General features: G+C 67.9%; 52 protein-coding genes and 2 pseudogenes (1 of these 54 only partly in view). 24 read left to right on the forward strand and 30 right to left on the reverse strand.

Annotated features, from left to right (window positions below; all coding sequences use genetic code 11):
• The 5 genes and pseudogenes from ABZ420_RS30965 to ABZ420_RS30985 all read right to left on the reverse strand — a co-directional run.
• Positions 1–450, reverse strand: a pseudogene (locus ABZ420_RS30965) (DNA-directed RNA polymerase subunit beta); the annotation flags it as partial.
• A 331-nt stretch (positions 451–781) separates the two neighbouring features.
• A complete protein-coding gene (locus ABZ420_RS30970; RefSeq protein ID WP_357130178.1) occupies positions 782–1,987 on the reverse strand; it encodes a Cmx/CmrA family chloramphenicol efflux MFS transporter in 1,206 nt (401 codons plus the stop codon).
• A gap of 296 nt (positions 1,988–2,283) precedes the next feature.
• The gene (locus tag ABZ420_RS30975; protein ID WP_357130181.1) at positions 2,284–2,613 is read right to left on the reverse strand and encodes a hypothetical protein; all 330 of its coding nucleotides are present in this window, start codon (positions 2,611–2,613) and stop codon (positions 2,284–2,286) included.
• A gap of 345 nt (positions 2,614–2,958) precedes the next feature.
• Positions 2,959–3,300: a hypothetical protein gene (locus ABZ420_RS30980; RefSeq protein WP_357130184.1), complete on the reverse strand. Its 342-nt coding sequence runs from the start codon at positions 3,298–3,300 to the stop codon at positions 2,959–2,961.
• Positions 3,297–3,740 carry a hypothetical protein gene (locus ABZ420_RS30985; protein ID WP_357130187.1) on the reverse strand — a complete coding sequence of 148 codons (444 nt, stop codon included), beginning with the start codon at positions 3,738–3,740 and terminating at the stop codon, positions 3,297–3,299. The genes ABZ420_RS30980 and ABZ420_RS30985 overlap by 4 nt, the downstream gene beginning before the upstream one ends.
• Before the next feature lie 161 nt (positions 3,741–3,901).
• Between ABZ420_RS30985 and ABZ420_RS30990 the strand changes: the two genes are divergently transcribed.
• Together ABZ420_RS30990 and ABZ420_RS30995 are read left to right on the forward strand one after the other, a co-directional pair.
• Positions 3,902–4,774: a helix-turn-helix transcriptional regulator gene (locus ABZ420_RS30990; protein ID WP_357130190.1), complete on the forward strand. Its 873-nt coding sequence runs from the start codon at positions 3,902–3,904 to the stop codon at positions 4,772–4,774.
• Positions 4,774–4,989: a DUF397 domain-containing protein gene (locus ABZ420_RS30995; RefSeq protein ID WP_357130193.1), complete on the forward strand. Its 216-nt coding sequence runs from the start codon at positions 4,774–4,776 to the stop codon at positions 4,987–4,989. Before ABZ420_RS30990 ends, ABZ420_RS30995 begins: the two co-directional genes overlap by 1 nt.
• Positions 4,990–5,092: 103 nt before the next feature.
• Here the strand turns inward: ABZ420_RS30995 and ABZ420_RS31000 are convergent, their stop codons facing one another.
• Positions 5,093–5,512, reverse strand: a complete 420-nt coding sequence (locus tag ABZ420_RS31000; RefSeq protein ID WP_357130196.1) for a hypothetical protein — start codon at positions 5,510–5,512, stop codon at positions 5,093–5,095.
• Between the two features lie 255 nt (positions 5,513–5,767).
• Between ABZ420_RS31000 and ABZ420_RS31005 the strand changes: the two genes are divergently transcribed.
• The 7 genes from ABZ420_RS31005 (at position 5,768) to ABZ420_RS31035 (ending at position 10,769) form a co-directional block, all read left to right on the forward strand.
• Positions 5,768–6,298, forward strand: coding sequence for a DUF3558 domain-containing protein (locus tag ABZ420_RS31005; RefSeq protein WP_357130199.1), 531 nt, complete (start codon positions 5,768–5,770; stop codon positions 6,296–6,298).
• A gap of 14 nt (positions 6,299–6,312) precedes the next feature.
• Complete coding sequence (locus ABZ420_RS31010) at positions 6,313–6,696, forward strand: hypothetical protein (RefSeq protein ID WP_357130201.1); 384 nt, start codon at positions 6,313–6,315, stop codon at positions 6,694–6,696.
• A gap of 201 nt (positions 6,697–6,897) precedes the next feature.
• Positions 6,898–7,413, forward strand: coding sequence for a DUF3558 domain-containing protein (locus ABZ420_RS31015; protein WP_357130204.1), 516 nt, complete (start codon positions 6,898–6,900; stop codon positions 7,411–7,413).
• 15 nt (positions 7,414–7,428) lie between these two features.
• Positions 7,429–7,812: a hypothetical protein gene (locus ABZ420_RS31020; protein ID WP_357130207.1), complete on the forward strand. Its 384-nt coding sequence runs from the start codon at positions 7,429–7,431 to the stop codon at positions 7,810–7,812.
• The gene (locus ABZ420_RS31025) at positions 7,812–9,149 is read left to right on the forward strand and encodes a hypothetical protein (RefSeq protein ID WP_357130210.1); all 1,338 of its coding nucleotides are present in this window, start codon (positions 7,812–7,814) and stop codon (positions 9,147–9,149) included. The genes ABZ420_RS31020 and ABZ420_RS31025 overlap by 1 nt, the downstream gene beginning before the upstream one ends.
• Before the next feature lie 11 nt (positions 9,150–9,160).
• Positions 9,161–9,934 (forward strand): ESX secretion-associated protein EspG, encoded by a 774-nt coding sequence (locus ABZ420_RS31030; RefSeq protein ID WP_357130213.1) that lies wholly within the window; start codon positions 9,161–9,163, stop codon positions 9,932–9,934.
• Positions 9,935–10,331: 397 nt separating this feature from the next.
• The gene (locus ABZ420_RS31035) at positions 10,332–10,769 is read left to right on the forward strand and encodes a VOC family protein (protein ID WP_357130216.1); all 438 of its coding nucleotides are present in this window, start codon (positions 10,332–10,334) and stop codon (positions 10,767–10,769) included.
• Between the two features lie 264 nt (positions 10,770–11,033).
• Here the strand turns inward: ABZ420_RS31035 and ABZ420_RS31040 are convergent, their stop codons facing one another.
• The gene (locus tag ABZ420_RS31040) at positions 11,034–12,515 is read right to left on the reverse strand and encodes an MFS transporter (RefSeq protein WP_357130219.1); all 1,482 of its coding nucleotides are present in this window, start codon (positions 12,513–12,515) and stop codon (positions 11,034–11,036) included.
• Positions 12,516–12,706: 191 nt separating this feature from the next.
• A complete protein-coding gene (locus ABZ420_RS31045; protein WP_063052252.1) occupies positions 12,707–13,378 on the reverse strand; it encodes a FadR/GntR family transcriptional regulator in 672 nt (223 codons plus the stop codon).
• Between the two features lie 173 nt (positions 13,379–13,551).
• Between ABZ420_RS31045 and ABZ420_RS31050 the strand changes: the two genes are divergently transcribed.
• The 6 genes from ABZ420_RS31050 to ABZ420_RS31075 all read left to right on the forward strand — a co-directional run bounded on the left by ABZ420_RS31050 (position 13,552) and on the right by ABZ420_RS31075 (position 21,538).
• Complete coding sequence (locus tag ABZ420_RS31050) at positions 13,552–14,697, forward strand: MFS transporter (protein ID WP_357130318.1); 1,146 nt, start codon at positions 13,552–13,554, stop codon at positions 14,695–14,697.
• Between the two features lie 310 nt (positions 14,698–15,007).
• Positions 15,008–16,513: a nitrate/nitrite transporter gene (locus ABZ420_RS31055; RefSeq protein ID WP_357130321.1), complete on the forward strand. Its 1,506-nt coding sequence runs from the start codon at positions 15,008–15,010 to the stop codon at positions 16,511–16,513.
• Positions 16,514–16,542: 29 nt separating this feature from the next.
• Entirely contained in the window at positions 16,543–19,068 is a 2,526-nt protein-coding gene (nirB, locus tag ABZ420_RS31060; RefSeq protein ID WP_357130222.1) for a nitrite reductase large subunit NirB, read from the forward strand.
• A gap of 64 nt (positions 19,069–19,132) precedes the next feature.
• Positions 19,133–19,534: a nitrite reductase small subunit NirD gene (gene nirD / locus ABZ420_RS31065; RefSeq protein WP_357130225.1), complete on the forward strand. Its 402-nt coding sequence runs from the start codon at positions 19,133–19,135 to the stop codon at positions 19,532–19,534.
• Positions 19,535–19,541: 7 nt separating this feature from the next.
• Positions 19,542–20,783 (forward strand): uroporphyrinogen-III synthase, encoded by a 1,242-nt coding sequence (locus tag ABZ420_RS31070; RefSeq protein WP_357130228.1) that lies wholly within the window; start codon positions 19,542–19,544, stop codon positions 20,781–20,783.
• The gene (locus ABZ420_RS31075) at positions 20,780–21,538 is read left to right on the forward strand and encodes a sirohydrochlorin chelatase (protein WP_357130231.1); all 759 of its coding nucleotides are present in this window, start codon (positions 20,780–20,782) and stop codon (positions 21,536–21,538) included. Before ABZ420_RS31070 ends, ABZ420_RS31075 begins: the two co-directional genes overlap by 4 nt.
• A 79-nt stretch (positions 21,539–21,617) precedes the next feature.
• Here ABZ420_RS31075 and ABZ420_RS31080 read toward each other — a convergent pair whose 3' ends face one another.
• Both ABZ420_RS31080 and ABZ420_RS31085 read right to left on the reverse strand, forming a co-directional pair.
• On the reverse strand, positions 21,618–22,085 hold the full coding sequence (locus tag ABZ420_RS31080) for a nuclear transport factor 2 family protein (protein WP_357130234.1): 468 nt from the start codon (positions 22,083–22,085) through the stop codon (positions 21,618–21,620).
• A 144-nt stretch (positions 22,086–22,229) separates the two neighbouring features.
• On the reverse strand, positions 22,230–22,994 hold the full coding sequence (locus ABZ420_RS31085) for an SDR family oxidoreductase (RefSeq protein WP_357130237.1): 765 nt from the start codon (positions 22,992–22,994) through the stop codon (positions 22,230–22,232).
• 421 nt (positions 22,995–23,415) lie between these two features.
• On the opposite strand from ABZ420_RS31085, the gene ABZ420_RS31090 reads away from it, so the two are divergent.
• The gene (locus tag ABZ420_RS31090; protein WP_357130240.1) at positions 23,416–26,304 is read left to right on the forward strand and encodes a hypothetical protein; all 2,889 of its coding nucleotides are present in this window, start codon (positions 23,416–23,418) and stop codon (positions 26,302–26,304) included.
• A gap of 12 nt (positions 26,305–26,316) precedes the next feature.
• On the opposite strand, the gene ABZ420_RS31095 is transcribed toward ABZ420_RS31090, so the two are convergent.
• A complete protein-coding gene (locus ABZ420_RS31095; protein WP_357130243.1) occupies positions 26,317–26,799 on the reverse strand; it encodes a helix-turn-helix domain-containing protein in 483 nt (160 codons plus the stop codon).
• Positions 26,800–26,926: 127 nt separating this feature from the next.
• Between ABZ420_RS31095 and ABZ420_RS31100 the strand changes: the two genes are divergently transcribed.
• Entirely contained in the window at positions 26,927–27,160 is a 234-nt protein-coding gene (locus ABZ420_RS31100) for a hypothetical protein (RefSeq protein WP_357130245.1), read from the forward strand.
• A 436-nt stretch (positions 27,161–27,596) separates the two neighbouring features.
• Positions 27,597–28,589, forward strand: a complete 993-nt coding sequence (locus tag ABZ420_RS31105; protein ID WP_357130248.1) for an alpha/beta hydrolase family protein — start codon at positions 27,597–27,599, stop codon at positions 28,587–28,589.
• Between the two features lie 49 nt (positions 28,590–28,638).
• On the opposite strand, the gene ABZ420_RS31110 is transcribed toward ABZ420_RS31105, so the two are convergent.
• Positions 28,639–30,735 carry a hypothetical protein gene (locus tag ABZ420_RS31110; protein ID WP_357130250.1) on the reverse strand — a complete coding sequence of 699 codons (2,097 nt, stop codon included), beginning with the start codon at positions 30,733–30,735 and terminating at the stop codon, positions 28,639–28,641.
• 606 nt (positions 30,736–31,341) lie between these two features.
• Here ABZ420_RS31110 and ABZ420_RS31115 point away from each other — a divergent pair.
• Positions 31,342–31,671: a TfoX/Sxy family protein gene (locus ABZ420_RS31115; RefSeq protein WP_357130253.1), complete on the forward strand. Its 330-nt coding sequence runs from the start codon at positions 31,342–31,344 to the stop codon at positions 31,669–31,671.
• Between the two features lies 1 nt (position 31,672).
• Here ABZ420_RS31115 and ABZ420_RS31120 read toward each other — a convergent pair whose 3' ends face one another.
• A complete protein-coding gene (locus tag ABZ420_RS31120) occupies positions 31,673–33,376 on the reverse strand; it encodes a metallophosphoesterase (protein WP_357130256.1) in 1,704 nt (567 codons plus the stop codon).
• Between the two features lie 169 nt (positions 33,377–33,545).
• Positions 33,546–34,244 (reverse strand): TetR family transcriptional regulator, encoded by a 699-nt coding sequence (locus ABZ420_RS31125; RefSeq protein WP_357130259.1) that lies wholly within the window; start codon positions 34,242–34,244, stop codon positions 33,546–33,548.
• A gap of 123 nt (positions 34,245–34,367) precedes the next feature.
• On the opposite strand from ABZ420_RS31125, the gene ABZ420_RS31130 reads away from it, so the two are divergent.
• Both ABZ420_RS31130 and gcvH read left to right on the forward strand, forming a co-directional pair.
• Entirely contained in the window at positions 34,368–34,814 is a 447-nt protein-coding gene (locus tag ABZ420_RS31130; RefSeq protein ID WP_063052241.1) for a cupin domain-containing protein, read from the forward strand.
• A 277-nt stretch (positions 34,815–35,091) separates the two neighbouring features.
• Positions 35,092–35,484, forward strand: coding sequence for a glycine cleavage system protein GcvH (gcvH, locus tag ABZ420_RS31135; protein WP_357130262.1), 393 nt, complete (start codon positions 35,092–35,094; stop codon positions 35,482–35,484).
• A gap of 32 nt (positions 35,485–35,516) precedes the next feature.
• Here gcvH and ABZ420_RS31140 read toward each other — a convergent pair whose 3' ends face one another.
• A complete protein-coding gene (locus ABZ420_RS31140; protein WP_357130265.1) occupies positions 35,517–36,239 on the reverse strand; it encodes a TVP38/TMEM64 family protein in 723 nt (240 codons plus the stop codon).
• 172 nt (positions 36,240–36,411) lie between these two features.
• On the opposite strand from ABZ420_RS31140, the gene ABZ420_RS31145 reads away from it, so the two are divergent.
• Positions 36,412–37,311: a hypothetical protein gene (locus ABZ420_RS31145; protein WP_357130268.1), complete on the forward strand. Its 900-nt coding sequence runs from the start codon at positions 36,412–36,414 to the stop codon at positions 37,309–37,311.
• A gap of 269 nt (positions 37,312–37,580) precedes the next feature.
• Here ABZ420_RS31145 and ABZ420_RS31150 read toward each other — a convergent pair.
• Positions 37,581–37,745 (reverse strand): annotated as a pseudogene (locus ABZ420_RS31150) (gas vesicle protein K); the annotation flags it as partial.
• Between the two features lie 229 nt (positions 37,746–37,974).
• Between ABZ420_RS31150 and ABZ420_RS31155 the strand changes: the two are divergent.
• Positions 37,975–38,430, forward strand: coding sequence for a VOC family protein (locus tag ABZ420_RS31155; RefSeq protein ID WP_357130271.1), 456 nt, complete (start codon positions 37,975–37,977; stop codon positions 38,428–38,430).
• Between the two features lie 116 nt (positions 38,431–38,546).
• Here the strand turns inward: ABZ420_RS31155 and narI are convergent, their stop codons facing one another.
• The 14 genes from narI to ABZ420_RS31225 all read right to left on the reverse strand — a co-directional run bounded on the left by narI (position 38,547) and on the right by ABZ420_RS31225 (position 55,006).
• On the reverse strand, positions 38,547–39,305 hold the full coding sequence (gene narI / locus ABZ420_RS31160; protein ID WP_357130274.1) for a respiratory nitrate reductase subunit gamma: 759 nt from the start codon (positions 39,303–39,305) through the stop codon (positions 38,547–38,549).
• Positions 39,302–39,982, reverse strand: coding sequence for a nitrate reductase molybdenum cofactor assembly chaperone (gene narJ, locus ABZ420_RS31165; RefSeq protein WP_357130277.1), 681 nt, complete (start codon positions 39,980–39,982; stop codon positions 39,302–39,304). Before narJ ends, narI begins: the two co-directional genes overlap by 4 nt.
• Entirely contained in the window at positions 39,979–41,697 is a 1,719-nt protein-coding gene (gene narH, locus ABZ420_RS31170) for a nitrate reductase subunit beta (protein ID WP_357130324.1), read from the reverse strand. Before narH ends, narJ begins: the two co-directional genes overlap by 4 nt.
• Before the next feature lie 131 nt (positions 41,698–41,828).
• Positions 41,829–45,512, reverse strand: a complete 3,684-nt coding sequence (locus ABZ420_RS31175) for a nitrate reductase subunit alpha (protein WP_357130280.1) — start codon at positions 45,510–45,512, stop codon at positions 41,829–41,831.
• Positions 45,513–45,939: 427 nt separating this feature from the next.
• A complete protein-coding gene (locus tag ABZ420_RS31180) occupies positions 45,940–46,725 on the reverse strand; it encodes a hypothetical protein (protein ID WP_357130283.1) in 786 nt (261 codons plus the stop codon).
• A 347-nt stretch (positions 46,726–47,072) separates the two neighbouring features.
• The gene (gene mtnC, locus ABZ420_RS31185) at positions 47,073–47,765 is read right to left on the reverse strand and encodes an acireductone synthase (protein WP_357130286.1); all 693 of its coding nucleotides are present in this window, start codon (positions 47,763–47,765) and stop codon (positions 47,073–47,075) included.
• Positions 47,762–48,337: a cupin gene (locus tag ABZ420_RS31190; protein WP_357130289.1), complete on the reverse strand. Its 576-nt coding sequence runs from the start codon at positions 48,335–48,337 to the stop codon at positions 47,762–47,764. The genes mtnC and ABZ420_RS31190 overlap by 4 nt, the downstream gene beginning before the upstream one ends.
• Positions 48,334–50,031, reverse strand: a complete 1,698-nt coding sequence (mtnA, locus tag ABZ420_RS31195; RefSeq protein ID WP_357130293.1) for an S-methyl-5-thioribose-1-phosphate isomerase — start codon at positions 50,029–50,031, stop codon at positions 48,334–48,336. Before mtnA ends, ABZ420_RS31190 begins: the two co-directional genes overlap by 4 nt.
• Positions 50,032–50,109: 78 nt before the next feature.
• Positions 50,110–50,451, reverse strand: coding sequence for a DUF1330 domain-containing protein (locus ABZ420_RS31200; protein ID WP_357130296.1), 342 nt, complete (start codon positions 50,449–50,451; stop codon positions 50,110–50,112).
• 170 nt (positions 50,452–50,621) lie between these two features.
• Positions 50,622–50,792: a hypothetical protein gene (locus ABZ420_RS31205; protein ID WP_157106832.1), complete on the reverse strand. Its 171-nt coding sequence runs from the start codon at positions 50,790–50,792 to the stop codon at positions 50,622–50,624.
• Positions 50,793–51,278: 486 nt separating this feature from the next.
• A complete protein-coding gene (locus ABZ420_RS31210; protein WP_357130299.1) occupies positions 51,279–53,021 on the reverse strand; it encodes an NTP transferase domain-containing protein in 1,743 nt (580 codons plus the stop codon).
• Between the two features lie 82 nt (positions 53,022–53,103).
• Positions 53,104–53,859: a VOC family protein gene (locus tag ABZ420_RS31215; RefSeq protein WP_357130302.1), complete on the reverse strand. Its 756-nt coding sequence runs from the start codon at positions 53,857–53,859 to the stop codon at positions 53,104–53,106.
• A 54-nt stretch (positions 53,860–53,913) separates the two neighbouring features.
• Entirely contained in the window at positions 53,914–54,225 is a 312-nt protein-coding gene (locus ABZ420_RS31220; RefSeq protein ID WP_357130305.1) for an MGMT family protein, read from the reverse strand.
• A 4-nt stretch (positions 54,226–54,229) separates the two neighbouring features.
• Complete coding sequence (locus ABZ420_RS31225) at positions 54,230–55,006, reverse strand: alpha/beta hydrolase (RefSeq protein ID WP_062975334.1); 777 nt, start codon at positions 55,004–55,006, stop codon at positions 54,230–54,232.
• On the opposite strand from ABZ420_RS31225, the gene ABZ420_RS31230 reads away from it, so the two are divergent.
• Positions 54,896–57,519, forward strand: partial view of an ATP-dependent DNA helicase gene (locus tag ABZ420_RS31230; protein WP_357130308.1) — the 5' portion only. 991 nt of this gene lie beyond the right edge of the window; the window shows 2,624 of its 3,615 coding nt (coding positions 1–2,624); the start codon lies at positions 54,896–54,898; the stop codon falls past the right edge of the window. The two genes, ABZ420_RS31225 and ABZ420_RS31230, sit on opposite strands and share 111 nt — an antisense overlap.

A 57,519-nucleotide genomic window follows, 5' to 3' on the forward strand; every position in this document is an offset into this window, starting at 1 on the left:
CGGGAAATCACCCATGAAGACCGTCTGGCTCTTGATCTCACCGGTGTTGTTGTTGATGAACTCCGCCGTCACGAACAGCGGAGCCGCATACGTCAAGTCCTTGTCTTTGCACTCATCGATCGAGGCCTTGACCTCCTCGAAACGGGGATCGGACAGGGTCAGCGACATCGTTCCGGCGAAATCCTCGATCGGAGAGAGCTCCTCGAGCACCTCCGCCAATCCGCCCGCCCGTGCGTCGCCGCGCGCCGCCTCCCGTTCGTGGCGGGCGGGCGCACCGATCAACCAATCGAAAGAATCGAGCTGGATATCCAGCAACCCCGGAACATCGAGGGGCTCACGAATTTTGGCGAACGAGACCCGCTTCGACGCCCCGGAGACCCCGGTCTCGACGGGCATTCCTGCATCGACGTCGGCCTGACTCGAGATTGTCAAGATGCGTCCTTCCAGCACCTCGCGCCGCCCACGCGTTCGCGTGGTCGTCGCGGTATCTGCTTGTCCTGTGGGCGGTAGTTCTCCTGTACGCACCGTGCTGGACTGTGCCCGAACATGCCTCGACAACAACGGGTGGGAGGTGGCACGCCGACAGTGCCACTTTCCACAGTCATTTCGTATTTCGAGAGTTGGACAGCACGCGACCCGGCGCGAAGCCTTAAATTACACCCAAACTTGGCCGATGTCGAGGACATCAAGAAATAGACACATGATTTCTCGTGTCTTCCCACTTTGATAGTGACATCTGGATATGCGGTTCGTCAAGTCTATTAGCGGTAATTCGCCAGCCTTACTCGATCGGGTCTCCTGCCGGGGCCGCGGCGGTCGCCGCTCGGGGTGCGACCGGCCTTCGCGAGGTCAGGACGACAGCCATCGCGGCGATCGAGAAGGCGGTGCCGCACCACAACGCCTTCGCGGGCTGACCGGTGTGGTCGACGACCACGGCGGCGGTGGCGGGGCCGAGAACAGCGCCGATATTGAACGCGGTGGTGGCCAGCGCGCCCGCGATCCGTGGCGCGGTGGGCGCGGCGGTCTGCACGATCGTCGCGATCAGCGTCGATCCCACCCCGAACGCGATGGCCCCGGACACCGTCGCCATGATCGCCACCCCGGGCAGGGTATGCGCGGTCGAAGCGGCCAGCAGCCACACTCCGGCGAGCCCGCTCGTACCGAGCGTGATGATCCGCTCTCGGTGATCGTCGCTGTAGCGGCCGGTCAACGTCACGCCGACGAACGATCCGATGCCGAACAGGGCCAGCACTATCGGAACCCAGCGGCTGCCCGGCTCGGTGAGCCCGGCGGTGATCGAACCGAGGAACGTGAACCCCGCGAACGTCGCGGCGTTCACCAGTACCGCGACCAGGACCGCGACGAGAACCGGGCGTGTGCCCAGCGCCGTCCACTCCTTCACCGGAGAGGTTCCCCGGGTCGTCCGCCGATCACCGGCGCGCACAGTGCGAGGCACCATCGTCCATACCGGGATCACCGCGGCACCGCTGATGACGGCGACGGCCCAGAACGCGGCACGCCAACCCCACACCTGTCCCAGCAAAGTCCCGGCCGGCACACCGGCGATGCAGGCCACGGTCACCCCGGACACCACCACCGATGTCGCGCGGCCCACCACGGCCGGGTCGACCAAGCGCGGCAGCGCGGCCAGCGCGATGGCCAGGAATCCCGCGTTGGCGACCGCCGCGACGACCCTGGTCGTCAGCAACGTCGCGAATTCGCTGGTCACCGCGCCGACGACATGAGTCGCGCAGAACACCGCCAAGAACGCCGCTACCGAATGCCGGACCGGCAACCGGCCCGCCGCCACCGCCATCGCCGGTGCGCCGAGCACCATGCCCGCCGCGAACAGCGAGGTCAGCAGACCGGCCGTGCCGATCGAGACCCCGAGATCGTCGGCGATCCGCTCCAGCAACCCCGACACCATGAATTCGGACGTGCCCTGCGCGAACACCGCGACAGCCAGCACGAACACCACAATGGGCATAGAAGGACAACTCCCCGGAAAAGGGCGCCGCGCAGCCGACACGGCGCCCGAGATGGTCGCGGAATCGGGCGAATCGTCGCCCGATCGCGGAGAAACGTACATCGTCCGGCGTCGCGAAAAACCTGCCTGTCGCGCTACGACCAGCAGTTTCTGCATTCACAACGCCGCCCAGCGCATATGCCGGGCGGCTATCGTCTGGACGCCTCCGGGGAATTCACGCCCACACCATAACAACGCGCCCGGGCGGGGCCAACACAATTACCCATTCGCCCTTCAGGCCGAAAGTCCACGTTGCTTCAGTGCGACCGCAGGCGCGTTATGGCGGCGTAGTTCGCCCGCGGATCCAGCGTTATGGCCGCCGCCCACACGTGTGCAGCGACAGCGCGCTGGTCGAACAGGGTGACCCAGGCGTCGGTGGACGCGCGGGTGTCGTTCACCCAGGTGGGCGTCGCTCCGAGTTCGGGCAGGTGCGTGTAGGTCAGCGCCGTGTAGGCGCGGGCTCGGGCATCGAAAATCGTTGCCGCGCACATGGGGTCGGCGGTGGCGCGTTCGCTCAGCCGGCCCGCTTTCGCCGCCTGTACCGCATCCGGCGGGACGCCGTGGGCGCCGGGGAATATCTCGCCCACCGTCAGGTAGGCCAGGCCGACCCCACACGCGGCGGGTGAATCGCCGGATCAGCCATTCGGCCGAGTCCAGGATGGGGGAGCGTTCGGCGTCGGGATCGAGCACTATCGCGGTGTGGGCCGCGTCCTGTGCCGTGGAGTTCTCCGCGTGGGCGAACCCCCAGAAGTGCACGGTGTCGGAGCCGGCGGCATCCGCTCGGCGTTCGGCCATCATCGTCGTGAGTATCGAGTCGATCGTGGTTCTCGGTGGATATCGGATGGTGGAATTCGTCGGCTTGCGGGTCGCGGGTCGCGGTCGATTTCGTCGCTTGGACATTCGGCTCTCGGTTACCTGTGCGAAGTAGTGGATCAGGCCAACTCATCCGGCCGGGGCGGGACAGGAAGGTCTGCGGTGCGCGCCCCGTGCGCGGGCAGCAGAACATCCCAGAACTCGGCGCGGACCGCGTCCCACAGCCGGAAGTGGCGCGGGAACCATTCGCGGACCTGCGCCAGATCTGGCAGTGCGCGCTCATCGAAGGCGACGAAACCGCTCTGCCCCAGGGGAATCGGCACGGTGTCGCCGTTGTTGCGCAGCCGGTAGGCAGGTGTGGGGTCGGAGGCGTCGCGGAAGAACACGATCTCGATGCGACTTCCCACCACCCGCCAGGAAGCCTGCACGGCTCCGGTCGTGGTGCGATGCAACCGGCTCACCCGCGCGGAGCATCGGGTGGGGCCGTCAACGCCGACAATCGCTCCAGCACCGCTTGGATCGTGTGCACGTCGAGGGCATGGTCGGTATTGCCGCTTTCGTCATGTGACGGGAACCCGATTCCTCGTGCGGCGGCACGTTCCCGGTGGCTCACCGCCTGCGGTGTCAGCCGTCCCGCGATCACCAGCGTGCGGTACGCAGCCGCCTTCCACGCACACCGCTCGATCCGGCAGGTCAGGTGCGCCCGCATCTGCTCGTGCGCCAGCCGCACGTCTGCGCGCGCGCAGATTCCGGGCGGAACGAGTAGCCCATCCACTACCTCGCGACGCCCGTGCCGGTGTGTCCCGATGCCGTGCCCCGTTGGCTGTAGATCGTGCGTAATCCGCTTCGACGCGCGGGAATTCGTGACGAAATCGAATTCTGTTCCGTGTTGTTCGGCCATGTGCATATGCTGCGAACGTGCTCACGACGGGGAGCTCGAATCGGCCGGTGCCCAGCAATCGGCGCGTACGCGCTGATCGCTTCCCGAGTGGGCGGACATCGATTCTCGCCGTGGGAAAAAGCAGGTCACACCGTGGGATAGCAGGGGAGGACGCAACGGAAATGGTCGGTACCAAGTCGGACGTCAACCGGACGACGCTGCCGCGTCGCCAGTTGGGCCGCGCACTGCGCGACGCGCGTCAGGCCAACGGTTACACCCTCGAGCAGGTAGCCGAAGTCCTGGAGATCAGCCGATCCTCGCTCGGGCGGCTGGAGTTGGGGCAGAACGAGAAGATCAAAGTTCGGGACATCGAGTACATCTGCCAGTACTACGGGCTGCCGGACGAGCGGATCGAGTACCTGAAATCGCTTGCCGAGCAAGCGCGTATGAAACCGTGGTGGGAGGACTTCCGGGATCTGGTACGGCCCGGGTTCAACACGTATCTGCAATTGGAGGCCGCGGCAAAAGGATTGCACTTCTTCCAAACGCTGATCATACCGGGCCTATTGCAGACTCCCGACTATGCTCGCAGTGTGCGATCCTCTGCGTCGAGTGGCTCCTCCGAAGAGGCCGACTGGCTAGTGGAACGGAGAATCCAGCGATCAGCAATACTTACTCGAAAGCACAAGCCGATGCAGGCGGAATTCCTGGTGCATGAGTCGGCTCTGCGCACTGTCGTCGGGTCTACGCGGATCATGTCCTCGCAATACCGTCATCTTGCCGACATGGGTACGCGGGATAACGTCTCGATCCGAGTCGTTCCCTTTACTGCTGGCTTCCCGGGCGGGTTGGCGGTCCCACCGTACATCATCATCGACTTCCCTCATGACGAGCCATCCGTCGTCTACACCGAAGGTGCCATAGGAACAATGATTTTCGAGGAGGGGGACGATGTGAACCGCTTCCGGGTGATCCACGCAGCCGTCAATGGTGCTGCACTCGACGAGCAACGATCGAGAGACTTGCTCAGGAATATGGCCAGGAGATACGAATAATGAGCATCGACCTATCCGGAGCGAAGTGGTTCAAGTCTATCCACAGTGGTGAGGCCGATGCGTGCGTGGAAGTCGCGTGGCTCGCGGCTGGTCACGTCGGCGTTCGGGATTCGAAGAACCCGACCGGTCCAGCGCTCGTCTTCACTCCGGACCAATGGAACGCCTTCAGGGCCCGTGTCACGGCTGGCGGATTCGACCTGAAACCTGATCTGTGACACGTGGTAGCCGGTTAACGGCCTGGACTTCGGCTCGACAGCCGATGTCCAGGCCGTATCCGTCGCGGTGCGAGCGAAGTCGCCCGTTACCGGCCCATCCAGTTCAGCGGCGGCTGAGCCAGACCGCTGCCAACGGGTACGGGGCAATAATCGGAGTCCCGGCAATATTCACCGTTCCACTCCAAAGCCCTTGCCGGGGGTCGATGTCATGCAGATCGAGGCCAAGCGGCACGGAGTCGAACGAAACATAGGTCTCGTCCGGACCGACCGGCGTCTGATGCCCACCCCGGCTCGAGCCGCCGCAAACCAGCGCCACTGTCCTGCCATCGACAAAGACTTGCAGGTCACAGTTCTCGATGGGCGACCCGATCACATTGGAGGGGCCTCTCCCGATGTGATAGGTCCCCGGCGGTATGACACCGTTGCGCGGAAACTCCGGATCATCAGCGGAGGCAACGGCGGGAGCGACAGAGATTGCGGCAGCGGCCAGCGCGAACCCGGCTGCGATCTTGCCAAACTTCATCGATTAGCTCCTTCGAAAATCAGTCGAACTCAGTCGTATGTCCTAGCTTTCGTCCAGCTCGTTACTGCACTGCCACCCTAGATCCGGTCCCAAACCCACTGCCCCCGAACGCGGAAAGCCTGTCGGGCCCCCGGCCCACTGCCGAGCCACGCGGCCGAGCGAAGGACACCCGCCGACCAGCGCGAGCCGAGAGCGCCAGGCAGGTCGTCTGTTACTGTTGGCGCACTTGAGTCGTCACGGGTCGAGAGGGTGGGGATGAGTCGTCGAATCCTGTTGGCACTACTCATCGGTACGCTGGCGACCGGAACCGTTGGATGTGAAGACACCACCAGCGGATCGCCAACGACGGGGTCCAGCACAACTGCGACGCAGGCTCTGTTCAACCCGTGCATAGGGATTCCCGATGATGCGCTGCGGGCGGCGGGCGTTGATCCAGCAACGGAGGAGAAGGGTGTCGCGGGAGTAGACCAGTCCGGTTGGGAAATCTGCCGATGGAAGGGCAGTCGTTACTCAATGACTGTGTTTTCGACGGGTCGGACTGTTGCCGAGTTCGAAAAGAAGCCCGGAAACGTCGAATTCCAAGATGTCACGGTTGCGGGTCGGAAGGGTCGGCAATTCAGAGTTGAAGGGGCTTCGAAGAAGCTCCTCTGTGATGTCTTGTTCTCCGTACCGCAAGGCGTCATCCAGTTGCGGGTGTCCAACCTAGCCGGTCTCGACAACCTCGACGAACCGTGCGCAACACTGTATCGAGTTGGCGAATCGATAGTGCCGGTTCTGCCGGCTTGATCCGGGAGGGGAAGATGAGCGAGGACAGCGCGAGACTGTGGAGTCAGCTAGCTGGAGCGGCTCGGACCGGGGAGCTTTACCTTGATAACCAAGAAGTCGCACTTGCATGCGCAAGAGCGTGTGATCAGCGCATAAAAGATCTTCAAGATCTGGCGATCGTTACGCAAGATGCCCAGAATGTCGCTGGCTTCGGTGACTTTGAGATGGCCAACGATCTAGTCAAGAAATTCCTCAAGCAGGCCATGGGCGAGGAACATTCAGTTGACCACGTGATTCTCGAACACATCGAAACCGTGAAGAACATGCGTGAGGTCATGGCGATCTCGTTCAAACGCATCACCGGGCAGGACATCGAGAACGCGGCCCAGATCGCGAATACCACCGACCGAGTGGGCTGACGAGTAGTCGCTGCAAGCAGCGGAGGCGCCTCGAGTCCGAACTCTGCTCTCGGCATCTCGATGCAGTCGTCGTCGGCATCGTTCGGCTACCGGGTCGCTCTCTGGGGCCAGCGCAGGCCGCGGGATACCCACTGTCCGTCTGCTACTGTTGGCGAACCTGAGTCGTCGCGGGTCGAGAGGGTGGGGATGAGTCGTCGAATCATGTTGACACTGCTCGTCGGTGCGCTGGCGACCGGGGTTGTCGGCTGTGATGACAACACGAGCGGATCGCCGACGGCGGGCTCCATTACGACTGGGGCCCAGGCTCTGTTCAACCCGTGCACGGGGATTCCCGATGAGGCGTTGCGGGCGGCCGGGGTCGATCCGGCCACCGAAGAGCCCGGTATTGCAGGGGTGCACCAGTCCGGCTGGGAAATTTGTAACTGGGATGGCCCCAAGTACTTCATCACCGTATTTTCAACCGGCCGTACGGTCGCGGAGTTCGAGCGTAAGCCAGGCAATGTCGATTTTCAGGATGTGACCGTGGGAGGTCGCCCAGGTCGGCAGTTCAGGGTCGAGGGTGCGTCAAAGTATCTCGATTGCGATGTGTTGTTCCCTGCGACTCAGGGGGTTGTGCAGTTGAAAGTCCTGAACCGGGCGGGTCGGGACGATCTCGAGGACCCTTGCGCGATCCTGCAACGGGTCGGCGTGTCGATTGTGCCTGCGCTGCCACATTGATCAGGGAGGGGTGATATGAGCGAAGACAATGCGGGACTGTGGAATGGGCTGGCAGGACGAGCTCGGGCGGGGGAGCTGTACGTCGACGATGAGAATACCGCGTATCAGTGCGCGAAGGCATGCGACCAGCGTCTTGCGGACCTGGAAGGGTTACGTAGGTTCACCGCTGTAGCCCAAAGCGTCTCCGGCTTCGGTGATTTCAACATGGCGGAGAAGCTCGTCGGCAAGTTCCTGAAGCAGGCCACCGGTGATACCAATTCGATTGACCAGATCATCCTTGAGCACATCGAAACTGTGAAGAACATGCGAGAAGTCATGGCGATTTCGTTCAAGCGGATCACCGGGCAGGACATCGAGAACGCGGCGCAGATCGCGAGTACCACTGAGCAGGTGCGCTGATGGGTAATCCGTACGGTGGTATGCCGCAGTTTCAGCTCGATCAAGGGCTGGGCTCGGCTATGTGGCGCAGTGTCAGCGATTGGATCGCGGGCGAGGAGTTGCAACCCAAGGTCAATACGGCCGAGGTGCAGGGCAAGTACAACCAGCAGCGGGACGGCGTGCGCAGCCGGGCTACCGGTGTCGGGTTCGAGGGCGCGTTCCGGCCGAGGGAGGTTCTGGACGCGGACGAGTTCGAGCGGCACGATGTCGCCACGCTGCGTCAGAAGGTCGATCAGATCGATCTGAAGGCGGTGAACGACCTGATAGCCGCATGGAGCACCATCGCGGAGCGGCACCAGACCTCGCTGGAAGCCTTCAAGACGGCGATGGAGCGGGCCACCGATGACAGTGTGTGGCGTGGTGAGGCGCGCAATGCCGCAGCCAGCGCGGTCAGTGACTATGCCGCCCAAGGTGCACAGGTTTCGAACGCGGCCCGGCTGACCGGAAACAAGCTGTCCGAATTGCTGACCGGTTTGGAGCCGACCAAGCAACTGGTCCCGCATGCGCCGGAGCACCGCAGCGGATGGGACAACGTGCGCTCCGTCATTGTCGGGCGGGAGTGGCGCAACGACGACGTCGCCGAGTACAACGCGAAGACCGAAGCATTGCGGGTGCTGCGAACCGTGTACGCCCCGGTTGTCATGGAATCGGATACCAACGTGCCGGTGATTCCGCGTCCGGCTTCCGCCACGAGTCCGGGTGGCACAGACGACGGCAGCAATCCGCGAGGCACGAACAACGGCAGCCAGAACCCCTCGGGGACCTCCTCACCCAGCTCGGATCCTTCAGGCAAGAATTCCACCGAGAATCCGACGACTCAATCGAGCGACCAACCCTCGGACAACGCCTCGGAGAATCCGGAGTCGACGAACACCGACCCGGCGTCCACTACGCAGGAATCGACGACCCCGGCGTCCACCACTCCGGCTTCGACTACGCCTGCCTCCACAACGCCTACGCCGAGTACATCGCCGCACAGTCCCGGAAGCCCGCACCTGAGCACGCCGAGCAGTCCCGGAACACCTGGTGCGCCCGGTGTCTCGGTGCCGCCCAAAGGTACGCCGAACAACCCCAACGCCGTATCCGCCGCAGCCGCACGCACCGGTGCCTCGCCCGGACGCGCCGGTACGAGCGGCATGGGTGGCATGGCCCCCGGTGCGCGCGGCGGCAAATCCGACGAGGAATCCACCAGGGGGATCCCGGACTACCTGATCACCCAGGAACACGGCGACGAGCTCACGGGGCTGGACGAGCTGCCCAGGACGGTGCCGCCGGTCATCGGTGACAACCCACGGTAAGGACATCTTCGATGCCCGAGGTGCAAACCTGGCGGTTCACCGCGCTCGAATTCCGGACGCTGTGGGAGTCCACTGGCCGCGACGTGCTGCCGTATCCCTTGCAGCACCAATACACGACGGAATTCCGGTCGGAGAGCTTGCGTTTGCGGCAGGTGGCGGCGCAATCGCTGCGGCCGCGCATCGATGACGATCTGCTGCGCGCGGTCGAAGTGCTGCTGGCGCCGGAGGCCCGGGTGGAAGTGGCCGGATTCGTAGGCAAACGCAAGGACCGCAAGCTGCGGGCGCATGCGGGGGTGCACTACGAGCACGGCGCGATCGCGGTGCAGGAACCGGGACCGGGCCTCGAGCACGGCGGTGATGTGGTGTTGACGTTGCTGTCCGCTGGTGCGGTGGCGCGGGCCGTGGTCGATGTGTTCCCCGCCTGCGGGCCGGGGCAGGGCAAGCAATTGCAGGCTTCCGCGGAGGAGCTGGCACGGCCGCGTCCGCCGGTGCGCGATGCCTGGCGGCCGACGCCGCGGGAGGAGTTCGAGCGGTTCTTCACCCGGGCGATGACCTTGATCGGTCATGTCGGTGTCTACGCGATGGGAAGCGTGGACAATCGGCACATCAACGGGCGCAAGGATTTCCAGCTCAACGATGTCGAGAAGGACGGTCGATACGTCACTTTCGGCGACGACCTGGTGACGATCAAACCCACCACTTCCGAACGCATCGCCGCCACCTTGCAACAGATGATCGCCAGAACGGTCAAGGACGTGCGCGATAGGGTGCACTTGCCGTACTGACCTCGCGAGCGGCGAGGCGTTTCGCCGCCGCCGGCAGTGCCACCACCGCATTCTTCCCTACCCGCCGCGCGTCACCGCAGGCCCGGCTCCGGGTATCCCCCTGCTCCACGGGCCTGAGGCGAAGCGGTGGGAGTGTGCCGCCGCGACCCCTGCCTCCGGCAGGTCACGACACGCACGATACACGCCACCGGCCCCGACTCGGCGAAAGCCGTGCGGCCGACATGTCGGGAACGCCACGGCGGCTCCGTTCGAGGAGTAGACGGCCAAGCCGTCCGCATGGGCACGCACCGCCAGGCCCACGCCCAACGACAATGAGACCTCTAGAGCACACGAGCCTACCTGTCGAGATCGGCGCGACAGCTCCGTTCCACAGCGCGAAACATAAGGAGTAGAAGTCATGCCCATCAAGTTGGAAAACGTCGCCATCGCGGTCCGCGACCTCGAAGCGACGATCGCCTTTTTCACCGACCTCGGTCTGACCGTCATCGGCCGGGACACGGTCAGCGGCGAGTGGACCGACACCGCCGTCGGCCTCGACGGCAACCACGCCAAGATCGCTATGCTCCAGACACCGGACGGCAACGGTCGGCTCGAGCTCTTCGAGTACATCCACCCCACCGCAATCGAGACGAGCCCGACCCGGCCCAATGAGATCGGGATGCACCGCGTCGCGTTCTCGGTGGACGACATCGACGAGGCCCTCGAGATCGCGGCGAGGCACGGTTGCCACCCTCTGCGCGGCGTGGCGACGTACATGGACGTCTACAAGCTCACCTATGTCCGCGGCCCCAGCGGCATCATCGTGATGCTTGCCGAAGAGTTGAACAAGAGCTGACCGCGCGCCCCGGCGCACACCTCGCGATACCGGCGCGCATCAGCGCTGCGGGCTGCAGCGAGCAAAGCGCCGATCGGGCACTTTCTCTCGGAATGACAACGCCGAACGTCCGCCCATCGTGCCGGTGCGGGCCGGAACCCGTCGCGGATCCAGGGTTCACCCGGGCGATGAGCGGACGTTCGGTTGGGCGGCTCCGCCGGAGGGGAACGGCGGTGGTGACGCCCGTGTCCCGCGGTGTCCGGGCCGCGGGACCGGTTGGGGCGGTCAGACGTTCGCGTAGGCCAGCGAGGGAACGCGCTGGATGGCGAACGAGGACCGCAGGTAGAACCACCAGGTGACGGTGGCCATCACCAGGAAGGCCCCGGCGTAGGCCCAGAACGCGGGAGCCATGCTGTGCAGGTGGGTGTTGGACAGCCGCAGGGCCTGCTGCAACAGCCAGCCGCCGGAGGCGCCGACCGCGCCGATGACGCCGATCGCCGCCCCCGCCTGGCGTTTCGCCGAAGCGGCGGCCTCGGCCGCGTCGAGGCCGTGCTCGGAGGCGTACTTCTTGGACTCGGCGCTGAAGATGGTCGGGATCATCCGGTAGGTCGAGCCGTTGCCGATGCCGGTGAGCACGAACAGCAGCAGGAACGCCAGCAGGTAGAGCGGGAAGCTCTTCAGTTCCAGCCCGGCCATGATCAGCGCGACCGCGATCGCCATGCCGCCGAAGACGTAGAAGGTGATCTTCGCGCCGCCGACCTTGTCGGACACCCAGCCGCCGAACGGCCTGCTGAACGACCCGACCAGCGCGCCGAGGAACGCGAGGTTACCGAGCGTGGTGATCCAGCCGATCTTGGCCAGGTCCGGGAAATTGGCCTTGATCAGCGTCGGGAAGGCGAAGGAGAAGCCGATGAACGAGCCGAAGGTGCCGATGTAGAGGATTGCCATCACCCAGGTGTGCCGGTTGGTGAGCGCGAGCCGGTAGGACTTGCCGTCGGACTTGGCGGTGCTGATGCTGTCCATGTAGCGCAGCGCGCCGAACGCGGCGGCCAGGATGAAAGGCACCCAGACCAGGACCGACAGCGTGATGCCGAAGCGGTAGCCGCCCGGGTCCTTGGCCATGAGGTGCGTGCCGAAGGTGATCAGCAGCGGCAGCACCAGCTGCGTCTGGGCGACGCCCAGGTTGCCGCCCGCGGCGTTGATGCCCAGCGCCGCGCCCTTCTTGCCCTCGGGGAAGAAGAAGTTTATGTTGGCCATCGAGGAGGAGAAGTTGCCGCCGCCGACGCCCGCGAGCGCCGCCAGCAGCAGGAACACCCACATCGGTGTGCCAGGTTGATTGACGAACCAGGCCAGACCGAGCGTCGGAATCAGCAGCATCCCCGCGCTGAACACGGTGAACGCCCGCCCGCCGAACCGGGGGATGGCGAAGGTGTATGGAATGCGCAGCGCGGCGCCGACCAGGGTGGGGGTTGAGGTGAGCAGCAGGGCGTTGCTCACCGCGATGGGGTTGCCCTTGCCCAGACCGGCGAGGAAGTCGAATCCGGCGGCGCCCATGCTGGTCACGACGGTGCCCCAGATGACCCAGATGCTGAAGCCGAGATTCTCGGCGAATACGGAGAACATCAAATTCTTGCGCGCGGTTTTCGCGCCACCGGATTCCCAGAACTTCGCGTTGTCCGGATCCCAGTGATCGAGCCAGCGTCCACGTTTCTGGTATTCGAAAGTCGTTGGGTGCGACTGCTGGCCGGTGGCTGTTACGACGGTCATCGGCTTCCTCTCGATTCGGCTCGACCGACCCTCATCGCGGCTGCGCCGCCGGCGGCTGTCGAGTGCCTGGCTACGGTCGAGATAAAGGTAGGAGCCGCGTGTTGCGTCCCCGTGGCCCTCGATGACGTTCCCGGCAAATCCGACTCACATCGCGTGGCCCCGAATGGTGACCACTCGGTTACCTGCGCCGTTTATCGCGCGTCCGGATATTCCGCGATGAGCGAGTTGAGGAAGCACCTCGTCTCCGAGGCGGCGCGTTCGGGATCACCGTCGATCACCGCGTGCACCAAGGCGGCGTGCTCCTCGGTATAGGAGTCGTCGGACTTCGATGTCCGTGCGCGGATGACCTGTTCGATGATGGGCAGCAGCGAATCGTAGAACTCGAGGTACACCGCGTTGTGGCTCGCGACGACGATCGCGCGGTGCAGCTGGACGTCCGCCTCGATCGCGGCGGCGGAGTCCTCGTCCCACTTCTTGTCGCGTTCGGCCAGCAGGCGCAGCAGATTCGCGATATCGGTGTCGTCGCGGCGGCGCGCGGCCAGGCCCGCGGCGGTGACGTCCAGCGCGAGGCGCAGTTCCAGGACGTCGCGTTCCTCGGCGTCGGCGAAATACTTGCCCAGGGTTCCGCCGAGGTCCGACGCCGCGATCACGTAGGTGCCGGAACCTTGGCGACGCTCCAGCATGCCGGCGTGCACGAGGGCCTGGACGGCCTCGCGCACCGTGTTGCGGCCGGTGCCGGTGAGCTCGGTGAGCTCCGGCTCGGTCGGGATGCGGGAGCCGATCGGCCAACGGCCGGAACGAATTTCGGCACGCAGCTGGTCTGTCACCTGGGCGATGAGGCTGGTGCGCCGGACGGGTTGCACCTCGACAGAGTACCGCCCATCACAAATCGTTGCCGGTCATCATCCGGTCATCCTATGATTTCTCGGTGACTGCGACCCTTCCCGAAACCGAGGCTCGCCAGGAATCCGTCCTGGTCGAGCGCCGTCGACGTGCGCTGACCGAGGGCCGCCTGCTGGTGCTCACCGCCATCGTGATGTCGGCGCTCACGCTGCGGGTCGCCGTCACCGCGTACAGCCCGCTGGCCGAGCGGATCGGCGCCGAGATCGGTTACGGGGCCGCCGTTGTCGGCGTCTTCGGCATGATCCCCACCGCCATGTTCGCCCTGTCCGGTCTGCTCACCCCGGTCCTGGCGGTCCGGCTCGGGCTGGAGCGCACCGCGCTGACGGCCATGCTGATGGCGGGCGCGGGCATGGTGCTGCGGGTGCTGATGTCGGGCACCGCCGAACTGCTCGTCTTCTCGGCCCTCGCCCTCGCGGGCATGGGCATCGGCAACGTGGTGATCCCACCGCTGGTGAAGCGGTACTTCCCGGATCGCCTCGCCGTGATCAGCTCGCTGTACATCGTGATGGTGCAACTCGGCACGGTCGTGCCCGCCTTCACCGCGGTCCCGGTCGCGGACGCGCACGGCTGGCGCGTGTCGCTCGGGGTGTGGGGCGTGCTCGGCTTCGCCGCGGCGGTGCCGTGGCTGGCGGTGCTGCGCGGCAGGCGCGGACACGACGGCGCGGACCGGACGGCCGTGCCGGAGCAGCCGCCCACCGGGCGCGTCTGGCGCTCGCCCATCGCCTGGGGAATGGCGGGCATGTTCGGCATGACCTCGCTCACCACCTACGCGATGTTCACCTGGTTGCCGAAGATCCTGAGCGAGGCGGGCGCGAGCGCCGCGTACGGCGGGGCCATGGTCGGTCTGTTCGCCGTGGTCGGCCTGGTGGCCGCGCTCACCGCACCCACCGTGGTCGCCCGGTTCCGCAATCCGTTCCCGGTCGTGGTGGGCTGCGCGGTGCTGTTCTTCATCGCGTTCGCCGGGCTGCTCATCGCGCCGATGGCCGCGCCGATCCTCTGGGTCGTCGTGCTCGGTCTCGGCCCGAGCACGTTCCCGATGGCGCTGACGCTGATCAACCTGCGCACCCGTACCCCTGCCGGGTCGGCCGCGCTGTCCGGCTTCACCCAGGGCGTCGGCTACGCCGTGGCCTGCGTGGGCCCGCTGCTGTTCGGCGTGCTGCACACGGCGACGGGTGGCTGGCTGGTTCCGTTCGCGCTGCTCGGCGTGGCGGTGCTGGTGCTGCTGGCGGGCGCCTGGCAGGCGTGCAAGCCGCGGTTGCTCGAAGACACCTGGAATTGATGCCCGGCGCCGTCGGCGCCGAATCTCACAGCTCCGGTTGCGCGACTGTGCGAACAGGGTGAGGATGTGCGCATCCGAATTGTGCGACGTAGCGCGCGTCACACCTCACCGCCCGGGGAATTCGAATTCTGTGCTTTTGTGACGCATGGAAACCGTTGTGTCACATGCCTGAAACATTCCCGCGAAACTCACCCCCGGTCGCCGGTAATCGTGAGCAACCGTTGATTTGACGGTCATTTCGCGCAGCATTTCGGCAATACCCCTTTCCTACCGTGGAGCCAACCGACATTGGGAGGCCCCGTTGAGCACGCTGACGCGTAACCGTCTGGAAGCGCTGGGACGGACGAAGATCCGCAGGCCGCGCATCGAGCACTGGGATGCGGAGGATGTCACCGCCTGGGAAGCGGGCGGCAAGGACGTCGCCCGGCGCAACTTGATCTGGTCGGTCTTCGCCGAGCACGTCGGATTCTCGGTGTGGTCGATCTGGTCGGTGATGGTGCTGTTCATGCCGACCGACAAGTTCGGCATCGACCCGGCGGGCAAGTTCTTCCTGGTCGCCATGCCGACCCTGGTGGGCGCGTTCCTGCGGATTCCCTACACCGTGGCGACCGCGCGGTTCGGCGGGCGCAACTGGACGGTGTTCAGCGCGGCGATGCTGCTGATCCCGACGCTGCTGACGCTGTACTTCATCAACCAGCCCGGCACCTCCTACACTACCTTCCTGGTGGTCGCGGGCTTCGCGGGCTTCGGCGGCGGCAACTTCGCCTCCTCGATGACCAACATCAACGCCTTTTACCCCCAGCGGCTCAAGGGCTGGGCGCTCGGCCTGAACGCGGGCGGCGGCAACATCGGTGTTCCGGTGATCCAGCTGATCGGCCTGCTGGTCATCGCGACCATCGGCAACGGGTACGCCTCGCTGATCTGCGCGGTCTACCTGGTCCTCATCGCGATCGCCGGACTCGGCGCGGCGCTGTTCATGGACAACCTGCCCAACCAGAAGGCCGATCTGTCCTACATGCTCACGGCCCTGAAGGTGCCGCAGTCCTGGGCGATCGCGTTCCTCTACATCGGCACCTTCGGCTCGTTCATCGGCTACAGCTTCGCCTTCGGCCAGATCCTGCAGATCAGCTTCCGGGCAGGCGGCGACAGCGTCGCGCAGGCCACGCTGCACGCCGCGCAGATCGCCTTCATCGGTCCGCTGCTCGGCTCGCTGGCCCGGCCCTACGGCGGCAAGTGGGCCGACCGCATCGGCGGCAGCCGCGTCACCCTCTACGTCTTCGGCGCCATGATGGCGGCGGCCGTGGTTGTCACCGTGGCCAGCACGATGGCCGACAGCAACAACGGCGTGGCGAGCGGGGCCGTGATGACCGCGCTCGTGGTCGGCTTCATCACCCTGTTCGTGCTCTCCGGCATCGGCAACGGGTCGGTCACCAAGATCATCCCGTCGGTGTTCGAGGCCAAGTCCAGGAGCCTGGACGCCACGCCCGCCGAACGGTCGGCCTGGTCGCAGAACACCTCCGGCGCGCTGATCGGTTTCGTCGGCGCCATCGGCGCCCTCGGCGGCGTGGGCATCAACCTGGTGCTGCGCTCCTCCTACGCGTCCACCAAGTCGGCCACCACCGCGTTCTGGGTGTTCATGGCCTTCTACGTGCTGTGCGCCCTGGTGGTCTGGGCGGTGTTCCTGCGCCGTCCCAGCCTGCGGGGCCTGCCCGCCGACTCCGATGTCGTGACCGAGGCGGAGACCTTCGTCCTCGAAGCCGAAGCGGGCCAGTCCCCGTCCCAGACCCCGTCCGCCGGCTCGTCGGCCCGCGCTTGACACCCGATCCAGTCCAGGAGGACACACAGATGAACCCCACAGTCGCTCGTAAGACCGCGGTGGTCGTCGGCCACGGAATGGTCGGGCACCGGTTCGTCGAGGCGCTGCGCTCGCGCGACACCGAAGGCCGCTGGCAGGTGATCATCCTCAGCGAGGAGAAGCTGCCCGCCTACGACCGCGTCGGCCTCTCCTCCTACGTCGGCGCCTGGGACGCGAGCGCGCTCGCGCTGCCCGGCAACGAGTACGCCGGTGACGAGCTGGTCGAGCTGCGCCTGGGCCAGAGCGCCGAGTCCATCGACCGGGCGGCGCGCAAGGTGACCACCTCGTCGGGCGACATCCTCGCCTACGACGCGCTCGTGCTGGCCACCGGTTCCTACCCGTTCGTGCCGCCGGTGCCCGGCCACGACGACCCCGCCTGCTTCGTCTACCGCACCCTCGACGACCTCGACGGCATCCGCGCGGCCGCCGAAGCCGCCGGTCCCGGCGCGGTGGGCGTGGTGGTCGGCGGCGGCCTGCTCGGCCTGGAGGCCGCGAACGCGCTGCGCCTGCTCGGGCTCACCCCGCACGTGGTCGAGTACAACTCCCGGCTGATGCCCGCCCAGGTCGACGAGGGTGGCGGCGCCATCCTGGAGCGCCTGGTCACCGACCTCGGCCTGCACGTGCACACCGGCGTGGGCACCTCCTCGATCGAGGCGGCCGACCAGGGAGTGAAGGTCACCCTGTCCGACGAGACGGTGATCGAAGCCGGGCTCGTGGTGTTCTCCGCCGGTGTCCGCCCGCGCGACCAGATCGCCCGCGACGCGGGAATCGAGGTCGGCCCTCGCGGCGGCATCATCACCGATCTCGGCCTGCAGACCTCCGACCCGAACATCTGGGCCATCGGCGAATGCGCCGCCGTCGAGGGCGTGTGCTACGGCCTGGTCGCGCCGGGTTACAGCACCGCCGAGATCGTGGCCGACCGCCTCCTGGGCGGCTCGGGCGAGTTCCCTGGCGCGGACATGTCGACCAAGCTCAAGCTGCTGGGTGTGGACGTGGCCAGCTTCGGTGACGCGCACGGCGTCACCGAGGGCGCGCTGTCGGTCGTGCTGCACGACGCGGCCAAGGGCACCTACGCCAAGCTGGTCGTCTCCGACGACGCGAAGACCCTGCTCGGCGGCATCCTGGTCGGCGACGCCACCGCCTACTCGGCGCTGCGCCCGCTGGTCGGCCGCCCGCTGCCCGCCGAACCGGCCGCGCTGATCTCACCCGCGGGCGCCGAGCTGGGCGCCGACGCGCTGCCCGACGACGCGCAGATCTGCTCGTGCAACAACGTGTCGAAGGGCGCGATCTGCGGGGCGATCGCCGACGGCGCCTGCGACGTCCCGGCGATCAAGAGCTGCACCACCGCCGGAACCTCCTGCGGCGGTTGCGTTCCCATGCTCAAGAAGCTGCTCGAGCAGTCCGGCGTGGAGATGTCCAAGGCGCTGTGCGAGCACTTCGAGCAGTCGCGCGCCGAGCTGTTCCAGATCGTCCAGGTCACCGGCATCCGCACCTTCTCCGGCCTGATCGCAAAGTACGGCAAGGGCGCGGGCTGCGACATCTGCAAGCCGACCGTCGCGTCCATCCTCGCCTCCACCTCGAGCGACCACATCCTCGACGGCGAGCAGGCCGCGCTGCAGGACACCAACGACCACTTCCTGGCCAACCTCCAGAAGAACGGCACCTACTCGGTGGTGCCGCGGATGCCCGGCGGCGAGGTCACCGCCGAGCAGCTGATCACCATCGGCGAGGTGGCCAAGGAATTCGGCCTGTACGTGAAGGTCACCGGCGGCCAGCGCATCGACCTGTTCGGCGCGCGCGTCGAGCAGTTGCCGCTGATCTGGAAGCGGCTGGTCGACGCGGGCATGGAATCCGGTCACGCCTACGGCAAGTCGCTGCGCACCGTGAAGAGCTGCGTCGGCTCCACCTGGTGCCGCTACGGCCAGCAGGACTCGGTCGGCATGGCCGTGCTGCTGGAGAAGCGCTACCGCGGCCTGCGGTCGCCGCACAAGCTGAAGCTGGCGGTCTCCGGCTGCGCCCGGGAATGCGCCGAGGCGCGCGGCAAGGACGTCGGCGTGATCGCCACCGAGAACGGCTGGAACCTCTACGTCGGCGGCAACGGCGGCCTCACCCCGAAGCACGCGGTGCTGCTGGCCGGTGAACTCGACGACGAGACGCTGATCAAGTACATCGACCGGTACCTGATGTTCTACATCCGCACCGCTGATCGTTTGCAGCGCACCGCTCCTTGGCAGGAAGCGCTGGAGGGCGGCATGGATTACCTCAAGCAGGTGATCTGCGAGGACAGCCTCGGCATCGCCGAGGATCTGGAGGCGGCGATGGCCCAGCACGTCGCCGGCTACCGCGACGAGTGGGCCGCGGTGCTGGACGACGAGGAGAAGCTTTCTCGCTTCGTGTCGTTCGTCAACGCCCCGGAGGAAGCCGATCCGACGATTTCGTTCGACGATTCGGGCGAGCGGAAGGTTCCCGTCCTGCTGGGACTGCCCAAAGTCCCGGTCGCCACGCAGGGGAAATGACCGCTTAACCGCTTGGAAACAGAACGCCGGTACCAATGAGTAAGGCGTTTGGAGGATGACACCGATGACCGTGATCGATACCCCCGGCATTGCCACAGCTACCACCACCGGGTGGACACAGGCTTGCCGTCTCGACTACCTGATTCCCGGCCGCGGCGTTGCGGTGTTGCTGAAAGGCGGCCAGCAGGCCGCCCTGTTCCTGCTGGATAACGGCCTGCTGTATGCCGTCGGCAATATCGATCCGATCGGCCGGGCGGCGGTCATGTCGCGCGGGATCGTCGGCGATCGCGGTGGGGCGCCCGTCGTGGCCTCGCCGCTGCTGAAGCAGGCCTTCTCTCTGGTCGACGGGCGTTGCCTGGACGACGAATCGGCGGTGCTGCCGGTGTACGCGGTGCGCGTGGACGACGGCATCGTTTCGATTTCCAACGAGCCGGTGTCCGCCGCGCTCGCGTCCTCGGATGGATGAAACGCCAATGACAACAATTGACGCCGGCGAGAGCCTGGCCGGATTCACGGTGGGCATCACGGCGGCCCGGCGGGCGGTGGAATTCGCCACGCTGCTCGAACGCCGGGGCGCGACCATCGTTTCGGCGCCCGCCATCCGGATCATCCCGCTGTCCGACGACAACGAGCTGGAACGGGTGACCCGGCAGCTGGTCGCCGATCCACCGCAGATCACCGTGGCCACCACGGGAATCGGGTTCCGCGGGTGGATGGAGGCGGCCGAAGGCTGGGGCCTGGCCGAGGACCTGCGCGCGACACTGGGGACCACTCGGATGCTCGCGCGCGGCCCGAAGGCCAAGGGCGCCATCCGCGCCGCGGAATTGCGCGAGGAATGGTCGCCCGCCTCCGAGTCGTCCGCCGAAGTGCTCGATCACCTGCTCGCCGAAGGTGTGGAGGGCGTCCGGATCGCCGTGCAGTTGCACGGTGCCACCACCGAGTGGGAACCGGTGCCCGACTTCTGCGAGGTCCTGCGGTGCGCGGGCGCGGATGTCGTGCCGGTGCCGGTGTACCGCTGGGTGCCGCCGGACGATCAAGGGCCGATGGATCACCTCATCGAGTCGATCGTCACCTCCGGCATGGACTGCGTCACCTTCACCAGCGCCCCCGCCGTGGCGTCGATGTTGATGCGCGCCAAGGAAACCGGACTGCTGGAGGGGTTGCTGTACGCGCTGCGCGGACGGGTGCTGCCCGCCTGCGTCGGCCCGATCACGGCCGCGCCGCTGGAGGAACTCGGGGTGCCCACCTCGATGCCCGGCCGGGCCCGCCTCGGTGCGCTGGCCCGCCACGTCGCCGAGGAACTGCCCCGGCGCGCCAACCGGATTCACGCCGCGGGCCACATCATCAGCGTGCGCGGCGCCTGCGTGGTGGTCGACGGTCAGGTGCGTCAGCTGGCGCCCGCGCCGATGGCCCTGATGCGCTCGCTGGCCCGTCAGCCCGGCCGGGTCGTCTCCCGCGAGGACTTGCTCGCCGCGCTGCCCGGCGGCGGGGACGACACGCACGCGGTGGAGACCGCCATCGCCCGGCTGCGCGCCGGACTCGGCACGCCGAAAGCGATTCAAACCGTGGTCAAACGCGGGTACCGGCTCGCGCTGGACCCGGCGGAATGTACCGACAACAATCCACGGCCCACCGCGACAGGAGGCCCGCAGGTGCCCGGCGTCGGAATTCCGACCCGGGCACCTCGGCACATCCAGACTGCGGGGAGCTGGTGACCGCCCCCGCCCTGGTGCTGGTGGCCCACGGGACCCGCAGCACCAAGGGCGTGCAGATGATCGCGGCGCTCGCCGAGGCCGTGACGAAGGAACTCGGTGCCGGGATTTCGGGGCCCGGCACCGAGACCGGCGACAGTCCCTGGGTGCGCACGGCATTCGTGGACGTGCTCGGCCCTTCGCCGTCGGAGGTGCTGCGCGATCTGGTCACCCCCACCGGCGAATCCGTACCCGCCGTCGTGGTTCCGGCGTTCCTGGCCTCGGGATACCACGTCTACCAGGACGTGCCGCGTGAGGTCGCCGAGAGCGCCCATCCCGCGGTGACGGTCACGCCCGCCATGGGCCCGGACCCGGCGCTGGCGCGGATCATGGCGATGCGCCTGCGCGCGGCGGGCTGGTCCCCGGGCGACGCGGTCGTCTTCGCCGCTGCGGGCTCCTCGGACGCTCGTGCCCGCCAGGATGTCCGGCGCGCGGCCGCGCTGCTGGCCGAACACCTCGGGGTCGCGGTCCGCATCGGCTACGTCGCGACCGGCGCGCCGCGCGTGCCGGACGTCATCGCGGAATTGCGCGCGGCAGGAGCGGGCCGCGTCTTCGTCGCCTCGTACCTGCTCGCGCACGGCCTGTTCCAGCAGCGCCTGCACGAGGCGGGAGCCGACGGCGTCGCCGAGCCCATCGGTGTGCACCCGGCGGTGGTCCGGCTGATCGCCGACCGCTACCGGGTGGCAGCGGGGGAGATGGTCCGGGCGCGGGCTCGCTGAGCGATCGGCGCACGAGTTGTCTGTGCTCGGCTGGCCGGACTGCTCGAGCGCCGACCGCTACCGCCGCCGCGTCACGCGCTCACCTGACCGATGCGGGTGCGGCGTCGGTGCCGCTCCTGCCACTGGCGGCAGCGCTACCGAAGATGTCGCGATGCCCGCGCGCGGTATCCATGTACTCGCGAACCCTGCGGATGAGACCGTCCCGCAACTCGAAGACGAAGCAGTAGTCATTGCGGTAAGCGTTTCCGTTCGCCAGCGTGGCGCTCATCGTTTCCTCCACGACCACTCGGTCCCCGTCGACGTAGAAGCCGCGAAAATCCACGGCGACATCACTGACGAACAACCGCGGAAACTCGTGTGCGAGGAAATGCGTTATCGCCTGCCTGCCGATCATGTGGCTGGGCGCGTCGAGCGCGACCGCGGTCGCGTTGCCCGCCGGAGCGAGCCATTCGGCATCCTCGGTGAAGAACACTGCGATCTGCTCCGCGTCATGACTGGCGAACGCCCGCCACGCGGCCTGAACGACGGCCCGATTGTCGATGGTCATGGCTCGACGGTATGCACATCCACACCTGGCATGCTGGCGGGAAACGGACAAGACCATCTGTGGTCCGACTACCCACCCCGCCGAAGATGGACGACATGAGCCATGCGCGGACGCAGGACTGGGTGAGCGCGCGGTCATCGATGCTTACTCGGCGGCATAGGGATTCGCCGGGTTCGCCGCGACGTACTGCGACCAGGTCTGTGTGCCGTCGGCGTGATCCGGGCAGGTGTTCAGGCCTGCCCGGAACGCGCTCCCGATCCGGCCGGGCACCGGGAGCGGGACGATCCGCCGCGGCCGCTGCCGGGCGGCTTGCCAGACCTGCGCCAACTGGGTCATCGTCCGCACTTCCGGACCCCCGAAGTCCGGAGCCCGGCCGAGCGGCTCGCCCTCGGCCAACGCGGCGAGCCGCCGCGCCACGTCGGCGGCGGCGACCGGCTGGAAACGGAAGTTCGGCGGCAGCGGCGCCACCGGCCATCTCTCGACGCTTTGCAACACGGCCGCGATCAGCTCGTGGAACTGCGTCGCCCGCAGGATCGTGTGCGGCACACCACTGTCGATGACGGCCTGCTCGCAGGCCAGCTTGTTCCGGTAATACCGGAACGGGATGCGGTCGATCCCGACGATCGACACGTACAGCAGGTGCCGGACCTCTCGCGCGTGCCGCAGCAGGTGCTCGGTCTGGGCGAGGTCCGAGCCGCCCATCCGGCGGAAGTCCGAGGCGGCGTGCACGATTACGTCGGTACCCGCCGTGGCCTGCGCCACGCCGGTACCCGTGCGCAGATCGCCCACATGCGTGCCCGCCCCCGAGCGACGGGAAAGCACCCGCACATCATGGCCCGCTTCGCGCAGCCGATCGACCACAAGCCTGCCCAGCGCGCCGGTTCCGCCCGTGACGAGAATCTTGGTCATCGTCAACTTCTACCGCTGAAGCCCGTCAGCGCGCACGAGGTCCTCGTTACCCGGTGAGTCGCCCATGGCTTAGCCGGTGAGCCGCTTCCGCTCGGGCGACGCTGTGATTCGCGCGGGCTGAGTGGAAGCTAATCCGAATAATCTGCGGGACAGAACAAATGGCCCTGAATCTGGTATGGGCACTGGTGCGATGGTTGAATCGTTGCCGAGGCGATTGCCGGCGCCTCGGCAATCGGGAGGAGGGGGCTGATGTCGGCCGGAGGGGTCGAAGTCGGTTCGAAATGGCTGTCGGCGAAGATCTCGGGGCCGTCGGACGCTCCGGAACGTATGACACTGATACGTGAGCAGGACGTCGGTACGGTCAACTCTCCCGTTGACGGGTGGGCGTGAACACGGCAGAACGTGAGGCGCGGTTGTGCGGGTGAACCTTCGGCGGCGTACCACGCGTGCGGAGATCGGGTATGGCGCATTCCTGTCCTACAGCGGGGACCGGGATCGGGCGGTGCTTCCGTTGATCCAGAACGCGATCGAGAAGCTGCCACGACCGTGGTACCGCTTCCCACGAACACGCATCTTCCTCGACTACAGCGGAATCTCGATCGGTCCCGAACTGGAGGGCAAGATCGTCGCGGGCCTGTCGCGTTCCAAGTGGCTCGTCGTGGTGGCTTCGCCCGAGGCTGCCGCATCCATGTGGGTGGATCGCGAGATCGAGTGGTGGCTGGCGAATCGGTCTCCCGAGACGATATTGCTGGTCCTGAGCGCCGGGACCTTGGCATGGGACGAGGTGGCGGGGGATTGGGACCGAGTTCGCTCTACCGCGCTCCCGCCACGCCTGTTCGGGGTCTTCGCCTCCGAACCCGTATACAAGACGATCAAGTGGCGCGAGGGTGCGGACGGAGCCTCGTATCCGGATATCGACGCCATCGCGGTCGGCATCGCCGCGGTAATTCACGGCGTCTCCGAGACAGATATCAAATCCGAGGGCTATCAGCAGACCAAGCGAAACTTGCGCTGGGCGAATACCGCCATCGGCGCATTGGTGACCTTGCTCGTCCTGGCGCTGATCGCAGCGCTCGTAGCCAGGGTGCAGAGCAATCGTGCCGAGGAGCAGGCCGGAATCGCCACGGCGCGACTCATGGCGTCGGTCGCCGATACCAAAATGACCACGGATGTCCGTGCGGCCCTGCTTCTGGCCGTCGCGGCTTACCGTCTCGACCCGAGCCCACGCCATCACGCCGCCCTGCTCCGCGCGAACCTGGCCAGTCCCGCAATCGTTCGTCACGTCGCCGCACCGGCGGACGTCACCGCCCTGGAGAGCAGCGCCGACGGCGGAACCGTCGTCGCCGGGCTCGCGGATGGGCAGGTCGTCACGTGGGCGCCCGGCAGTCCGTCGCCGACATCGGTCGCGCGACTGCCCGGCGCGATCCGATCCCTGGCTGTCGCGGCGGACGGCCGGACCGTCCTCGCCACAGACGGCGCCTCGACGACACTGTGGCGCGACGGCGCGGGCCGCCGGGAGTTCGGCGCGCCCGACGAGCGTGGCGCCGATGTCGTCGCGATCTCCGCATCCGGGAAGTTCGGCGCTGTTCATCGCATCCATACCGACACGGCCGGGATCTCGAACGGGGCGGTCGACATCATCGACCTTCTCTCCGGGCAGGTCCGCATGTCGCGTCCGACCCGCCGGCCGATGACGAGCATGGTGTTCACCGAGGACACGGTCCTGCGTCTCCTCGATACCGGTGGCCGCGTGCGCCAGGTTTCTCTCCGAGACGGCGCCGCCGTAGACCTTTCGCCCTTGGACACCGACTCCGTCTGCGGGAACAGCCAAGTCGTCGGAGAACTGTCGGCCGACGGATCCTCGTTCACGTGTTCGGTCCTGCCCGGCATCCCGGTACCGGTTTTCCGGCTGCGGCAGGCTTCGGATGCTGCTCGTCCGGAAACCGAGTACGTGGGCGTCGCCACGCCCCGCCGGGCGGCGGCCGCAGCGCTCAGCCGTACGGCCCGTGTGGCAGCGGTACCCAGTGAGGACGGCGGTCTCTATGTGGCGCCGGTGGCCGCCGAGATCACCCCCCGGGAACCACCACCGCTGATCACCGGTTCCGCTGTCGACTTCGACCGAGCGCTACTACGGTTCCGTGGAAACTCTGAAACACAACTGGTTTCGGCCTCAGGACGACTGATCACCCTGTGGGACATCGCGCAGCGCGATCGGTTGGCGAAATCCATCCCGGTGCCGATCGTCAAAGGATGCAACAGCTGTGATCCCGGCTTGTCGCTGTCGCCGGACGGGCGCACCGCCGTGATCACGGGCAAGCGCAAGGACCCGGACGAGTCGTCGTTGAACAGCGACGTCGTGATCATCCAGCAGCTCGGACCGGACTCGTCCCGGCGACATGTCATCCCCGGGCTGGACGGAATACCCGTGTGGCGCCGCGACGGAACCTTACTGGCGATCGCCGCGCATCCCGACTCCGGCTATGACCGCCGCGTGCCCGCCGACCGGCCCCGAACGGAAATGCCGTTCGAGGTGGCGGTGCTGTCCTCTCCGCCGCCGCTGGTGCGGGTCGCGGCGGCGGCGGTGTCGGCATCCTCGGATACCGCGGTGTCTTTGGACGGTAGCGGAAGGGCCTACCTGCACAATCTGGTCACGGGCGGTATCGATTCGGAATTCATTCCGCTGGGCGGTGCGGTCGACTCCAGCAATATCCGGAAAGCGGTGATCGACGCGAACGGGGAGATACTGGCCGTGCGCGATGACGTCCACCTTTCGGTATACGACTTGTCCGGACATCAGGACACGCACGACATCGACGGCAAAGACGTGCAGGCGATGGCGTTCTCCGGCCGGCATCTGCTGATCGGGCGGGAGGAGAACATCGAAGTATGGGACCGCACCGGCTCCAGTCGTGAGCGGACGATTCCCTTCCGCAGCACTCGGGGAGCCACCGCGCAGGTGGCCGCCGCTGACGACACGACAGTGGTCGTCGCGAGAGACCAGGCGAACTATATGACGCTCTTCGCGGCCGATGGTACGAATCTAGGGGAACTGGAGCCGGATTCTGTTTGGCACGTGACGCCCGCTGTCGCTTTGTCCGCTGATGGACGGTACCTCGTGACGATGAACCCCGGTCCGGCATTCTCCGGTGGCGTCGATGGAACGCTGATCGAACGCGACATCTCACCGGAGGGACTGATACGGGCCGCTTGTGCTTACGCCGGGGCGGATCTCACCGATTCCGAATGGGACGCCTTGATCGGGATCGCGCGTCCCGCACAAGCCCGTTGCCCCCAGGACACGCACGAGTAACCAAAGACCGGTTCACCGGTCCGGGCGGACCATCTCCCTTCCCGAGTTCGGGTGGGCAGGTGCGCGGGTGAACGACGCGCGGTAGCTGCTCGGTGGCACACCGACATGCCGGATCATGTGCTGGCGCAACGACTCCGCCGAGCCGAGGCCGCTGTGCCTGGCCACTTGGTCCATCGGCAGTGTGGTGGAGTCCAGCAGTTCCCTGGCTCGTTGTAAGCGCTGGTGCAGCAGCCATTTCTGCGGGCTGAGACCGGTTTCCTCGTGGAAGCGGCGGGTCAGTGTGCGGACGCTGGTGCGCGCGTGGGCGGCCAGGTCGTCCAGCGACAGCGGCGTGTCCAGTCGCCGTAGCGCCCAGGCGCGGGTGTCCGCGAGCGTGACACCTTTCTCCGCGGGCAGGGGTGCATCCACGAACTGAGCTTGCTCCATGGACGCGCTGGATACGGCCGCGCTGACCGCCGTCGCGGAGGGTGCGGAAACCTTGTTCAACATGGCCATGCCCGCGTAGCCGCACCCCTACACCGCGGTCGGTGACGCGGCGGCGGCAGCGGTCGCCGTCGCCCGCGACGAGCGCGCGTGGGGCCGCCCCTGGCACGCCCCGAGTACCACGGCGACCGTACGGGAGATGGCCGGGCGGTTCGCAGCGGTCGCCGGAGCGCCCGAGCCGCGGCTGGCGGTCATGAGCGATCGGGAGCTGACGCTGCTCGGTCTGACCGATCCGTTCTACGCCGAGTTGTTCGAGACATACCACATGTCACACGAGGCGTTCACGGTCGACGATTCAGCCATCCGTGACACGCTCGGACTGAAGGCATCCGATTTGGATGAGGTATTCGCGCAGGTGGTACGCGGAGGATGACCGGGGTGCGCGCGAGACCCGCGCGACCGGCGCGGCGGTGGATGCGCGGCGCGCCGGTCGCATGCTGCCGGACCGCTCCGGCCCCTGCTCGCCCGGGCAGGCAGTCGGCGCATGTGCCCTGTTGGGTTGTGACCCTCGGCGCAGCGTGCGCCGTGCGAGCGGAGTCTGCGTGCCCTGTCCCGAGTCGCCTCGTGCCACGGCGCCCGGGTCGGTCGGATGCGCGGCGACCGCCTGGGCGACGGACTTCGATGCGTCGCTCAGCACGAAGTCGCCGGAGCCCCGGAGCGAGGAGCGCGATCATACGTTGATATTTGCCGAATAATTGCTTTCTGGGTCTAGTAATCGAGATAATTCGGCATTGATCGCGTTTGAGCAGCAATTTCATGTTCGATTGAGAACATGCTCGACGAATGCCAGATGTGCCCAGGCGGGGGTGATGGACACTCGTCTCATGTACCGGCTCCTGCGATGCCTGGTTCCACTTCTCGCGGTGTGCGCCGCCTTCGTCCCGGCCACGACCGCCGCCGCCGACCCCGGCGCGAGCATTCTCGACGTGCGCCCGCTGGGTGGGCGGGAGTTCGAAGTCGTCGTCCACTCCGCGGCGATGGATCGCCCCATCACGCTGTGGATGTCGCACCCGGGTTCCGGCGCTCCCGCGCTGTATCTGCTGAACGCCGTGGACGGGGGCGAGGACGGTGGTCCGTGGACCCGGCGCACCGACATCGCGGCGTTCTTCGCGGACAAACCCGTCAACGTGATCGTGCCGTTGAGCGGGCGCGCCAGCTACTACACCGATTGGCTGCGCGATGACCCTGTGCTCGGCCGCAACATGTGGACGACGTTCCTGACCAGGGAATTGCCGCCGCTGCTCGGGGCCAGGTTCGGGATGAACGGCCGCAACGCCGTCGCGGGACTTTCCATGTCGGCGACTTCCGCGTTGGACCTCGCGATCGGTGCGCCCGGCCTGTATCAGGCGGTCGGCGCCTACAGCGGATGTCCGCGCACCAGCGATCCGATGGGCCAGGCGATCGTCCGATCGCAACTGGGAGTGTTCGGCGCGGACCCGGCCAATATGTGGGGTCCGCCCGGCGATCCGGCCTGGGCCGAACACGACCCGATGGTGCAGGCCGAGCGGCTGCGCGGTGTGGCGCTCTACATCTCGGCGAGCACCGGCGCACCGGGATCGCACGAGACGCTCAGCGATCCCGGCATCGACGGCAACCCCTTCCGGCTGGTGGATCGGTTGCTGGTGGGCGGAGGCATGGAGACGGTGATCAACGGTTGCACCCGGGCGTTCGTGGACCGGTTGAGCTCTCTCGGCATCCCCTTCACGGCGAATCTCCGCCCCGCGGGCACGCATGCCTGGACGTATTGGCAGGACGACGTGCACGAGTCCTGGCCGCTGTTCGCGGGCGCGCTGGGCGTCTGATCGGAACGCTCGGCGGGCGGGCCGGATCGACCCGGTACGCGCGAGTTCGCTACGGATTCCATGGGTCGAGTCCACCCTCGGGATCCAGGTGGTCGAGGTTGGCGACGCGTCTGGCCGATCGCATCAAGGCTTCCCGGTTGATGTCGTTCGGATTCTCGTAGTAGGTCCGGGCCGCCTGCTGGTGCAAGGTCGCGACTCGGTGCCCGATCGCCCATCGGGTGTCACGCCCCGCGCCGTCCCATTCGTCCGGCGTGATCGCCGCCCGCAGTGCCCGGTCCGAATGCCAATTCTGCTCGACCCGCTGCACGAATCCGTGATCGATGGCCGCGCCGGGGGCCGGTGCGTTGCTGTGCCGGACGAAACTGTCCGCCGCGATGACCGCTTGAGCGGCGAAGGCGTCGTGCGCTTCGTGGTCGACATGGTTGTCCACCGCCCAGGCCGCCGCGATCGCCTTCTGCAACGGTGCGAAGCTGTACGGATTCTGCGATGCCGTCGATTCCTGGACGGAGTACGCCGTGAACGCGTGGGTCACCCGCTCGTGGGTGGCGCCGGAGGAGAGCAGAACGGCATGGATCCGTGAATCGGGAACCTTGTTGTCCCGAAGCACTTTCAAGGCACGGGAGACGCCCAGCTGGGTGCGCATGCCCCCCATCGGCGCGGCCGCGTCGACCGCGACAGCACGCCAGTTCGTGCGGGCCAGCTGGTGCTCGATGTAGCCCTCTTCGCGGCTGGTCAGGATTCTCCTGGTGGAGCGTTCGATCCTCCTTCGTGTGCTCGACAGCGGATTCAGCGGATTGACCCTTCCTCCGGCGAGCCATGCCGTCACCGGCGAGGAGTTGATGGCATTGAGCGTGGTGAGGGTGCTCACCAAACCCATTCCGGGCGAAGCCTTTCCAGCGCCGCCACCACCCATGCCGAGGGCGGTGCCGCTGCCGCCGCTCGCGGACTTGCCCTGACCCTGGATCGCGAGACCGAACCGGTTGGCGATCCAGTCGTTGCCGCGGCTGAGGCCGCTGCTGAGGCGTTTGAGCTGGAACACGGCGACGATCTCGACGGTGCCCGCGATGATGATCACCGCCATGACCTGGCCGCGGGCCTGCGCGAACAGGTTGCCCATGAAGAGGATGTAGACCCCGAGAAAGATGGTGTACGCCGTCATGCGCGCCGCCGCGACGAAGCTGTCCACGATATTGCGAACCAGGAAGGTCTGCGTCGGGCCGTACACGAATCCGCCTGCGGCGAAACCGAATATCGACATGAACCCGTGATAGATCGTGTCCAGCGCGGCCTTGATCACCTCGAGTCCGAGGTACATCGCGAAGACCAGCAGAATGCCGCCGCAGGTCAGCAGCATGAGCCCGGTGGCGACCTGCCCCATGGAGGGGTTCTCGGCCTTCGCGTGGGCGGCGGCGTCGCCGCACGACTTCAAGCCGCTGATCACCCGGGCGTCGTCGCCTGCCGCCACACCGGCCGACCACGCCGACCGGCAGGCGGGCCGCTGGTCGACCGTATGGCCGAAATTCCACACCTGCAACGGCTGCCGGGCGAAATTGTCGGCGAGATCGCTCTGCATCGTCGCCACCAGCTGGGTCGGATTCGGATCGGCGTCGCCGTTCAAGCCCGCCGCCACCGAGATGCCGAGATCGCGGCCCTGCGCCAGCAACCCGTGCGAGGACAGCACGTCCGCCAAGGGCTCGGCCAGGAACAACGGACCCAGCAGTGCCACGCCCACCATCGTCACCACCTGCATGGTGGCCTTCGCGTGGTAGCCGCGCGCGATGAACCACCCGACGCAGACCGCGCCGATGCTCGCCGCGGTGACCAGCATGATCGGGGTCGCGATCTGTGCCGTCATGGCGTCGGCCACGCCGTGCAGGGCCGCACTGAACATGTCCAGCCACCGGAAGCTCAGCGCGTAGCCGATCAACCAGATCGCCGTCGTCACGATGGCTATGTAGCCGATGAACTCGAAGCCCAGCACGGCCCACAGGATGGTGGCGCGCGGCTTGAACAAGCTTTCGTCGCCGGTGGCGAACCGGTAGTCCGACAACGCGATACCCGACGAGTCGTGGATGTTCATCCAGCTGAGGCCGTCGATCTGAGAGGTTCCGGCCGTGCCGCCCGCCGCGTCCTGTGCGGTGGCCAACGCGCCGACGAAGCCGGGGAAGACGAAGAGCGCGAATATGATCAGGGCGATCCAGACGGCACGGCGCCGCCAAGGACCTGTTCCGAAACGCGGCCACCGGCTCGGCACACCGCCGCGCAGTGGGCGCCATGCCGTGCGGAATGCGCCCGGGACCGGAATCGAATGCCGTCTGGATGACCTGCGGCGGACAGCGCGTGATCGCACCGCTGGGGGGCAGATGTGCACGGAAGAGTCCTTCGTCCCGTCTGTGGGGGCGCAGCCGACTGCGAGAAGTGGAACGGATTGCGCGCTGAGGCCGATGGCAATGCGTGGCACCGTCTCACGCCTGTATTACAGACAGGTACGGAAACATCCGCTTGAACGTCCAATGACAACCAGGCGGCTCGGGAGTGTACGTACGGACCTCGGCCGTATACCTAGAGGTCAGATCAAAAAGATTGTGGTGCAGTAATTTTCGGCTTCGACCACGGTCGCCGGATGCATGCCGCGTCATCGACGTGCGCGGTGCTCGGCCGCCTACGCCGCGCCGAGGCCCCGGAGACGACACGCGGGCGTTCTCGACCGGCGGAACGCCGACTTGTCGGATACCGGGTGAACAATGCCGACATGGCATACGACGAGGAGCTGGCCGAGCGGATCCGGGAACTGATCGTGCCCGGCCCCGCACTCACCGAGCGGAAGATGTTCGGCGGACTCGCCTTCTTGATCGGTGGCAATATGGCAGTCGCCGCCAGCAGGCAGGGCGGTTTGCTCGTGCGGGTGGATCCCGAGGAGGGCGAGCGGCTCCTGGGTGACGCCGTGCAGCCCATGGTCATGGGCGGTCGCGAGATGGTCGGCTGGTTGCGGGTCACCGCCACCGACGACGACGAAGTCCTGCGGGAATGGGTCGAGCGCGGCGTCGCCTACGCCCGGACCCTTCCACCGAAGAGGAAATAGCTCAGGGCCGGACCTGCCGCCGGAAGAGCACGCGGTCGAATTCGCGGCCGTACTCGTCGACCGCGACCACATCCATCTCGCTGGCGAACACGCCAGGCCGGACGTCGACGCGCAGGAACGAGTAATTCCGGAAGCGGACCCGTGACCATGGCGCGGCTTCGTCCTGCTTGCCGCCGCCGGGCGTCCAGACGTAGCTGTTCGGCACCCCGGTGTCGGGCAATTCGTTGCCGCGGAAGGTCTCTCGGGAGTCCGGCTGGAATTCGTAGCGCGGGCGTCCGCCGCCGCCCACGGTATAGTAGACGGTCCCGTCGGTCTCCGGGTAGACGATCGAGTTGTCGCCCGCGACCTTCGTCGCCCGGCCGCCGCGGATCGGATCGGTGCGCTCGTAGACGTGGTTGTGGCCTTGCAACACCAGATCCACCTGGAATCGGTCGAACAGTCCTACCCACGCGTCCCGCACGCCGCCGTCGCTGGCGTGCGATTCGGTGGTCGAGTACGCGCAGTGGTGGAAGAAGCAGACTATGAAGTCGATGTCGGGGTCGGCGCGGTAGGCGGCCAGGGTGCGCTCCACCCAGCTCGTCTGCGCGCCACCGGAGTAGCCGCTGTTCGCGCGGATCTCGTAGGTGACGTCGTTGGCGTCCAGCGAGAGCACCGCGACGTTGCCGTAGGTGAACGAGTACGCCGACGGGCAGCCCGCCGGACCGTTGCCGGGGAAGTCCAGGCGCGCCAGGTGCCCGCCGTAGCCGTGCTCGCCGTAGGTGCCTTCCATGTCGTGATTGCCGGTGGCGAACATCCACGGCGTCTGGGCGGCGCTGGACTCGATGGCGTTGAAGTAGACGTCCCAGACGTAGGGGTTGTATTTGTCGAACCCGCCGGCCGGTCGCGCTCCGTGCGCGGCGAACTGTCCCGGCTTGCCCGCGCCGGAAGGATCGGCGTAGGCGATGTCGCCTGCGAGAATGTGGAAATCGGGTCGCGCGGCGGCGATCTGGCGCAACACGTTGCTCGCGTGCGGCGCGGCCGGATCGTTGTCGGCCTTGTAGTACTTGTCGTCGTAGTCGCCGGGAACGACGCCTTCGGGCAGCGCCGGGGTCTCGTCGGTGCCCTGGTCGCCCATCATGGTGAAGCGGAACGGAAGGACCGAGGGGCGTGCGCTGGGCATCGCGGGCGCGGCGGTGCGGATGTCGCCGACGAATCCGTCGGAGGTCCGCCAGCGGTAGAAGTGCGGCACCCGGCCGGGCAGGCCGTCCACCGGGGCGTGGACGTAGAACTGTTCGGCCGCGAGCACGCCGCCGTCGTCGGTGGGCAGTTGGGTGAGCAGGTTGCGCACTTCGGCTTCGACCGTGGCGCCCAATGCAGGCGTCGGTCCGTGGTCGAGGTACACCATGGCGCCCGCCGGACGCCGGGACAGCTGCGCCGCGAAGCGCAACTGGCCGGCCGCCTCCGGGCCGAAAGCGACGCGTCGTCCACCCACCGCCAACTGGGCGTCCTCGGCGTAGGCGCGCCCGCCGAACGGCACCGTGCCGATCGTGGCCACGGCCGCGGCCGCCGCGGCGCCGCGCAGGATATTGCGCCGCGACACCGGGTGACGGCGCAGGTAGGCGCGGTGCCATTCGTGCTGCTCGGCCATGGTCATGTGAGCGGCGAGATGGCCGGGGATTCCGGTGTCGGGAACGTCGCCTGCTGGATTCAGCGGTGTGGACGGCATACCGCAGATGCTGTACCGGCCGGGCGCGTGGAGCAACTCGACACCGCACCGCAGGCGGGAATACCTCGCGAACGACCGGCTTCGGCGCCGTGCGAATCAGGCATATGCCGGAACGGAACTGCGCAGGCCGCGCCTTTGTGGGCCGTGGCGCGGACGGGTCGGCTGCGGTCTACGCCGGTGGCTGCTCCGACGGGTTCGGCGACTGATCTCGGTCCGGGGGGAGATCAGGGGAGAACGGGGAGACGAGCGAATCGCTCCACGCGAAGCCCGGCGCACCCGGTCGCGCGCGCCCGGCGGCAGCTGCTGATGGTTCGTTGTTCCCGGTCAGCCGCAGGACGGTCCGCTCGAGGGCGGGCAGGATCTCGGTGATGTCGAGATCGTCGTTCGCGAATCGGCCGATCAACGCGTAGGTCATATGGGTCAGCACGAGCGCGATGTCCGCTACGTAGTCGGGCTCGGCATCTGCGAAAAGGGCTGCGATGGCGGGCAGTACGGCGTCGAAGCCTTGAGCGTCCAGTCGCCGGCCGCCGGGACCGGATCGTGCGCGATAGTAGGCTTCGAGCATCCGGGGATTTCGTTCCCAGGGTTCGAATACGTACCGCAACAACCGGATCAGGCCATCGCGAAGCGTCTCGCCTTCGATCTGCGGCGCCGGGGTGGCGTAGGTGTTGGTCGCCATCCATCGCTCGACCGCGGCGAGCATCAGATCGTCACGGGTGGGGTACCGCTTGTAGACCGTGGCGAGGGAGACGTGCGCGTTCCGCGCGACCGCCCGCAACTGGACCCCGTCGTAGCCGTCCGACTCGAGCATCGACAACACGGCGTCGATGATCTTCGCCGCCGAATCCTCTTCGTCTGTCCGGGCCACGTATGTACGGTAATCCAGTGGTCTTGTCGTGGATACTCGCCACGACAGCGGCGTCGCTCGGCGGGATTCCGATTGTCACCGAACGAGGTTCCGGTGCGACAGCCCCGTGACTAGGCTGCGGGGATGACGCTCTTTCTCCGCGTCGCCGTGGTGCCGGTGGTGCTCGCCGCCGCCCTGGTGAGTGCGGCGCATGCCGACGCTACGCCCGGTAGTGACATCACCGCCGTCACCCTCGGTGAGGCCCGGATCCCCGCCGGGCTCCTACCGTTCGTCGCGGGCACCGATCTGGTCGTCCGCGAGATCACGATAGGCCCGGGCGGCTCCACCGGCTGGCATTACCACGTCGGCCCGGTCTTCGGCTTCGTCCGATCGGGAACGCTCACCCACCCCGGTCCCGAGTGTGACGCGCCGGTGTATCGCACCGGCGAGTTCATCTACGAGCCCGCGGGCGAATGGAACGTCCACGTCGGTCTGAACCGCGGCAGCGAACCGCTGGTCCTCGACGTCGTCTACGCCCCACCGACGGGCGAGCCATTGTTCATCGACGCACCTGCCCCGCCCTGCGCGTAGCGTCCTCGGCACCGGTCGGTGCCGAAAGTCCGGCCGCAGGGGTCTCGGCGGCTCCTGGATAAGCGGCTGTCTCGGATCGAGCGGTTGTGTGCACGATGCGCCTGTGTCCGAGTTCGTGAAGTCTCGGCGCGTGCTGGACCGATGGAACATGATCGGCCGCGCGGTTCTCCGGTCGGCGTGTGCGAACTCGGATAGCCCGGACCGTGTAGCAAGCTGTGCGGTGATCGTCCGCGGCGGGCGATCTGCGGTGCGTCGACTTCCGGATGGAGACCCAGACATGTCGATGATTCCTGCTGAATTGAAGTACACCGATGCGCACATGTGGGCTCGGCTGGAGCGTGACGGCACGCTGGCGGTCGGACTCACCGACCATGCGCAACAGAATTTGGGCACGATCCTGTTCGTCACCACGCCCGGCGTCGGCACCTTCGTCGGGACCGGCGAGGCCGTCGGCGCCGTGGAGGCGGTCTCGGCCATCGCCGAGATGTACAGCCCGGCGCGCGGCGTAGTCGTCCAGGTCAACCCGGCGATCGCCGACGACCCCGAGCAGGTGAACAACGACCCGTACGCGGCCTGGCTGTTCAAGATCAGGCGGGCGGAAGGCGTCTCGGATGACGAACTGCTCGACGCCGACGCCTACCGCCGGTTGCTCGAGGATCTCGGCGCGTAACCGGGGAACGCCGCCCCTCCGTAGGCGAGGGTTCAGTGGTCCGGGTCGCGGTCCGGCACTGTTTCGCGACGTGTACCCCTACCGCGCCAACTGCGGTAGCCGCGATGTGCGGCGAAAGCTCCGATGATCGCGGTGACGCACCATACCGCGATCGCGGTGTAGGCCAGAGGGGCCGAGAGGTCACCGATCGATGCGCCGAGTGCGGTGTAGACGAAGGCCCGTGGCGCCGATCCGATCAACGCGCCGACGGCCATCTGCCACAACGGAATTCCGAAGGCGCCGAAGACATATGACGCCAGGGCGTCGGAGATACCCGGGACGAAGCGCTGACCCACGACGGCCCACATGCCGCGCCGTTCGATCTGGGCGTCGATGCGCTGGGCGCGCTCGGCGCCGAGCAAGCCGCGCGCGCTCTCGCGGCCGGCCCGCCGCCCGAGGAAACTCGTGATGGTCGCCGTGCCCACCGCCGAACCCAGCGTCACGAATGTCCCGACCAGCGGCCCGAACAGCAGACCACTCCCGGCTGCCAGCAACGGCCCGGGAACGAAGACGGCGCCGAGCACAGCCGACACCACCAGGTAGGCGAACGGCGCCGCGGCCCCAGTCGCCGCGACCATGCCGCGCACCCCATCGACGTCGATCACCCGCGCGACGGCGACGAGATAGAACATCACCGCCAGGCCCGCGGCGAACAGCGCGAGCCGTGCGATGTGCAGCCGCCGGCTGCCGGGGGAGAGCTGATCGTCGCCGGTCATGGTGCGCCCAATCCTGCCGCACGCGCGACCACACCCTCGAATCGATGGGCATACGCGCCCGGAGTCGGCGCCGACAGCCTGCGCGGCGCCGAGCGTGGTCGGTGCCGTCTTCTCGGGGACAACGGCGGTGGAGTCCGGCAGAATACCCGCCGGGCAGCGGGGGAGCCTGCCGTTGGCCGTTCGTAGCAAAACCGCGAGTAATGAGGGGGATTCAGTGGGTAGGGGTGGCCCGGCGCGCAGCATGATGGTGCGGTTTCGAGCCTTTCGGGAGTACGAGGCACGCAAGGCCGAGGCCAATAACGCGATGATGGCGCTCCTCGCAGGCGCCCAGTTGTCGGCTCACTTGCTGCGGCTGACCGAAGGGTCGGATCGGTTGTTACCCGAGGTGTTCCCGGCGGTCGACCACATCCAACGGTTCAACCTGAAGTCCGATGACGCCCGCCAGATCCTGCTCGGCGCCGACGCGCATCTCGGCAAGATGGCTGTCCCCTATGTCCTGTCCCTGCACGAGGACTACATGAGGACGTGCATCGACATGCTGGCGGCGAACCAGTTGTGCTCGAAGGTTCTCGCCAAGGGCAATCTGGTCAGCTTGCATCCGGTTTTCGAGCGCACCACCGGTCAGAGGTTCGACACGGACATGATGTCGTATATGACCGTGCTGCGGTTGATGCGTAACGCCGTGATCCACAACGGCAGCACGGTGACGCAGGCGCTCCACGATGAACTGGCCGAGTGGACAGCTTCGCAGGAGCAGGGGTGGTTCGACCTTGCCAAACGCAACCCGCGAACTCTCAGGATCGGTGACCGGATCGAATTCGGGCACGGCGAGATGATCGCCGCTCTCGCCATCACCAAGCGTCTCGATCGAGAGACCAACCTCGGTCTGCAAACCGCCCTCCCCAGAACCTGCTGGGCTGCGTTGGTCGTCGACGAGATCGTCGCCGACCAACCCAAGATGCTGCATGACATGAAGGTCGCGTTGCGAAAAGCGCGCGGAGTCGCTCGGCACCACTACGGTGTCATCGGACTGACGGATGTCGAGCTCAGCTCCGAATTGGCGATCAGATAGGGAAGGCGGCCTGGACGGGACCAACGAAATTACAAAGCGGGGCTCTACTCTTGAGCTATCGGCATCGGCCGACCGGGGCGTTAATCCCGAATCTCCTCGCTTCTGTGGAAACTCCGGTCGCGAACCGGCGGGGCCCATACCCAGCTCCCCGCACCCTCTCGGGCGCACCCCAACTTTATCAGAACCTCTGCGCGTAGTTGCAAGATCAACGGCACATGGCTGCGGTATTTGCCGAGAAGACTCTCCAGCATGTGCCGCTGGACCTCGAATCAGGGTGGGTCGCGGGGGAGGAGGGTGCCCAGGGGGCCGAGGTCGATGTTGAGGTCTTCGAGGGTCAGGCCGAAGTGGTCGCGGAGTTCGTCCATGCGTTGTTCCAGCAGCATGAGGGTGGTGCCGATGCGTTCGATCTGGGTGTCGGTGAGGTCGCCCGCGTCGCGGCGGCCAAACTTCAGCGTATGCCTGGTTACCTACCAGGTCGATGGGTTCTGCCTGCGAAAAGTGGGGAAGTCCCGGGCTGTGGAAGCGCTTTCAGCGATCGTCTGGCGGAGAGTGGCCGCCGCTCGCGGAAAAAAATTCGGAGAAATTCGCGAACTATGTCGAAGGCGGCTGAGCGGTTCCGACCAGGAGGTGACAGCAGGTCACACCACAGCACAGGAGCACATCATGTCGGTCAACACCTTCTTCTGGTTCGACAACGCCGCCGAGGAAGCCGCCGCCTTCTACGCCTCGGTGATCCCGAACTCGCGGGTGGTCGACATCTCCCGCAACTCCGATGGTTCGGCCTTCATCGTCGCGCTGAACCTGGACGGTCAAGCGGTCACGCTGATGAACGGCGGCCCGGGCCACCCGTTGACCGATGCCGCGTCGCTGCAGGTCATCGTGGACACCCAGGACGAGATCGACCGCCTGTGGGAAGCCCTCACCGCGGACGGCGGCGAGCCCGGCCCGTGCGGCTGGCTCCAGGACCGCTACGGCCTGTCCTGGCAGGTGGCGCCCTCAGCGCTGCCGAAGCTGATGGGCGGCGACGATCCCGCCAAGACCATCGCCGTCGGCACCGCCCTGCGGTCGATGTCCAAGCTCGACGTCAAGGCGCTGCAGGACGCCTACGACAACGCCTGACCCTCGGGAATCCGCACCGCACGGACAACCGGGCGAATGACGCCACCACGTCCGGCAATGCGGACGACCCCGTCCGGACGCCATTGTCCGGGCGGGGTCGTCTCGTGCGCGGCGGTCTAGCGCCAGCGTTCGGGGGTCACGGGCGCGTCCCACGCCCGGGCGTAACGGCGCTTGTCGGGAGCATCGTATTCCTTGCTGCGGTAGATCACATACGGCCGCATCAAGTAGCCGACGGGCGCACTGAACATGTGCACCAGCCGGGTGTAGGGCCACAGCCCGATCAGCGCGAGCACGACCAAACCGTGCAGCTGGAAGGTCCACGGCGTGTCCACCATGAGCTCGGGCTCAGGGGCGAGCGTGAACAGGCTGCGGAACCAGGGCGAGACGGTCTCGCGGTAGTTGTAGGTGCCCCACAGCAGATTGCTGCCCCACGTGTTGAGCAGGCCGGTGATCAGCGCGGCGGCCAGCAGCGCGTACATCAGCTTGTCGTTGCCGGTAGTCGCCTTGCGTACGGCGGGCACCGTGAAACGCCGGTAGAGCAGGATGCCCACGCCGACCAGCACGGCGAGCCCGGCCACCGACCCCGCGCCGACCGCGATCACGTGGTACAGGTGCTCGGAGACCCCGATCGCGTCGGTCCACGATTCCGGGATCAGCACGCCGAGCACGTGACCGCCGAACACCCCGAGCATGCCGAAGTGGAACAGCGGGCTGCCCAGGCGCAGCAGGCGGCTCTCGTACATCTGTGAAGAGCGGGTGGTCCAGCCGAACTGGTCGTTGCGGTAGCGCCACAGGTGCCCGAGCACGAACGAGGTGAACGCGATGTACGGCAGGATCAGCCACAGGGCGATCGGCAGGTTCGGCGTTGCGTTCATCGTCGGCCTTCCGATCCGTCGAACAGGGAGGGGTCCATCGCGAAGGGTTCCAATCCGACTTCCTCTTCGGGCGGCCCCTGGGCGGCGAGTTCGGCGATGCGCCTGCGGTCGGCGGTGGTCGGCGGCGGCAGCGTGGCCCCGATCGCCGCGAGCACTCCGGCATAGGGGGAGCCGTTGTCCGACAGCGAAAGCCGCAGCAACTCCAGCACCGGAACGTGCTCGCCGAGCAGCCGTTCGCCGCCGATCGGATCGACGGTGGCGGCGAACTCCAGCAGCACCGGCAGGTGGTCGGGCAGCTCTTCGTCACCGAGTTCGACACCGGCGTGCCGGTAGGCGTGCTTGAACCGCAGCAGCGCCATCCCGCGCTTGCGGGTGTCGCCGTAGGCGTAGAAGGTCAGGTGCAGGCTGGCGCGGCGGCGCATGTCGAAGGTCGCGACGTAGTCCGCGGCGAGTTCCAGCGGCGGAGTCGTCCGCAGGTGGTCGAGGCATTCGTCCAGGTGGGCGCGCACTTCGTCCGGTAGGGCGGCCGCGGCCGTCGCCAACTGGTCGACCATGGCCAGCGTCTTCTCGCCCGGATAGTCCAGCAGCAGCGCGGCGATCCGCCAGACCAACTGACGGTCGCGCTGGGCCAGTTCGACCGCCGGTTCCGGGCGGCGCCGCAGGTTCAGCAGGCTCATCGCCCCGCTCCGGTCGGAGTCGAGGCCGGATCACCGGCGACCGCGTCGCTCGCGCCGCCGTCGGCGTTCCCGTTGCTTGAGCCGTTGCCGTTGGTGTGGCCGTTCGCGTGCCCGTTGCCGTTGACATCGCCGTTGCTCGGCAGCAAACCGTCGGTGCTCTTCCCGTCCCAGTTCAGCAGATTGATCCGGGACGACTTCTCCTGCGGCGCGGCGCCGTTGGAGTCGGTGAGATGGAATTTCTCCACCATCTGGTCGAACGCCGTCATGCCCGGCCCGCCGTCGGTGTCCAGGCTGCATCCGGTGGCGAGCGAATCCAGTTCGTGCGCGCGGGCTCCCGCGCCGGTCGGGATGACGTAGCGATGCTCGTACTTGGCGATGGCCAGCAGCCGGTACATCGCCTCGATCTCTTCGGGCTCCAGCCGCACCGACGGCGCGATCGAGGGATCGGGCTCCTCCCCGAGGTTCACCGACCGCATGAACGAACGCATCGCCGCCAGGCGCTGCAACGACGCGCGCACCGGGCCCACGTCACCCGCGGTGAACAGCTCGGCCAGGTACTCCACCGGAATGCGCAGCGCGTCGATGGCGCCGAACAGGTTCGACGCGTTCTCGCCGTCGTGACCGGTCTCGGTGAGCACGTCCACCACCGGCGACAGCGGCGGCACGTACCAGACCATCGGCATGGTGCGGTACTCCGGATGCAGCGGCAGCGCGATCTGGTAGTCCACGATCAGCTTGTAGACCGGCGAATCCTGGGCGGCCTGAATCCATTCCGGCGAGATCCCGGCGCGCTCCGCCTCGGCGATCACGCGCGGATCATGGGGATTGAGGAACACACCGAGCTGGGACGGGTAGAGATCGGCGTCCTCGGTGACCGACGCGGCCTCCAGCACGGCGTCGGCGTCGTAGAGCATCACGCCGATGTAGCGCAATCGCCCGACGCAGGTCTCCGAGCACACCGTCGGGATGCCGACCTCCACGCGCGGGTAGCAGAAGGTGCACTTCTCCGCCTTGCCCGTCTTGTGGTTGAAGTAGATCTTCTTGTACGGGCAACCGGACACGCACTGCCGCCAGCCGCGGCACTTGTCCTGGTCCACCAGCACGATGCCGTCCTCGGCGCGCTTGTAGATCGCGCCGGAGGGGCACGACGCCGCGCACGACGGATTGAGGCAGTGCTCGCAGATCCGCGGCAGGTAGAACATGAAGGTCTCTTCGAACTCCAGTTTCACCTGGTCGGACAGCTTCGCCAGCAGCGGGTCCTTGCCGACCTGCTCGGGACCCGAGCCGAGGTCGTCGTCCCAGTTGGCGCCCCAGGTGACCTTCGTGTCCTCGCCGGTGATCAGCGATTTGGGCCGCGCGACAGGCGTCGTGTCGATCTGCGGCGACGACAGCAGGTTGTCGTAGTCGTAGCTCCACGGCTCGTAGTAGTCCTCGACCGTGGGCAGATCCGGGTTGGCGAAGATGTTCAGCAGCCGCTTCAGCCGGGAGCCGGACTTGAGGGTGAGCTTGCCGCGCTTGTTCAGCGTCCAGCCGCCCTTCCACTTCTCCTGATCCTGGTACTGCCGCGGATAGCCCTGTCCGGGCCGGGTCTCCACGTTGTTGAACCAGACGTACTCGGTGCCGCCGCGATTGGTCCAGGCCTGCTTGCAGGTGACCGAGCAGGTGTGGCAGCCGATGCACTTGTCCAGGTTCATCACCATGGCCAGCTGTGCCATGACTCGCATGTCAGTACCGCTTTCCTGCGTCGGTAGGTGCGTGGTGGGTCCGCGTGCCGCCGTCACCCATGTCAGTACCGCCTTCTTGCGTCGGTAGGTGCGTGTGGGCCCGCATGCCGCCGTCACCCATGTCAGTACTCCACTTCCTGCGACCGCTTGCGGATCGTCGTGACCTCGTCGCGCTGATTTCCGGTGGGGCCGTGGTAGTTCAGCGCGAAGGACTGCTGCGCGTAGCCGCCGATGAGATGGGAGGGCTTGATCATGATGCGGGTGAGTGCGTTGTGGATGCCGCCGCGCTTGCCCCGGCCCTTGGTGTCCTCGCCGAGGCCCTCGATGCGCGGCACGTCCACCGCGCGGTCCTGGGCGTGGTACATGAACACGGTGCCCTCCGGCATCCGGTGGCTGACGATGGCCCGGGCCACCACGATGCCGTTGCGGTTGATCGCCTCGATCCAGTCGTTGTCGGCCACGCCGATCTTCGCCGCGTCGCGATCGGACATCCAGATCGTCTGCCCGCCGCGCGAGAGCGTCAGCATGTGCAAGTTGTCCTGGTAGGCGGAGTGGATCGACCACTTCGAGTGCGGGGTCAGGTAGCGCACGGTGACGCCCTTGTCGCCCACGTCGCCGATCGAGGGCTCGTGGAACAGGGCGGTCATGTCCAGCGGCGGGCGGAAGATCGGCAGTTGCTCGCCGAGCTCGATCATCCAGTCGTGATCGAGGTAGAAGTGCTGGCGCCCACTGAGCGTGTGCCAGGGCTTGAGCCGCTCGGTGTTGATGGTGAACGGCGAGTAGCGGCGGCCGCCGGTCTCGCTGCCCGACCACTCCGGCGAGGTGATCACCGGGACCGGGCGGGCCTGGGTGTCGGCGAAGGTGATCCGCTTGCCCTCGTGCTCCGCGGCCAGGTCGGCCAGCTTGGTGCCGGTGCGGCGTTCCAGCGCGTGGAAACCTTCCACGGCCAGACGGCCGTTCGTGGTGCCCGACAACGCGAGGATCGCCTCGGCCGCGTGGGTGTCCTTGGCCAGCGACGGGCGGCCCTGCGCCACACCGGACACGACCGTGCCGTTCATCCCGGCGAGGTACTCCACCTCCTGGTCGGGGTAGGTGGTGACACCCTTGGTGGTGACGCCCAGCGTGTCGATCAGCGGCCCGAGCGCGGCCATCTTCTCCGCCAGCTTCGGATAGTCGCGTTCGACCACGACAAGTTTCGGCATGGTCTTGCCCGGGATCGGTTCGCACTCACCGGCTTTCCAGTCCAGCACGCGACCGCCCGCCTGGGCCGTCGCGTCCGGCGAGTCGTGCTGCAACGGCACCGCGACGATGTCCTTGCGCTTGCCGAGATGCTTCTCGGCCATCCAGGAGAACCCGCGGGCGATCCGGTGGAAGGCGTCGAAGTCGGTCTTGGCCTCCCATGGCGGCGAGATGGCAGGGGAGAAGGCGTGCACGAACGGGTGCATGTCGGTGGAGGACAGGTCGTGCTTCTCGTACCAGGTGGCGGCGGGCAGCACGATGTCGGAGAACAGCGTGGTGCTGGTCATCCGGAAGTCCAGCGACAGCAGCAGATCCAGCTTGCCGGTGGCCGCGGTCTCCCGCCAGGTCAGCTCCTGCGGCCGCACGCCGGTGGCGTCGGTGGTCTGCAGATTGGAGTCGGCGCCGAGCAGATGACGCTGGAAGTACTCGTTGCCCTTGCCCGAGGAGCCGAGCAGGTTCGCCCGCCACACGGTCAGGCAGCGTGGGAAGTTCTCCGGCGCGTCCGGGTCCTCGCAGGCGAACCTCAGGTCGCCGGACTTCAGCCCGTCCACCACGTGCTCGGGAGCGGTCTTGCCCGCGGCCTCGGCCTCGTCCACCAGGTCGAGTGGGTTGCGGTCGAAGGTCGGATAGCTGGGCATCCAGCCCAGCCGGGTGGCGAGGGCGATGTTGTCGGCGGCGGTGCGGCCGGCGAACTTGCCCGTGCCCAGGGGTGAGGCGAACGGCTCGGCGGTGAACGGGTCGTAGCGCCACTGGTCGTTGGTCAGATACCAGAACACCGTGCCCTGCATCTGCCGTGGCGGGCGCTGCCAGTCCAGGCCGAAGGCCAGGGTGGACCAGCCGGTCACCGGGCGGCACTTCTCCTGCCCGACGTAATGCGCCCAGCCGCCGCCGTTCACGCCCTGGCAGCCGGTCAGCAGGGTCAGGGTGAAGAACGCGCGGTAGATCTGGTCGGAGTGGAACCAGTGGTTGGTGCCCGCGCCCATCAGGATCATCGAGCGGCCGCCGGAACGCTCGGCGTTGTCGGCGAACTCGCGCGCGATGCGCTGGGCCTGCACGGCGGGCACTCCGGTGATGGCTTCCTGCCAGGCCGGGGTGTAGGGCTCGTCCGCGTCGTCGTAGCCGCTGGGCCACGTGCCGGGCAGACCGTCGCGGCCGACGCCGTATTGCGCGAGCAACAGGTCGAAGACCGTGGTGACGCGCCTGCCCGCGACGGTCGTGGTCGGCACGCCGCGGGTGAGCACGCCGGGCGTGTCGCTGTCGAAGCGGGGAATCTGTACAGCCGCAGCGTCGTCGGTGCGGCCGTACAGACTCAGGAGGGGATCGACGTCCCCGAGATCGAGGTTCCAGCGTCCGGCACCCTCGTCGCCGAAACGATGGCCGAGCGAGCCGTTCGGCACCACCGGCTGCGCCTGCGCGTCCAGCAGCACCGTCTGGAACTGCACGCCCTCGCCGGTGCGGCCCAGGTCGGCGGCGGTGAGGAACTTGCCGGGAACGTAGGCCCCGTCGCGCTCGTCGAGGGTGATGAGGAACGGCAGGTCGGTGAAGCGCTTGATGTAGTCGAGGAAGCGCGGCGTGGTCTTCTCGACGAAGAACTCCTTCAGCACCACGTGACCCATCGCCATGGCGAGGGCCGCGTCGGTGCCGGGACGCGCGGGCACCCACTCGTCGGCGAACTTGGTGTTGTCGGCGTAGTCGGGGGAGACCACGACCACCTTCTGGCCCCGGTAGCGGGCCTCGGTCATGTAGTGCGCGTCCGGTGTCCGGGTGACCGGCACGTTCGAGCCCCACATGATGAGGTAACCGGCGTCGAACCAGTCCGCCGACTCGGGCACGTCGGTCTGGTCGCCGAACACCTGCGGCGAGGCCACCGGCAGGTCGGCGTACCAGTCGTAGAACGACAGCATGGAGCCGCCGAGCAGCGAGATGAACCGGGCGCCGACGGCGTGGCTGACCATGGACATGGCCGGAATCGGCGAGAACCCGGCCACCCGGTCCGGGCCGTACTGCTTGATCGTGTAGACGTGTGCGGCGGCGGCGATCTCGGCCGCCTCCCACCATTCGGCGCGCACGAATCCGCCCTTGCCCCGGGCGGCCTTGTAGCTGCGCGCCTTCTCCGGGTCTTCGACGACGTCGGCCCAGGCCAGCACCGGATCCTTGAGCCGGGACTTGGCTTCCCGGTACAGCTCGAGCAACGTGCCGCGCACATAGGGGTAGCGCACCCGGGCGGGCGAGTAGGTGTACCAGGAGAACGACGCACCGCGGGGACAGCCGCGCGGCTCGTACTCCGGCTTGTCGGCGCCCACCGACGGGTAGTCGGTCTGCTGCGACTCCCAGGTGATCACACCGTCTTTCACGTAGATCTTCCACGAGCACGAGCCGGTGCAGTTCACGCCGTGCGTGGAGCGCACCACCTTGTCGTGGGACCAGCGATCGCGGTAGAACTCGTCGGCGCTGCGCCCGCCGACCTTGTGCAGCGTCCGCTGATCGGACGACACCTCGCCCCGGTGGAAGTACTTCCCCAGCCGCAAGAGCGCGTCCCCGGCGTCGGTGGCCGGGGCGGAGGGCACGCGACCCTGGCTACGCGAATTAACCACGACGTCCCCTTCGAGCTGTACAAATCGGGCTGATGTTCCGAGCGTAAGGAGACGTCGACGGCTCGCCAAACCACTCTCTCACAGCCCATTCCACCGTGTGGTGAGTTGTGAGATCGGCGCAACGTGGCGGTCACGGTGGCGCTGCGCGTGCGGGGCGCGCCGGACGAAGCGACCAGGGCGGATGTGCGATGACCTGGTCGAGGGCGGCTCGGAAGGGGTGATTCCCCGCCGACGCGGTGATGCTTTGGAAACGACCGGTTCTCTCGCGCTTTACATTTGTTAACACGACTCGGCACTGCCCCGGTTACGCTGATTTTCCTTCCATTCGGAGGATTCCGAGCGCTTTTCCGGTGGGTACACGTTGCCTGGATCACAATTTGCCGAAGATGTGCCGACGCGTTCACCAAGGGCCGCGGCCGAAGAAAATCTCGAACTTCTGCGACGGCGGAAACGCGAGATTGCCGTCCTTGTCCCGCGCGCCGTACATGGCGTTGGTCAGTTCATCGACTGTCGTGACTTGTACCGCATCCGATACCGCCGAATAGGAACTGGTGCCTTCGTCCCACGTCAACGGGTATTTCGGCATGTTCCAGAAAGAATACAGCTCGGGCGATCCGTCCGCTCCTGTGCGGCCGGTGGCCACCGTCACGTGGTCGGCGCTGTTCCACACGACGATATCGCCGCGTTGCGGCCGAGGGCTCTCCGGCTCCCCGGTGTAGCGGCGACGCCCCTCCGGGATCAGCCAGTCGCCCATGCGGTCGACCCACACCTCGAGATAGTCCTCACCCCAGGTGCCGTCCGGACGCCGCCGCAATTCGACCAGGTCTCGCAGTTGATGTTTGTCCAGCACGCCTGCTCGGGTCGCCGCGTAGGTGACCATCTCCCAGCAGTTCAGGCCGTAGTGCTCGTTCAGCGGGGCGAGCGGGCCCTCCGTCTTCAGCCACGCCTCGAATGCCCGATGGCCTTGCTGCCACAGCCCAGGGGAGTAGTTCGCCCAACGCGCGCGGTCTCCGGCGCGAAAGATGCGTTCGAGTTCATCCGCGACGAGTTCCGGCGCGTTATCTATGCGGCGCAAAGGTGGTTGGACCCATTTCCCCGGGAACTTCCGCACATAGTCGGCGGCGGCCTTGCGGTGGTCGACCCCGGCGCGGCGCAGCTCGAGCGCGTTGGCTGCGTCGCTGTCCACCAACGCGTTCGTTCCGCGCCGAAGGTCTTGGGCAATCGCGTGGGTACGTCGAGCGAGAACTCGACTTACCTCATCGAGAGAAACATCGATACGACGCAGAATCTGAGCCATAGTTGCGCCGATGTTGCTTCGGGCCACCTTTACCAGGATACGCAGGGTAGCGGAGCGATCGGGCTGGACCGCATCGGAGTTGCGCGCCTACCTGTCCGCGCCGGGCCGACTCCGAGCGGCTCGCGCACGAACAGCCCACTCGTCCGCGCCGAATCGCAGTGGTGAGGGCGGCGAGGGATGATTTTCGATGGATGTCGCGACCCGCCGGTGCGGACCCCGACGCCTCCCCTGACCGCTCAGAGGCGGCGAGTGGGATCGATGTCGGCGAATGTCTCGACCCAATGATGCGGCGGGCGTGGGGGATTGGGCTCGCCGGGCCGGGCCAGCCCCGCGACCCGCCAACCGGCGGCGGTGGCGGCGTCCAATTCGTCCGGGTGATCCGAGAGGAACAGGATGCGTTCGGCGGGGATGCCGATGGCGCCGGCGATCTTGTCGTAGGAGGACGACTCGCGCTTGCCGCCCGCCGTCGACAGATCGAAGTACCCGCTGATCAGCTCGGACAGGCTGCCGCCGCGCGCGAAGGCGAACCAATCCCGCTGATTGCGTACCGATCCCGAGGAGTAGACGTACAGCGCGAGCCCCGCGGCGTGCCACGCGGCGAGCGCCGGTGGCACGTCCGGGAAGAACTCGCCGTGCAGTGCGCCGCCACGGAAGCCCTCCGCGCAGATCAGGCCCTGCGCGGTCTTGAGCGGCTCGGCCTTGACGTCGGTGTCGAGCCACTCGCGCAGGATCGCGGCGACTTCCTCCGGGCCCGCGTCCGGGCGTCCGGCCAGCTCCCTGGTCGCGGCCAGCACGGGAGCCGCGTTCGTGGAGCCGTTCTCGGCCAGCCACTCCGGGAGCCGTTGCCGGGTATAGCCGTACAGGTCTTCGCGGACCGCGGCGGTGGGGCTGGTGGTGCCCTCGATATCGACGACGACGGCGTCGATCACGGCGCGGTCAGCAGCTCGTCGAGGGTGGGGAAGCCCGCGCTGATCTTGTCGCCGGTGAAGTCGCCGACCCAGCCGTCCGCTTCCTCGAAGAAGCGGATGGCGATGAAATCGGGGCGCTCGCCCATGTCGAACCAGTGCAGCGTGCCCGCGGGCACCGAGAGCAGGTCGCCGCCCTCGCACACCACCGCGAAGACCTCCTCGCCCAGGTGCAGATAGAAGCAGCCGCGTCCGGCGGCGAAGAAGCGCACCTCGTCCTCGGCGTGCCGGTGCTCGTCGAGGAACTTCCCGCGCGCGCCCGCGGCGATCTCCGGCCACTTCGGGTCGGCGTCGTCGGGGTGGATGCGCGCGATGTCGATGTGCTTGTAGCGCCCGGAGCCGTTCAGTTCCGCGACGTTCGTCGTGTAGTGCGCGAGCAGATCCTCGGAAGACACCGACGCGGCGTTCTCGACCACCGGCCAGCGGCCGAAGGTTACGCCGTGCTTCGCCAGTTCGGTGCCGATCACCTCGTCGTCGCTGGTGCGTACGCGCACGTCGGCCGCGTCGCCCGCGGCCATCACCTGCAGGAGGGTCATGTCATTCCAATCTCGAGAAAGTCGTCGCGCGGGGCGAACGCCGCCGGACTGCCGGTGCGGGACACCAGCTCACACAATGCTTCCAGGCATTCGGCGCGATCGCGCGCCTGGGCGAGATCATCGCCCCAGGCGGTGATGCCGTGACCGGCGATGACCAGGACGGGCAGCGCGCCGGGATGGTCGAGCAGGTAGCGCTCGATGTCCGCGCCGATGCGCGGCACCTCGGGCCAGTTCGGGAAGACCGGGATCTCCGCGACGGCCGGATCGCCGCCGCCGAGCCCCTTGATCAGCTCGTAGTCGGTGATCCGCAGCGTCGCGAGCGTGCCGGGGGACGCCGAGCGGGTGGCCAGTGCGGTGGCGAACGGCGGATGGATGTGCACGACCGCCTGGGCCGGGCGGGTCCGGTAGACGGCGGTGTGGATCATCGTCTCGGCGGAAGGTTTGCGTCCGTGGCCTGCCACGGCCGCGGAGTCCGCTACCCGCACGGAGACCATGTCGCGCTCGGTGAGTTCGCCTTTGGACAACCCGCTCCCCGTGACCAGGGCGGTGGCGCCGGTGCGCACCGAGATGTTGCCCGCCGTGCCCGGCATCCAGCCGCGCCGGTAGAGCTCGCGAGCGAGGTCCGCGATGGCCGCGCCGTGCGACGGATCGGGTCCGAGTTCGGGGGCGGCGCTCGCGGTCGCGGCGCCACGTGACGAATCGCCGCGGTGCACCACGCCGTTCTCCGTGACCACCGCGGTCACCAACGCACCGGGCGTGACGTCGAACGCCGGGTTGAAGACGTCGGTCCGAACGGGAGCCGTTGCCACGCCGCCGAATCCGGTCACCTCGGCTGCCGCGCGTTCCTCCACGACGATCTCCCGGCCGGTGGCCATCGACAGGTCGCGGGTCGACTCCGGGGCGACCACGACGAACGGGATGCCGTGGTGGCGGGCGGCGAGCGCGAGACCGTAGGTGCCGATCTTGTTGGCGACGTCGCCGTTGGCGGTGACCCGGTCGGCGCCGACGAGCACGCAGTCGACCTGTCCGGTCGCCATCGCCCAGGCCGCGGCGGAATCGATGGTGAGCCGGTGCGGGATGCCCGCTTCGGCGAGTTCCCAGGTGGTCAGCCGCGCGCCCTGCAACAGCGGCCGGGTCTCGTCCACCAGCACCTGTTCGATCGCGCCGCGTTCGGCCAGCACCCGCAGCGTGCCGATGGCGGTGCCGAACGCGCTGGTCGCCAGCCGCCCGGTGTTGCAGTGGGTGAGCACACGCAGCGGCCGGTCCGCACACAGGCGCTGCACCAGGTCGGCGGCGTGGGTGGCGGCGGCCCGGTTGACCCGGCCGTCCTCGGCGAGCATGTCGAGCGTCTCGGCGAGCACCGCGCCCGCGCCGTGGCCCACCTTCGTCCGAACCCGCCGCACCGCCCAGGCCAGATTCACCGCGGTCGGCCGGGCGGCGGCGATCCGGTCCGCCTCGGCCTGCACCGCCGCCTCGTCCACCACGCCGTCCACGGTGTGCGCGGCGGTGGCGATGACGACGCCGAAAGCTCCCGCGATGCCGATGGCGGGCGCGCCGCGGATGGCCAGCGCCTTGATCGCATCGATCACCTGGTCGACGGTGCTCAGCCGCAGTTCACGCACCTCGTGTGGCAGGCCGCGCTGGTCGATGGTGACGAGCGCGCCGTCGTCCCAGACCAGAGAGCTGTCGTCCATCAGGCGCATCCTTCTCGCGTCGAACCGTGTCGTGCCTGGTCAACGGTATCGGACGGGGGACAGCGGGCCGAAATCGCGTCAGGCGGCCAGGGTGCGCAGTTTCGCGGCTCGTTCGCGTGGGTCGTAGTCCGGGCCGACGCCCTCGATCAGCAGCAGGTCGCCGTCGATGTGATCGGCGCGCAGCGGCAGGATCTCCTGGTAGGCGGGCGAGTGGTACCACTCTCGCGCCTCGGTCATCCCGGGGAACTCGATCAGCACCATGCTGCCGGGCCAGTTGCCTTCCACGACCTCGGCCGGGGGCCCGTGGATGACGAAGCGGCCGCCGAACGGGTCCAAGGTGGCCTGGATGCGCTCCAGGTATTCGAGGATGTCGGGATGGGCCCTGCGACTGCGGAGGTGGGCGAAGCCATAGGCGGACACGGCGTTTGGCCTTCCTTCGTTCGATCACGCCGGGAATGGCGTCGCACCGACGGTAGGTCCGCCGCGCGCGGTGCGGCAATTACCTGAGGGGTAAGCGCACTGGTCTCGAACGACCGCGGCCGCCGGTCCCGGGAGGAGTTGGGGCCGGCGGCGCGGGTGGCGCAGATCAATTAGCGGCGGCGCTCCTGCTCGCCGCGCCGGTCGGGCATCTCGCTCCTGGTGCCCCGACGGCCTTCCATGTCCGCGCCCTCGCGCATGTCCTGCTCTTGGCGCTGTTGCTGCTGCTGCCTCGGCATCTGCTTCGGCATTTTCTTAGGCGTTTTCTTCGACTTTTCAGTCATCTCCACACGGTCCTTTCCGGGGGATTGATATTCGCCTAACGAACTCACGATAGCGAGCGGATATGGCGTCCGGAAGGGGAAATGAAAAATAAGCCCCTTAGCGGCAGATCTGTCATGTTTACGCAGGTAGGGGCGATATCTGCATTGATTCAGATAACGAATTCGGTTGCGGTGTGCCTCTGGTTGACATTCTTCTGACCGGCGCGCCGGAGAGTTGGGGCGAAGGGTTGATCAGGGCGAGTGGTAACGCTTGCGCGGGTGCGGCGGTGTTTATCGCGGTGAATTCGATTCCGCTGTCGTGAAGAAGCGTGCGGATCATTCGAGTGGTCGCCACTGCTACCGCGGATTCCTCTGTGCGACAACGACTTCGGTTCGTCGCCGGGACCGGGTCTCGGCGCGCTCTCGGCTTCCTGTGCGCACACGTTCTCCTGGAGAGGCTGCGCTGCAAGCACTTTCGTGCCCGAAAGCGACGAACCACATGTTGCCTCAGCGGCGCAGCGGCAGGAATTCGACGATCGCTCCGTCGTCGGCGTCGGGCGGGACGACGACCAAGCCGTCGCGGTCGACGAGGCCGCCGAGGTGTGCCGTGCGGACGGTCGGGTCGCCGATCCAGCCACCTTCGTCGGCGGCGCGGGCCGGGACGATGCGGGGCACCGGTCCGGTGATCTCGGCCGCGTTGTGCAGCGGTCCGCGCAGTGGGCGCGCGGGAGTGGCGCCGGTGCGGCCCTCGACGATCGCCGGTGCGAGCGCCATGAGCGTCGCGACGGCGGCGAACGGGTTGCCGGGCAGGCCGAGCACCGTGGTGCCGGAGGTGAGCTGAGCCACGACGGTGGAACCGCCCGGCCGCAGCCGCAGGCGCGGTACCAGGATCTCGGCTCCGGCGCGGGCGAGGGCACCGCGGAGCTGGTCGGCGGCCCCGCCGCCGGTCGCCCCGACGATCACCAGCAGGTCATACTCCGGCGTGACGGTCATGACCTCGTCGAAGCCGTGCGGAGTGTCGCGCAGATGCACAAGATCGGCGGCGCGAATGCCGTTCCAGGACAACAGATCCGGCAGGACAGGACCGATCGAGTCGCGGGTCTGCCCCGCTTGCAGCGGCCCCTCGCTGCGGATCTCGTCCCCGGTCATCACGATGCGCGCGCGGACCGGGCCGCGCACCGGCGCCACGGTGACTTCGACGCTCGCGGCCGCGGAGACCAACGCCGCGGTGACCGGCGTGCCCTCCGGTGCGACCGGATCACCGGTCGTGCGGTCCTCGCCGCGGCTGCGGATGTCGTCGCGCAGCGGGGTGTCCGGCAGGCGGTACAGCGTCTCGTCGGCGATGTGCGCGAATTCGTCGCGCAGCACAACCGTGGTGCCGTCCGGGACGTGCGCCCCCGTGGCGATCCGCACCGCCTCGCCCGGCAGCAGTCCCACCGGTCGCCGCCCGCCCGCGAAGCCGACATCGCGGCGCAGGCGCCACGGGCCGTCGCCCGCGACCGCGTAGCCGTCCATCGCCGAGACGTCGAAGCGGGGCAGCGGCCCGGCCGCCGTCAGCGGGCCCGCGAGCGCCGCCCCGACCACCGAACGCAGATCGGCCTCGTACGTGGTGAGCCGGGACAGGTCGCGGCGCAGAACGTTTCGTGCCTCGTCGAGGTCGAGCGGCGGTTGCTGCCGTGGTGCGTCGACCGCCGCCCTGGCCTGCCGTACCTGCTCGTCGGTGTCGCAGTCGCCGACGCCGGAGAGCGGGATGATCGCGGCGGCGGCGGGCACCAGGGCTTTCATCGGCTGGTTGATCAGCGCGTCGAGCCCGCCCAGCGCGGCGGTCAGCGCGGAGCGCCGCCACACCCCGATCAGATACTGCGGACGCCCCGACTCGTCGGCGGCGAACACCGCGTCCGCGCCGGATTCGGTCGCGTGCCGGATGAGCTCGGCGATCGCCCACGGCGACAGGAACGGCAGGTCGGCGGCCAGCACCACCACCAGCGGGGCGGCGGAGCCGAGGGCGCGCAACCCCGTGTCGATCGCAGGCACCGGACCCGACCCGGGCGGTACCTCGCGCACCTGGATGATCTCCGGCGCCAGCTCGGGCCGATGCGGTCCGACGACCACCGTGTGCGCGCACGAGGCGACGGCGGCGAGCGCCACCTCGAGCATGGAACGGCCGCCGATGACGATGGCCGGTTTGTCCACGCCGCCCATCCGGCTGGCCCGGCCGCCCGCGAGCACGATCGCGTCGGCGGCGATCACACGCCACGACCTCGAGCTAGGTACACCATGGCGGCCATGCTAATTCGTCATCGCCGGGAAGCCCGGGAGCGGACGGCTCGGATCAGGCGTTCGACCAGAAGCGAGCCGGGGGCAGCAGCCGGAACTCGTTGAGTTCCGGGTCGGCGAGCACGAGGTCGGTGTCCCTGGCGGCCACCGGGGCGCCCCGGTCGATCGTCGTGGCGCCCGCCGCGTGCAGCCGGGCGACTTCCGCGGCCCGGTCGTCGGCCGGAAACGAGGTGAGATCCAGGCGCAGCCTGGTCCGGCCGGACCCCGCGTCGGGGGTGCGCACGAACTCCAGCCAGGAGCCGAGCCCGGTCGGTGAACGCAGCCCCGTCAGCCGCTCGCCGCGGTGCGTGGACGGCCAGCCCGTGGCGGCCGACCAGAACTCGGCGAGGCGCCGCGGGTCGCGCGTGTCGACCACGATCGCCGCGACGGATCCGGTGTCCACGTACTCCTCCCTGGGTTCGAGCACGCAGAACTCGTTGCCCTCCGGGTCGGCGAGCACGGCCCATGGCACCGCGCCTTGGCCGATGTCGACCGATCGCGCACCCAATGCCAGCGCCCGGTCCACCTGGGTGCGCTGGTGGTCCAGCGAGCGGGTGGCCAGATCGAGATGCAGGCGGTTCTTGCCGACCTTGGCCCGCATCGCGGGCAGGAAGGTGAGCGCCAGCTCGCCACCGTCGGCGTCGGGGGCCGCGACGTTCACTTCGTCGGGGCGGTCGAGGGTCACGCTCCAGCCGAGCAGTTCGGCCCAGAAGTCCGCGACCGGACGCGGCCGGTCGGCATCGAAGGCGACGCATGCCAGGCGGGTGGGCATGGATCAACGGTACTGTCCGCCATTCGGGCACGGAGGCATTTCGGAAAGCGGTGCTCAGTCGCGCGGGAGATCGGGCAACGGGAAACGCGCGGCGCGCAGGTCGACGCGCCCGTCGTGGATCGGCACGCCCTCCGCGGCGAGCAGGCGCAGCTGACGGTTGGCCAGGTGCGCGGCGGGCTTGCCGCTCGCCCCGAGCACGCGGTGCCAGGGCAGGTCGGCCGAGTCGGTGCGCATGATCCAGCCCACCGTGCGCGGCGTGGACAGACCGGCGGCCGCCGCGATGTCGCCGTAGGTGGCGACCCGGCCGGGCGGGATCGCCGCCACCAGCGCGCGCACCTGCTCTACCTGGGCGTCGGTGGTCGGCATCGGCTCAGAGCACCGAGCGCACGAGTTCGCCGGTCTGGGCGGGATACGCCTGCGCGACCATGTGATCGCAGTTCCATTCGAGCACGGTCAGGCGGGCGCCCATGTGCTCGGTGAGCGCCGCGCGGAACTCCGGTGTGACGAACGGCGGGTGCACCTTCATCGCCTGCACCAGCACGGTGGGCAGGTCGGCGGGCGGCAGTACCCAGTGGCGGGCCAGCTGGCCCCAGTAGGAGTTGACGGCGGGCAGGCTCATCCGCCAGCCGAAGCGCCCGTCGGCGGTGGGCATCAGGTGTTCGTCGAGTTCGGCTTCCAGCAACCGCGGCTCGACGTCGCCCCAGCCGGTGTCCAATTTGTCCTGGCGCGCGTGCTCGACGCTGTCGTAGTCGGCCGAGACGAGGGTGGACAGCGCGATCTCGTTGAGCCATTCCGGTTCCAATGCGATGGCCGGATCGAGCAGCACCAGCTTGCGCACCAGTTCGGGATGCCGATGCGCCAGGTGCAGCGCGCACGCGCCGCCGAAGGAGTGCGCGACCACCACCACCGGGCCGTCCGCCTCGGCGGTGACCAATCCGACCAGATCCTCGACGATGGTCTCGAAGTTCCAGGGCGGCAGCGAGGTCGAGCGACCGTGTCCGCGCAGGTCGGGCGCGAGCACGCGGACATCGGGCAGATGCCGGGTGGCCAGGTCTTCCCAGCGTTTGCCGTGGCCGGTCACACCGTGCAGGGCCAGCACCACCGGTCCCGTCGTCGGACCGAACCGATGGACATTCAAAACAGACACCGGTCCATTTTGACCTGCGCCGCAGTCGCGCGCACCGGCGGTCGGGCGGAGGCGTGTACCGGCGTGTCGGTCGTGTCTGTTGCAATAGCCCGCGTGGTGCGATCGGATGGCGCGGTGCGACTGGTTCGCCGGACAGTGGTGGCGCCCCGGCCGCGAGACTGGGGCGCCGACGTTCGCGCGCTGCTGGACGCCGCCGCCGCGTCCGGTCCGGCGCGTCCGGGGTGGCGGCCATGGCAGGTACTCGGCGGACCGGGCACGGGTAAGACCGCCCTGCTGGTCGATCTCGCCGCCGAGCGCATCGCCGCCGGAGCCGATCCCGGATCGGTCCTGGTGCTGACCCATTCGAAACAGGCGGCAGGCGCCGTGCGCGACGCCATCACCACGCGGTTGAGCGGACCGGAACCCGGCGCGGAGGGCGGTGTGCCCGGCGCCACACGAGAACCCTTGGTGCGCACGCTGCACTCGTATGCCTTCTCCGTGCTGCGCAGGCACGCGCTGGCGCACGGCAACCCGCCGCCGCGTCTGCTCACCGGCGCCGAACAGGACGCCGTGGTGCGCGAGATGCTGCGCGGCGATCTGGCCGACATGGCCGACGGCGCGAGCGGATTATGGCCGGAGCGACTGCGGCCCGCGCTCGCGCTCGGCGGGTTCGCCGAGCAGTTGCGCGATCTCATGCTCCGGGCCACCGAACGCGGCCTCGGACCGGAAGAGCTGGTGCGGCTCGGCCGCGAGCACGCCAAGCCCGAATGGGTGGCGGCGGGCAGGTTCGCCATCCGCTACGAGCAGACGATGCTGCTGCGCTGGTCGGTCGGCGTCGAGGCGCCGGAGGCGACCGCGCCCGCGCTGGACGCCGCCGAACTGGTCGGCGCGGCGCTCGACGCGCTGGCCGCCGACCCGAATCTGCTTGCCGCCGAACGCGCCAGGATCGGATACCTGCTGGTCGACGACGCGCAGCACCTGGACCCGCAGGCGGCCGTCCTGGTCAGGGCGATCGGGCACAGCGCGCGGACCACGGTGATCGCAGGCGATCCCGATCAGGCCGTCTTCACCTTCCGCGGCGCGGACGCGCGGTTCGTCGCCGAGCTCGACGTGCCGCCCGAGCGGCGCATCGTGCTGCGCGACAGCCATCGCTGCGGCGGTCAGGTGGAGCTGGCGGTGGCGCGGATCGCCGCACGTCTGCCGGGCAGTGCGCCGCAGCGCATTCCGGTGCCCGAAGGTACGGGACCGCGGGAGGACGGCACCGAGGTGCGGGTCCGGGTGCTGGCCACCCCCGCGAAGGAGGCCGCGCTCATCGCCGACCACTTGCGCCGGGCGCATCTCACCGGCGGAGTGCCGTGGTCGCGGATGGCGGTGATCGTGCGTTCGGTGCCGCTGTCGCTGGCGCCGCTGCGCCGTGCCCTGCTCGCCGCGGGCGTGCCCGTGCAGCAGCCCGCACTGGACACACCGCTGGCGCGCAGGCGCGGCGCGGCCTGGATGCTGCTGTCGCTGCGCGCGATCCTGGCGGGCGAGGCGGCCGAGCGAGGCGCGGAACCGGCATTCGAACCGGAGGACGCCCTCGACCTGCTGTCCGGCCCGCTCGGCGGCGCCGACCAGATCGCCTTGCGCAGGCTGCGGCGGGGCATCCGGCGCGCCGCGCTGGAATTCGTGCGCGCCGGGGCGAAAACCCCGGACGCGGCCGACGATCCGCCGCCGGACCGCGACGCGAACGTCGACCGCCCCTCCGCGCAGGTGCTGCGCGACCTGTTGATCGGGACCGGCGATCCGGCGATCCTGAACCGGCTCACCGAGGTCGAGGCCGCGCCGCTGCGCAGGGTCCTGGACGCGCTGCGCCGGGCACGGAAGGCGCGCGGGCGCGGCGCGAGCCTGGAGGACGTGCTGTGGGCGCTGTGGACCGGTTCCCGGCTGGAACGGCGCTGGGTGGCCCAGTCGGAGCGCGGCGGCGCGGTCGGCATGCAAGCCGATCGCGATCTGGACGCCGCGGTCGGGTTGTTCGACGCGGCCGCCGCCTACGTCGACCGGTTGCCACGCGCGAGCATCGAAGGTTTCGTCGAATACCTGTCCCAACAGGAGATTCCACAGGACGCGGCGCCGCGAACGGCACCGGGCGAGGCGGTGGCGCTGCTGAGCGCGCACGCCGCCGCCGGACGGGAATGGGATGTGGTCGCCGTCGCCGCGGTCCAGGAGGGGATCTGGCCCAACCCGCGCGCCCGCGGCACCCTCCTGCACACCGAGGACCTGGTCGATCTCACCGCCGGGGTGTCCGACGCGGGGGAACGGGTGAGCCGCGCGGCGCCGATCCTGGCCGAGGAACGCAGGCTGCTGCTCGTCGCGTGCAGCCGGGCCCGGCGTTCACTGCTGGTCACCGCCGTGGAATCGGTCGCGGGCGAACGCGATCTGGTTCCCTCGCGATTCCTCGCCGAACTGCTCGGGCACGACGACGACGGCGAGCCCGGTGCGCTGCCGGTGGTCGATCCCGGACGCGCCCTGGTGATGCACTCCCTGGTCGCCGAATT

The organism is Nocardia sp. NPDC005745, assembly GCF_040630775.1.
GTDB lineage: Bacteria > Actinomycetota > Actinomycetes > Mycobacteriales > Mycobacteriaceae > Nocardia.

Bases quoted from the DNA above. Each gene is read 5' to 3' on its own strand.
- ABZ420_RS31080 (WP_357130234.1), bottom strand. From the start codon at position 22,085: ATGACCATCGACAATCGGGCCGTCGTTCAGGCCGCGTGGCGGGCGTTC.
- ABZ420_RS31155 (WP_357130271.1), top strand. From the start codon at position 37,975: ATGTCGGTCAACACCTTCTTCTGGTTCGACAACGCCGCCGAGGAAGCC.
- ABZ420_RS31015 (WP_357130204.1), top strand. From the start codon at position 6,898: ATGTTGACACTGCTCGTCGGTGCGCTGGCGACCGGGGTTGTCGGCTGT.
- ABZ420_RS31070 (WP_357130228.1), top strand. From the start codon at position 19,542: ATGACAACAATTGACGCCGGCGAGAGCCTGGCCGGATTCACGGTGGGC.
- ABZ420_RS31120 (WP_357130256.1), bottom strand. From the start codon at position 33,376: ATGCCGTCCACACCGCTGAATCCAGCAGGCGACGTTCCCGACACCGGA.
- ABZ420_RS31025 (WP_357130210.1), top strand. From the start codon at position 7,812: ATGGGTAATCCGTACGGTGGTATGCCGCAGTTTCAGCTCGATCAAGGG.
- ABZ420_RS31220 (WP_357130305.1), bottom strand. From the start codon at position 54,225: ATGCCGACCACCGACGCCCAGGTAGAGCAGGTGCGCGCGCTGGTGGCG.
- gcvH (WP_357130262.1), top strand. From the start codon at position 35,092: ATGTCGATGATTCCTGCTGAATTGAAGTACACCGATGCGCACATGTGG.
- ABZ420_RS31035 (WP_357130216.1), top strand. From the start codon at position 10,332: ATGCCCATCAAGTTGGAAAACGTCGCCATCGCGGTCCGCGACCTCGAA.
- ABZ420_RS31020 (WP_357130207.1), top strand. From the start codon at position 7,429: ATGAGCGAAGACAATGCGGGACTGTGGAATGGGCTGGCAGGACGAGCT.
- mtnA (WP_357130293.1), bottom strand. From the start codon at position 50,031: ATGGACGACAGCTCTCTGGTCTGGGACGACGGCGCGCTCGTCACCATC.
- ABZ420_RS31050 (WP_357130318.1), top strand. From the start codon at position 13,552: ATGTCGGCGCTCACGCTGCGGGTCGCCGTCACCGCGTACAGCCCGCTG.
- ABZ420_RS31095 (WP_357130243.1), bottom strand. From the start codon at position 26,799: ATGGCCATGTTGAACAAGGTTTCCGCACCCTCCGCGACGGCGGTCAGC.
- ABZ420_RS30990 (WP_357130190.1), top strand. From the start codon at position 3,902: ATGGTCGGTACCAAGTCGGACGTCAACCGGACGACGCTGCCGCGTCGC.
- ABZ420_RS31010 (WP_357130201.1), top strand. From the start codon at position 6,313: ATGAGCGAGGACAGCGCGAGACTGTGGAGTCAGCTAGCTGGAGCGGCT.
- ABZ420_RS31190 (WP_357130289.1), bottom strand. From the start codon at position 48,337: ATGACCCTCCTGCAGGTGATGGCCGCGGGCGACGCGGCCGACGTGCGC.
- ABZ420_RS31085 (WP_357130237.1), bottom strand. From the start codon at position 22,994: ATGACCAAGATTCTCGTCACGGGCGGAACCGGCGCGCTGGGCAGGCTT.
- narJ (WP_357130277.1), bottom strand. From the start codon at position 39,982: ATGAGCCTGCTGAACCTGCGGCGCCGCCCGGAACCGGCGGTCGAACTG.
- ABZ420_RS30970 (WP_357130178.1), bottom strand. From the start codon at position 1,987: ATGCCCATTGTGGTGTTCGTGCTGGCTGTCGCGGTGTTCGCGCAGGGC.
- ABZ420_RS31105 (WP_357130248.1), top strand. From the start codon at position 27,597: ATGGACACTCGTCTCATGTACCGGCTCCTGCGATGCCTGGTTCCACTT.
- ABZ420_RS30985 (WP_357130187.1), bottom strand. From the start codon at position 3,740: ATGGCCGAACAACACGGAACAGAATTCGATTTCGTCACGAATTCCCGC.
- ABZ420_RS31100 (WP_357130245.1), top strand. From the start codon at position 26,927: ATGGCCGGGCGGTTCGCAGCGGTCGCCGGAGCGCCCGAGCCGCGGCTG.
- ABZ420_RS31000 (WP_357130196.1), bottom strand. From the start codon at position 5,512: ATGAAGTTTGGCAAGATCGCAGCCGGGTTCGCGCTGGCCGCTGCCGCA.
- ABZ420_RS31205 (WP_157106832.1), bottom strand. From the start codon at position 50,792: ATGACTGAAAAGTCGAAGAAAACGCCTAAGAAAATGCCGAAGCAGATG.
- ABZ420_RS31030 (WP_357130213.1), top strand. From the start codon at position 9,161: ATGCCCGAGGTGCAAACCTGGCGGTTCACCGCGCTCGAATTCCGGACG.
- narH (WP_357130324.1), bottom strand. From the start codon at position 41,697: ATGGCACAGCTGGCCATGGTGATGAACCTGGACAAGTGCATCGGCTGC.
- ABZ420_RS31140 (WP_357130265.1), bottom strand. From the start codon at position 36,239: ATGACCGGCGACGATCAGCTCTCCCCCGGCAGCCGGCGGCTGCACATC.
- ABZ420_RS31005 (WP_357130199.1), top strand. From the start codon at position 5,768: ATGAGTCGTCGAATCCTGTTGGCACTACTCATCGGTACGCTGGCGACC.
- ABZ420_RS31115 (WP_357130253.1), top strand. From the start codon at position 31,342: ATGGCATACGACGAGGAGCTGGCCGAGCGGATCCGGGAACTGATCGTG.
- narI (WP_357130274.1), bottom strand. From the start codon at position 39,305: ATGAACGCAACGCCGAACCTGCCGATCGCCCTGTGGCTGATCCTGCCG.
- ABZ420_RS31215 (WP_357130302.1), bottom strand. From the start codon at position 53,859: ATGCCCACCCGCCTGGCATGCGTCGCCTTCGATGCCGACCGGCCGCGT.
- ABZ420_RS31040 (WP_357130219.1), bottom strand. From the start codon at position 12,515: ATGACCGTCGTAACAGCCACCGGCCAGCAGTCGCACCCAACGACTTTC.
- ABZ420_RS31130 (WP_063052241.1), top strand. From the start codon at position 34,368: ATGACGCTCTTTCTCCGCGTCGCCGTGGTGCCGGTGGTGCTCGCCGCC.
- ABZ420_RS30995 (WP_357130193.1), top strand. From the start codon at position 4,774: ATGAGCATCGACCTATCCGGAGCGAAGTGGTTCAAGTCTATCCACAGT.
- nirD (WP_357130225.1), top strand. From the start codon at position 19,133: ATGACCGTGATCGATACCCCCGGCATTGCCACAGCTACCACCACCGGG.
- nirB (WP_357130222.1), top strand. From the start codon at position 16,543: ATGAACCCCACAGTCGCTCGTAAGACCGCGGTGGTCGTCGGCCACGGA.